This is a genomic window from Clostridia bacterium (assembly GCA_035628995.1).
Taxonomy (GTDB): Bacteria; Bacillota; Clostridia; order Lutisporales; family Lutisporaceae; genus BRH-c25.
On record DASPIR010000009.1, the window covers coordinates 57672 to 115342 of the forward strand.

General features: G+C 40.0%; 54 protein-coding genes and 3 tRNA genes (2 of these 57 cut by a window edge). 4 read left to right on the top strand and 53 right to left on the bottom strand.

The window, feature by feature from the left end; genetic code table 11:
- From VEB00_02620 to spoVG, 29 genes are all read right to left on the bottom strand, one after another.
- Nucleotides 1–213, bottom strand: the beginning of a protein-coding gene (locus VEB00_02620; GenBank protein ID HYF81910.1) for a hypothetical protein. 537 nt of this gene lie to the left of the window's left edge; 213 of the gene's 750 nt are visible here — the first part of the coding sequence; it begins with the start codon at nucleotides 211–213; its stop codon lies beyond the left edge, outside the window.
- Nucleotides 214–243: 30 nt separating this feature from the next.
- A complete protein-coding gene (locus VEB00_02625; GenBank protein HYF81911.1) occupies nucleotides 244–3249 on the bottom strand; it encodes a type I restriction endonuclease in 3006 nt (1001 codons plus the stop codon).
- Nucleotides 3250–4584, bottom strand: a complete 1335-nt coding sequence (locus VEB00_02630; protein ID HYF81912.1) for a restriction endonuclease subunit S — start codon at nucleotides 4582–4584, stop codon at nucleotides 3250–3252. It abuts the gene before it with no gap.
- A complete protein-coding gene (locus VEB00_02635) occupies nucleotides 4584–6308 on the bottom strand; it encodes a class I SAM-dependent DNA methyltransferase (GenBank protein ID HYF81913.1) in 1725 nt (574 codons plus the stop codon). The genes VEB00_02630 and VEB00_02635 overlap by 1 nt, the downstream gene beginning before the upstream one ends.
- A gap of 84 nt (nucleotides 6309–6392) precedes the next feature.
- The gene (locus tag VEB00_02640) at nucleotides 6393–7496 is read right to left on the bottom strand and encodes a nucleotidyl transferase AbiEii/AbiGii toxin family protein (protein ID HYF81914.1); all 1104 of its coding nucleotides are present in this window, start codon (nucleotides 7494–7496) and stop codon (nucleotides 6393–6395) included.
- Between the two features lie 16 nt (nucleotides 7497–7512).
- Nucleotides 7513–8283, bottom strand: coding sequence for a DUF6577 family protein (locus VEB00_02645; GenBank protein HYF81915.1), 771 nt, complete (start codon nucleotides 8281–8283; stop codon nucleotides 7513–7515).
- A 212-nt stretch (nucleotides 8284–8495) separates the two neighbouring features.
- Nucleotides 8496–8572: transfer RNA gene (locus VEB00_02650), tRNA-Met, on the bottom strand.
- A 71-nt stretch (nucleotides 8573–8643) separates the two neighbouring features.
- A tRNA-Met gene (locus tag VEB00_02655) sits at nucleotides 8644–8719 on the bottom strand.
- A gap of 7 nt (nucleotides 8720–8726) precedes the next feature.
- Nucleotides 8727–8815: transfer RNA gene (locus VEB00_02660), tRNA-Leu, on the bottom strand.
- A 110-nt stretch (nucleotides 8816–8925) separates the two neighbouring features.
- Nucleotides 8926–9858, bottom strand: a complete 933-nt coding sequence (locus VEB00_02665; protein ID HYF81916.1) for a Ppx/GppA phosphatase family protein — start codon at nucleotides 9856–9858, stop codon at nucleotides 8926–8928.
- 139 nt (nucleotides 9859–9997) lie between these two features.
- The gene (locus VEB00_02670) at nucleotides 9998–10426 is read right to left on the bottom strand and encodes a S1 domain-containing RNA-binding protein (GenBank protein HYF81917.1); all 429 of its coding nucleotides are present in this window, start codon (nucleotides 10424–10426) and stop codon (nucleotides 9998–10000) included.
- An 82-nt stretch (nucleotides 10427–10508) separates the two neighbouring features.
- Complete coding sequence (locus VEB00_02675) at nucleotides 10509–10814, bottom strand: septum formation initiator family protein (GenBank protein ID HYF81918.1); 306 nt, start codon at nucleotides 10812–10814, stop codon at nucleotides 10509–10511.
- A 183-nt stretch (nucleotides 10815–10997) separates the two neighbouring features.
- Nucleotides 10998–11519: a spore cortex biosynthesis protein YabQ gene (gene yabQ / locus VEB00_02680; protein ID HYF81919.1), complete on the bottom strand. Its 522-nt coding sequence runs from the start codon at nucleotides 11517–11519 to the stop codon at nucleotides 10998–11000.
- 223 nt (nucleotides 11520–11742) lie between these two features.
- Nucleotides 11743–12030 carry a sporulation protein YabP gene (gene yabP / locus VEB00_02685; protein ID HYF81920.1) on the bottom strand — a complete coding sequence of 96 codons (288 nt, stop codon included), beginning with the start codon at nucleotides 12028–12030 and terminating at the stop codon, nucleotides 11743–11745.
- 243 nt (nucleotides 12031–12273) lie between these two features.
- Entirely contained in the window at nucleotides 12274–12513 is a 240-nt protein-coding gene (locus VEB00_02690) for an RNA-binding S4 domain-containing protein (GenBank protein ID HYF81921.1), read from the bottom strand.
- Between the two features lie 71 nt (nucleotides 12514–12584).
- Nucleotides 12585–12866, bottom strand: coding sequence for an HU family DNA-binding protein (locus VEB00_02695; GenBank protein HYF81922.1), 282 nt, complete (start codon nucleotides 12864–12866; stop codon nucleotides 12585–12587).
- Nucleotides 12867–13060: 194 nt separating this feature from the next.
- Nucleotides 13061–14539: a nucleoside triphosphate pyrophosphohydrolase gene (gene mazG, locus VEB00_02700; GenBank protein HYF81923.1), complete on the bottom strand. Its 1479-nt coding sequence runs from the start codon at nucleotides 14537–14539 to the stop codon at nucleotides 13061–13063.
- Between the two features lie 117 nt (nucleotides 14540–14656).
- Nucleotides 14657–16258 (bottom strand): polysaccharide biosynthesis protein, encoded by a 1602-nt coding sequence (locus VEB00_02705; protein ID HYF81924.1) that lies wholly within the window; start codon nucleotides 16256–16258, stop codon nucleotides 14657–14659.
- 269 nt (nucleotides 16259–16527) lie between these two features.
- Nucleotides 16528–17085, bottom strand: a complete 558-nt coding sequence (gene spoVT, locus VEB00_02710; protein ID HYF81925.1) for a stage V sporulation protein T — start codon at nucleotides 17083–17085, stop codon at nucleotides 16528–16530.
- Between the two features lie 207 nt (nucleotides 17086–17292).
- Nucleotides 17293–18264: a peptidylprolyl isomerase gene (locus VEB00_02715; protein ID HYF81926.1), complete on the bottom strand. Its 972-nt coding sequence runs from the start codon at nucleotides 18262–18264 to the stop codon at nucleotides 17293–17295.
- 63 nt (nucleotides 18265–18327) lie between these two features.
- The gene (gene mfd, locus VEB00_02720) at nucleotides 18328–21855 is read right to left on the bottom strand and encodes a transcription-repair coupling factor (GenBank protein ID HYF81927.1); all 3528 of its coding nucleotides are present in this window, start codon (nucleotides 21853–21855) and stop codon (nucleotides 18328–18330) included.
- Between the two features lie 133 nt (nucleotides 21856–21988).
- Nucleotides 21989–22555: an aminoacyl-tRNA hydrolase gene (pth, locus tag VEB00_02725; GenBank protein ID HYF81928.1), complete on the bottom strand. Its 567-nt coding sequence runs from the start codon at nucleotides 22553–22555 to the stop codon at nucleotides 21989–21991.
- Nucleotides 22556–22696: 141 nt separating this feature from the next.
- Entirely contained in the window at nucleotides 22697–23644 is a 948-nt protein-coding gene (locus tag VEB00_02730) for a ribose-phosphate diphosphokinase (GenBank protein HYF81929.1), read from the bottom strand.
- A 23-nt stretch (nucleotides 23645–23667) separates the two neighbouring features.
- Nucleotides 23668–25038, bottom strand: a complete 1371-nt coding sequence (glmU, locus tag VEB00_02735; protein ID HYF81930.1) for a bifunctional UDP-N-acetylglucosamine diphosphorylase/glucosamine-1-phosphate N-acetyltransferase GlmU — start codon at nucleotides 25036–25038, stop codon at nucleotides 23668–23670.
- A 236-nt stretch (nucleotides 25039–25274) separates the two neighbouring features.
- Entirely contained in the window at nucleotides 25275–26117 is an 843-nt protein-coding gene (gene nadC, locus VEB00_02740) for a carboxylating nicotinate-nucleotide diphosphorylase (GenBank protein HYF81931.1), read from the bottom strand.
- 38 nt (nucleotides 26118–26155) lie between these two features.
- Complete coding sequence (gene nadB / locus VEB00_02745) at nucleotides 26156–27715, bottom strand: L-aspartate oxidase (protein HYF81932.1); 1560 nt, start codon at nucleotides 27713–27715, stop codon at nucleotides 26156–26158.
- Nucleotides 27716–27728: 13 nt separating this feature from the next.
- Nucleotides 27729–28637: a quinolinate synthase NadA gene (gene nadA / locus VEB00_02750; protein ID HYF81933.1), complete on the bottom strand. Its 909-nt coding sequence runs from the start codon at nucleotides 28635–28637 to the stop codon at nucleotides 27729–27731.
- A 149-nt stretch (nucleotides 28638–28786) separates the two neighbouring features.
- Nucleotides 28787–29173, bottom strand: coding sequence for a hypothetical protein (locus VEB00_02755; protein ID HYF81934.1), 387 nt, complete (start codon nucleotides 29171–29173; stop codon nucleotides 28787–28789).
- A gap of 328 nt (nucleotides 29174–29501) precedes the next feature.
- Nucleotides 29502–29762, bottom strand: a complete 261-nt coding sequence (gene spoVG / locus VEB00_02760) for a septation regulator SpoVG (protein HYF81935.1) — start codon at nucleotides 29760–29762, stop codon at nucleotides 29502–29504.
- Nucleotides 29763–30337: 575 nt separating this feature from the next.
- Here spoVG and murC point away from each other — a divergent pair.
- Nucleotides 30338–31717 (top strand): UDP-N-acetylmuramate--L-alanine ligase, encoded by a 1380-nt coding sequence (murC, locus tag VEB00_02765; protein ID HYF81936.1) that lies wholly within the window; start codon nucleotides 30338–30340, stop codon nucleotides 31715–31717.
- A gap of 47 nt (nucleotides 31718–31764) precedes the next feature.
- Here murC and VEB00_02770 read toward each other — a convergent pair whose 3' ends face one another.
- From VEB00_02770 to VEB00_02780, 3 genes are all read right to left on the bottom strand, one after another.
- Entirely contained in the window at nucleotides 31765–32913 is a 1149-nt protein-coding gene (locus VEB00_02770) for an MFS transporter (GenBank protein HYF81937.1), read from the bottom strand.
- Between the two features lie 72 nt (nucleotides 32914–32985).
- Nucleotides 32986–33414, bottom strand: a complete 429-nt coding sequence (locus VEB00_02775) for a MarR family transcriptional regulator (GenBank protein ID HYF81938.1) — start codon at nucleotides 33412–33414, stop codon at nucleotides 32986–32988.
- 128 nt (nucleotides 33415–33542) lie between these two features.
- Entirely contained in the window at nucleotides 33543–34091 is a 549-nt protein-coding gene (locus VEB00_02780) for an XRE family transcriptional regulator (GenBank protein HYF81939.1), read from the bottom strand.
- A 112-nt stretch (nucleotides 34092–34203) separates the two neighbouring features.
- Here VEB00_02780 and VEB00_02785 point away from each other — a divergent pair, with 112 nt between their 5' ends.
- Together VEB00_02785 and VEB00_02790 are read left to right on the top strand one after the other, a co-directional pair.
- Complete coding sequence (locus tag VEB00_02785) at nucleotides 34204–34581, top strand: cupin domain-containing protein (protein ID HYF81940.1); 378 nt, start codon at nucleotides 34204–34206, stop codon at nucleotides 34579–34581.
- A 19-nt stretch (nucleotides 34582–34600) separates the two neighbouring features.
- Complete coding sequence (locus tag VEB00_02790) at nucleotides 34601–35506, top strand: PhzF family phenazine biosynthesis protein (GenBank protein HYF81941.1); 906 nt, start codon at nucleotides 34601–34603, stop codon at nucleotides 35504–35506.
- Nucleotides 35507–35591: 85 nt separating this feature from the next.
- On the opposite strand, the gene VEB00_02795 is transcribed toward VEB00_02790, so the two are convergent.
- The 21 genes from VEB00_02795 to VEB00_02895 form a co-directional block, all read right to left on the bottom strand.
- Complete coding sequence (locus VEB00_02795; GenBank protein HYF81942.1) at nucleotides 35592–36194, bottom strand: DNA-3-methyladenine glycosylase; 603 nt, start codon at nucleotides 36192–36194, stop codon at nucleotides 35592–35594.
- Nucleotides 36194–36655, bottom strand: coding sequence for a methylated-DNA--[protein]-cysteine S-methyltransferase (locus VEB00_02800; protein HYF81943.1), 462 nt, complete (start codon nucleotides 36653–36655; stop codon nucleotides 36194–36196). Before VEB00_02800 ends, VEB00_02795 begins: the two co-directional genes overlap by 1 nt.
- Nucleotides 36655–37224: an Ada metal-binding domain-containing protein gene (locus VEB00_02805; protein HYF81944.1), complete on the bottom strand. Its 570-nt coding sequence runs from the start codon at nucleotides 37222–37224 to the stop codon at nucleotides 36655–36657. Before VEB00_02805 ends, VEB00_02800 begins: the two co-directional genes overlap by 1 nt.
- Nucleotides 37225–37238: 14 nt before the next feature.
- Nucleotides 37239–37892 carry a (Fe-S)-binding protein gene (locus VEB00_02810; protein HYF81945.1) on the bottom strand — a complete coding sequence of 218 codons (654 nt, stop codon included), beginning with the start codon at nucleotides 37890–37892 and terminating at the stop codon, nucleotides 37239–37241.
- Nucleotides 37893–38000: 108 nt separating this feature from the next.
- Entirely contained in the window at nucleotides 38001–38480 is a 480-nt protein-coding gene (locus tag VEB00_02815; protein HYF81946.1) for a GNAT family N-acetyltransferase, read from the bottom strand.
- Nucleotides 38481–38525: 45 nt separating this feature from the next.
- Entirely contained in the window at nucleotides 38526–38993 is a 468-nt protein-coding gene (locus tag VEB00_02820; protein HYF81947.1) for a YdeI/OmpD-associated family protein, read from the bottom strand.
- A gap of 124 nt (nucleotides 38994–39117) precedes the next feature.
- Entirely contained in the window at nucleotides 39118–39351 is a 234-nt protein-coding gene (locus tag VEB00_02825; protein ID HYF81948.1) for a DUF2164 domain-containing protein, read from the bottom strand.
- Between the two features lie 335 nt (nucleotides 39352–39686).
- Nucleotides 39687–41273 (bottom strand): DUF4825 domain-containing protein, encoded by a 1587-nt coding sequence (locus tag VEB00_02830; protein ID HYF81949.1) that lies wholly within the window; start codon nucleotides 41271–41273, stop codon nucleotides 39687–39689.
- A 53-nt stretch (nucleotides 41274–41326) separates the two neighbouring features.
- Complete coding sequence (locus VEB00_02835) at nucleotides 41327–41857, bottom strand: GNAT family N-acetyltransferase (protein HYF81950.1); 531 nt, start codon at nucleotides 41855–41857, stop codon at nucleotides 41327–41329.
- A 71-nt stretch (nucleotides 41858–41928) separates the two neighbouring features.
- The gene (locus VEB00_02840; GenBank protein HYF81951.1) at nucleotides 41929–42366 is read right to left on the bottom strand and encodes a hypothetical protein; all 438 of its coding nucleotides are present in this window, start codon (nucleotides 42364–42366) and stop codon (nucleotides 41929–41931) included.
- Nucleotides 42367–42382: 16 nt separating this feature from the next.
- A complete protein-coding gene (locus VEB00_02845) occupies nucleotides 42383–43399 on the bottom strand; it encodes a hypothetical protein (GenBank protein ID HYF81952.1) in 1017 nt (338 codons plus the stop codon).
- A gap of 78 nt (nucleotides 43400–43477) precedes the next feature.
- On the bottom strand, nucleotides 43478–43954 hold the full coding sequence (locus tag VEB00_02850) for a GNAT family N-acetyltransferase (protein ID HYF81953.1): 477 nt from the start codon (nucleotides 43952–43954) through the stop codon (nucleotides 43478–43480).
- 13 nt (nucleotides 43955–43967) lie between these two features.
- Entirely contained in the window at nucleotides 43968–44291 is a 324-nt protein-coding gene (locus VEB00_02855) for a methylated-DNA--[protein]-cysteine S-methyltransferase (protein HYF81954.1), read from the bottom strand.
- Nucleotides 44292–44332: 41 nt separating this feature from the next.
- A complete protein-coding gene (locus VEB00_02860; GenBank protein ID HYF81955.1) occupies nucleotides 44333–47113 on the bottom strand; it encodes a VWA domain-containing protein in 2781 nt (926 codons plus the stop codon).
- Nucleotides 47103–48908, bottom strand: coding sequence for a BatA and WFA domain-containing protein (locus VEB00_02865; GenBank protein ID HYF81956.1), 1806 nt, complete (start codon nucleotides 48906–48908; stop codon nucleotides 47103–47105). Before VEB00_02865 ends, VEB00_02860 begins: the two co-directional genes overlap by 11 nt.
- Nucleotides 48909–49030: 122 nt before the next feature.
- A complete protein-coding gene (locus VEB00_02870) occupies nucleotides 49031–49906 on the bottom strand; it encodes a DUF58 domain-containing protein (GenBank protein HYF81957.1) in 876 nt (291 codons plus the stop codon).
- Between the two features lie 13 nt (nucleotides 49907–49919).
- Nucleotides 49920–50906 (bottom strand): MoxR family ATPase, encoded by a 987-nt coding sequence (locus VEB00_02875; GenBank protein ID HYF81958.1) that lies wholly within the window; start codon nucleotides 50904–50906, stop codon nucleotides 49920–49922.
- Nucleotides 50907–51068: 162 nt separating this feature from the next.
- Nucleotides 51069–52670 (bottom strand): hypothetical protein, encoded by a 1602-nt coding sequence (locus VEB00_02880; GenBank protein HYF81959.1) that lies wholly within the window; start codon nucleotides 52668–52670, stop codon nucleotides 51069–51071.
- Nucleotides 52671–52845: 175 nt separating this feature from the next.
- The gene (locus tag VEB00_02885) at nucleotides 52846–53763 is read right to left on the bottom strand and encodes an ABC transporter permease subunit (protein ID HYF81960.1); all 918 of its coding nucleotides are present in this window, start codon (nucleotides 53761–53763) and stop codon (nucleotides 52846–52848) included.
- A complete protein-coding gene (locus VEB00_02890; protein ID HYF81961.1) occupies nucleotides 53760–54689 on the bottom strand; it encodes an ABC transporter ATP-binding protein in 930 nt (309 codons plus the stop codon). Before VEB00_02890 ends, VEB00_02885 begins: the two co-directional genes overlap by 4 nt.
- Nucleotides 54689–57100: a hypothetical protein gene (locus VEB00_02895; GenBank protein ID HYF81962.1), complete on the bottom strand. Its 2412-nt coding sequence runs from the start codon at nucleotides 57098–57100 to the stop codon at nucleotides 54689–54691. Before VEB00_02895 ends, VEB00_02890 begins: the two co-directional genes overlap by 1 nt.
- Before the next feature lie 410 nt (nucleotides 57101–57510).
- Here VEB00_02895 and VEB00_02900 point away from each other — a divergent pair, with 410 nt between their 5' ends.
- Nucleotides 57511–57671 carry the beginning of a class I SAM-dependent rRNA methyltransferase gene (locus VEB00_02900; protein ID HYF81963.1) on the top strand. 1009 nt of this gene lie beyond the right edge of the window, so the window shows 161 of its 1170 coding nt (coding positions 1–161); it begins with the start codon at nucleotides 57511–57513; its stop codon lies off the right edge, out of view.

Here is a 57671-nt window from a genome sequence, read left to right on the forward strand (position 1 = left end):
TTTTTTATAAATTTCCTGGAGCTCTTCATATGAGATCTTCTTTTTATAATATCGATTACAATCACATTGTGGTTGGCTACACCAGTCATATTTTGCTTTTCTGATATTATATTCTATTACATCTTTGGAACAAACACCATTAAAACCATAGTTTGTGTTAGTTCTTCCCCCATTGCAGAAATTGCATTTAAATGCAACGTTTGTTTTGCTCACAATTACCACCGCCAATCTCTTGCTTATACCCTATGAAGACTTCTTCCTCAACTTCCTATATACCTCAGGTAACATAAATTTTATAACCTCTGCCATAAATGCCTCATCTTTAAACATTCTCACGAAAAACTCCTCGTTTTGTTCATATCGTAGTGCTGCAATATCCTTGAACTGCTGTTCAAATATTCTTTCAAAGGTTGATTGCGGGTTATTTTTAGCAAGATCCACTAACCGTTCATCTGACATAAAGTCCTGGGTTAATTGTGCTAGTACCTTGTCCATTTCAGAAAAGTTTGTACCAAACCGTTCATTAATTTTTTCAATTATAACCGACAGTGGTTCTTTCTTCTTATCCTTGCCACCAATGTTCCCCTTTGGTGCATAAAGTTCAGGATTTTCATATATAGTGATTTTACCGTCAAAATCTTTTTCAAGTTTATATTTATCTAGTAACACCTTGTCATCAACGATTATCTTATCAAGCTTACCCTTTGGCATAAGTTTGAGCAAAAACTTAGCATAGACACTGAATTTTTGCATGTCTAAATCAAACATTCTGCACACCTGGGTAATAAACGCATAAAGTCGCACAAAGCGTGCAAGCCCTGTTTTTATCTCATCTTGATCTTTTGTATCCTTTGCTGCAAAACGGTCAAGCGCCGGTTGCAGTGAAGCAGCTAACTTGCCTAGGTCGGGCATTTCCTGCTGGGCTGTTTTATAATATATCTTTGCAAAAATTTCAATTTCGGACTGCTGCCACAAATGATATTCATCAAGTGTGTTTTTAATGCCATAAATAATATTAGGACTTGCTTCCTCTGATAAAATGGTCCCTTGATAATACGGCTCAAACGCCTCTTTTATCTCTTCTGCAGTATTTACAAAATCAAGTACAAAAGTATCCTCCTTACTTGGCATCGTACGATTTAATCGTGATAAGGTCTGTACTGCTTTAACCCCTGATAGTTTCTTATCAACAAACATCGTGTGAAGCAATGGCTCGTCAAACCCAGTTTGATATTTTTCAGCGACAATAAGCATATTAAATTCATCAGAATTAAAATACTCCGGCAATTGCTTTTCTTTAATAATTTTTCCATCTGCAGTTTTGTTTAGCTTTTCCTCAGTATATTCCATTCCGTCATCGTTGACTACTCCGGAAAAGGCAACCAAAACATCCAAATCATCGTATTTTTTGTCTTTAATATATCGCCTAAACTCCTGTAAATACCTCACCGCATGTAATCGAGAAGAAGTAACCACCATCGCTTTCGCACTTCCGCCGATTTTGTTTTTAGTGATAGAACGAAAATGCTCAACCATTATAACGGTTTTCTGTGCGAGGTTGTGTGGATGAAGAGATTCAAATCTTCTTATTGCTGTCGCTCCTCTGCTGCTATCCAATTCAGGGTCATCTTCAACTTGTTTTATTATTTCAAAATAGTGATTATATGTAGTGTAATTCTTAAGGACATCAATAATAAAGTCTTCCTCAATAGCTTGCTGCATTGAGTAATTATGAAATGCCTTAAACTTACCGTTCTCTTGCTTATCTCCAAACATTTGTAAGGTTTTATCTTTTGGAGTGGCTGTAAAAGCAAAGAAAGAGAGGTTCTTATGCTGACCATGTGCAGCAAGTTCATCAAGTAATTTATCCTCATCATCTTTTCTTGCAGTTTCATCGTCATTTTCCATTCTTGCATATTCTGCTAATATGCTTTCGGTGTCCGCCAGTGCCTTTTTTAGCTTCTTTGCGGCTTCGCCCGTCTGCGAGGAATGAGCCTCATCAACAATTATTGCAAAATTGTTTTTACCACCGACAATGTCTTTATAAATTACAGGGAACTTCTGCAACGTCGTTATAATAATTGCTTTCCCAGCGTTAATAGCATCTTTTAATTGTGCTGAATCCTTGTCTATCTTTTCAACCACTCCGAGCTTATGGTCGAATTGAAAAATTGTATCCTGCAGCTGATTATCAAGTACCTTTCGGTCTGTAATAACGATAACTGACTTAAATATCTTTTCGTTATTGTCATTATGAAGCCCTGAAAGACGATGAGCCAGCCATGCGATAGAATTGGATTTGCCGCTGCCTGCACTATGCTGTATTAGATAATTCCTACCTGCACCATTTTCTCTTACATTTGAAAGCAGTTTACGAACAACATCTAGCTGATGGTATCGAGGGAAAATAATACTTTTCTTTTCAATTTTCTTCTCTGACTTGTCCTTTTTAGTTTTCTTTTCGAGATGTACAAACTTTTGAAGGATTTCCATCAAACGGTCTTTATATAAAGCATTTTCCCACAGATAAGCAACAGCGAAATTGTCTTCACGTGCAGGGTTGCCCGCTCCGCCAATATTACCTGCACCACCCAAGCCCTGATTAAAAGGTAGAAAATAGGTGTTGCCACTTTCTAGCCGGGTGGTCATATACACTTCTTTAAGATCAACTGCAAAATGCACCAAAGTACGATTAGGAAAATCAAAAATCGTCTCTACCGGGCTTCGGTCATATTTGTACTGATCTATAGCATCGGATGCATCTTGTCCTGAAAATTGGTCTTTCAGTTCCAATGTAACAATCGGAATACCATTAATAAACAGCACCATATCAAGGGAGTTATTATTGCGGCTTGAATAATGTAATTGGCGAGTACAGGAAAGTATGTTTTGCTCATACAGCTTTAATGTCTGCTCGTTAAGACCTGTTTCAGGCTTAAAAAAAGCCAGATGAAACTTTATGCCCCGGTCTATAACACCTCTCCTTAGAGCATGTATTAAGCCAACTTGTCGCACTTCTTTACAAAATCGGTCTATAAACGCCTTATCACTTCCACTACCGTAAATAGTTTGATACTTATCCCATTCTTTTGGTTGAGTATTTCTGATAAAGGTCAAAAGCGTATGAGGTTCCAGTGCGAGTTCCTTATCATAAGAATTCACACCACCCTTAATATATCCACCCTCAGTGGTAAGATAATGCTCTATCGCCTCTTCAAGTTTTTTCTCCCTATGGTCAAAGTCAGACATTTATATAACCTCCTTCTTACCAGTTACACATTCGTAAATCAAGGATTTTTTGTAGTCTGTTAGTTTCTCTAATAGTTTATTCTTTTGTTCTATCACACTATCAATTTGGGAGCATTTTTCCTCTAAATACTCTGATATTTCAATTTGTTCATTTAGTGTTGGATATGGTATATTAATATTTGCTATTTGCTCAAAATTTAGACCTTCTCGATTTGCGCCTGATTGATACACATTTATGGCAGTAGCTCCAATATCACAAATAATTATATAATACAAAAATTTAATGTCTACAAGATTTTCAATAGAGCGAATTATACAAACGTGCTGGTTAACATTTGCTTTTTGTATAGTCATAGGATAAATACAAGCTCGTCCAATAGAACCCCCAGTGATATTCAATAAAATATCATTTCCTAATACTCGAGTATTTGACATTTCTTCATCAATTTCGTCTGAAATAAAGACAACATCATCAACTCTTAATCCATCGTTATGAATATTCTGACTACGTAAAAATGTTATACCAGTACTACTATATATTTCTGAACCTCCTTTTGGAGTTTTACCGCTACCAATTTTAGAAGTCACAAATTTAATCTTGTTAATATCCCACCCCTCAGGAATATCACCAATCCATTCAACGCCACTAGGTTTCATTTTAACAGTTGGGTCAAGCCCTTTTGTTACCGCCTCAGTGATTACCGACTGCTTATATAGTTTCAGCTTTTCAATAACCACCTTTTGCTTTTCTATCGTATTATCAATTAGATTGCACTTGCGGTCAAGGAAATTGGCAATAGCTTGTTGCTCGGATAGTGTAGGGAGAATAATTAACGCTTCAGCAAAATCACTGTAGGAAATACCATATCTTGTCATCCCAATAGAACGATATTCAAACCATTTTCTCATATAATAAGACCCAAATAAGTATTTTTCAAACTGTAGATATATTACAATTTTGGGTCTAAATCGAGTAAGATGATATCCAAAAAGGGTATTATATAATTTTTCGTAAATTACAGCTGAGTGTCCCATATCCTCTGGTGTCTCAGATGAATTTGTAAAAAGAACATCACCTCTTTCCAATGTACAACCGTTTGCTTTTGCACCGTTTGCGGAAATAATTAAATAGTCATCGCCATTTTTTATTTCAGACAAACTATTATTATATACATTCATATAGTGGACTGACTTGAATAGTTTTTCTCCATCTTGAATTTTTTTATCAACACCATTTGCACTTAAATCACCCAAATATTTTAACTTTCTAACTTCCCATTCTTCCGGTATCTCTCCAATCCACTTAATACCGCTATTCTTCATCGCTCTTCCCATTATTCAAACACCGCCTTTAGCGTACCGTCAAGCTCCTTTTCAATCTCTATAATCTCTACCATAATATCGTTTGAAGCTTGTGGTGCAGTGTACTTATAAAAATACCTTGTAAAAGGTATCTCATAGCCTATTTTGGTTTTACTCCTGTCTATCCATGCATCAGGTACAAACGGCAAGACCTCTCTTTCAAAATAGCTATCAATATCATCCGTTAGGGGTACATTTTCTGTATCTCTCAAATTGCTGTCAGATTGCTTTTCACCTTTTTTGAGAATAGGCTTCCCATTATCATCTAATAGCGGACGTTCAACAACAATTTTTGAATAGCCAAACTCTTCATTATTAAAGATTTTGCTAAATTCTGTTACTTTGAAATTGCCATAGATTTTTGTAATCTCATCAATATAATGCTTGGGTATATCATTTCTCTTGTTGCCAAGGGATTTTCTTCGTTTTTCATACATCTCATTTGCGTTGATCAGCTGTACCTTTCCTCTGCGGTGAGGTGCTTTTTTATTCGACAGAATCCAAATGTAAGTGGCAATACCTGTGTTATAGAAAATATCGTTAGGCAAAGCCACTATGGCTTCAAGTATGTCATTCTCAATGATATATTTGCGAATCTCAGAAGGTCCACTTCCTGCATCGCCTGTAAAAAGTGGTGAGCCATTATGAATAATTGCAATGCGACTTCCACCATCTTTTGCATCTTTCATCTTAGAAATGGCTGTGAGTAAAAACAGCATTTGGCCATCACCAATCGCTGGAACTCCGGGTCCAAATCTACCGGCAAATCCAAGCTTTTGTTCTTTCTCGATTACAGCTTTTTCATTCTTCCATTCTCTTCCAAAGGGGGGATTCGACAAGATATAATCAAATTTATCTTCCTTGAATACATCATCCGAAAGCGTATTACCTTCTTTAATGTAATCAGCATTTGCACCCTTAATTAAAACATCAGACTTACAAATTGCATATGTCTGCGGATTGATCTCCTGACCAAAGCAAATAAGCTGTGCATTCTTGTTAAGGTGGCTTAGGTGATCTTCTGCCACTGTGAGCATACCCCCTGTACCGCAAGCAGGGTCGTAAATGGTTTTTACAATTGCGTTGCCTGACAATATATCACTATCCTCCGCAAAAAGGATATTAACCATAAGTTCAATCACTTCTCTTGGGGTATAGTGCTGTCCCGCATCCTCATTATGAGCCTCTGAAAATCTGCGGATGATTTCTTCAAATATGTATCCCATCTCAATGTTAGTAATCTTGTCCGGGTGCATATCAGCTTTTGGATCAGTAAACTCTTTTAGAACAATGTATAAAAGGTTTTTCTCTGATAGATAGCTAATCTGATTATCAAACTTAAACCTCTCAATAATATTGCGGACATTCTCAGAAAAACCATTAAGATAGCTTTTAAAATTCGCCTCAATATTATCGGGATCATCAAGTAACTTTTTAAATGTAAAGGGGCTGACATTATAAAACGAATAGCCGGATACTTTACGAAGAATCGGGTCTTTAACCACAATATTAAGTTCCTTATTTTTCTGTACAACAGCTTCTTTCGTCTTTTCTAATATGCAATCAAAACGTCGAATAACAGTAAGAGGCAAAATAACCTCTCCGTATTCATGCGGTTTGTAGGGTCCTGTAAGCTTGTCTGCAATCGCCCATATAAGATTGGCTTTCTCATTTATGTTGATGTTAAGTGATGTCATTATTGCACTCTCCTTGAATTCTATTATTGAAATGTATATCAGTCGCCATTACTCATCAAACTTCTTGCTGATCTCTCAATCGGGCTATAATGTCAAACCTGTCCCTGGTCCAATTACAAGCTTCTTTTTTTCTAGAGGTACTCTTTCATATAACTCGACTGCTTTGAACCAATAATAAAATGCTTGAATATCCGTCTTCTTTAGCTTATTAAGCTTATTGAATTCAGTATTACTAATACTTAACGCCCCAATGTCTTCATTCCCATTGAATTTTTTAATATCCGTCTTATCATTAATTAGCTGCATTGAAAGATATGCTGCCTTGGATGCACATTGTATTGCCGTGTCAAGATTGAAGGATGAGCCAAATATATAAGGTTTCATTTTGCTTATACCGGCCAATAATTCATTATAATGCTCAGTTTCCTTCTTGCCCCTGTATGCGATGACAGTCGCTGTATGAAAGATATCATTCAATACTGATTCAGAATCCGATTTAATACCTCGATACTTAATTTCCTGAGCTACTATTTTATCAAATGTGCCTTTTACGATATTTACATCTTTAACAATATCAAATAGATTAGCAATATCAAAGAGCTGCTTGATAATCTCCAATTCTTTTTTCACACCATATCTAATTCCTGTTGTGTTAGGGGCAAATGCAGTAAGCTTGTCCCCTAAAATACAGTCTATTGTAGGAACTTTAACTTCTGTTCTTCCAGCATCCATCTGTAAAAGTTGAGAGTACACCGGCACATTAATAGTCTGCAAATATAAATTTTCTTCATACAGGATATCAAGAAGTATATACTCTGTTTTGTTTGATATTTTGGAATGATAATTGAACTTATAATGTGCTTTTGGAATGTCTCCATGCATATTCCTTTCGTGTTTTTCATATTCCTCAAACACTCCAAAATCTATAACTTTTTTGAATACCTCATCCATAGCATCCCTGTTTTTAGGAGTTACAATAATGTCTATATCAATTGATAATCGTTTTAGCTCTCTTAAAAGAAGGATTAATGAAGTCCCTCCTTTGAATATAAAATCCAAGCCACTTACTTTTAGCTGTTCAAGAAGAGTAAGTGCAAATATAACCTTCTCCATCAGTATCGGATCACTCTTGTATTTCTGTTGGATACCACAAATCCATTCTGCTGAATATGACTCCTTAAGTATCATATGTGTCTTCCTTTCATTAATATCTCAATACACTCGTTTGTCCTTCAATAAAGGCTTCCAACCTATCTTTACATTTTCTTCTTCCGGCATATCTATATAAGTTTGAAAATGAGACTTTATAATACCTGAACATGTTCTCAAATATATTGATAAGTTCCTGCCCTTGATATGGGTAGAAGAAATCTTCTTCAGCAAATAAATCAACAAGAATCTTCTCTGCTCTGGGTATAGTTATAGACATGCCTTTTGATACAGGTGCCTGCGAAATCAGCTTTTTTATTACCATACTATCTTTACTCTCAAATACATACCGTTCCAATTCCTTATATGTTGGCTTAATATATATATTTTCAAATTCAGACTTCAGATAATTAAATACTGACTCTTCTGTGCCATTCTCAACCTCAATAATAGTAAAAAATCTACCCGGCTGATGCACCATAAACTCGTTCAACCAACTTGTTTCCCAAACGCATGCATCCAGATAAGGGAACTGTTTTCTCAGCCTTGAATACACATCTTCTAATTTCTGCGAAATTGCCGGCTGATATATTTTGTTTTTAATCATTATCGTGTTGTTATCAAGGCAATCATATAATGTAAAGATCCCCCTATCTAGTGCTGAAATTACCTTTTTCTTCTTTAAATCATAAAGCATCCATCTAAAGGTTGTCTCTTTAAGCTCTGGATAGAAATTCTGATAGAATTCCTTAAGTTCATTTCTCTTAATTATTTCTCTAGAGTAAAATGCTTCCTTAATCTGTTCAATTTTCAATCTGTCAGTCAAGTCCATCACCCCGATCAATGCATTGATTAGATATAATGTCACCTTTTGCATACAGTGACATTATATCTGTACTTATTATAACATTATTTCAATATTCTTGAAACAGATACTTTGTCACTCTTTAAAATTAGTGACAAAGTATCTGTTTCATAGAATCTATAATCTCAAAAAACTAAAAAACTCAGACCTAAGTCTGAGTGTTATAAACAATATGGTAGCGGCGGGGAGATTTGAACTCTCGACCTGTCGGGTATGAACCGAATGCTCTAGCCAGCTGAGCTACGCCGCCATATATATAATGCCTGTCACCTGACGGTGTGCACCACTAAGTAGCGCAGGCTCTGAAAAATCAATTTTATTTGGTTGCGGGGGAGGGACTTGAACCCACGACCTCCGGGTTATGAGCCCGACGAGCTACCAACTGCTCTACCCCGCGATGTTTTTGGTGCCGAAGACCGGAATCGAACCGGTACGGTCGGTAAGGACCGCAGGATTTTAAGTCCTGTGCGTCTGCCAGTTCCGCCACTTCGGCTTTCAAAACTTGATACCGCGTCTTAACGACAAATATTATTATATCGTCTTTGCCTTCAAACGTCAATACATTTTTTACTGGTATTAATACCCTTTTAGCCATCAAGTTTTTTATTGGCAGGCTTTGCCCAGAATATACTTTGCTATGATTCCTTCGAGATTGTCATTCTCACTTATAATTAGGTCATCTTTCTTCAAGCCTTCAATAAGATGATGCAATATGTATATACCTGCCGGCATCACATCTGCTCTTTCCTTCTGCAGACCTTTGACATCACAGCGGGCCTGGACGGGCATATCCTTTAGCGTCCTGAAGGTATTATCGATAAAATCAATATTTATAACTGTATTATGTACAATTGCCGGATCATATATGCTCAAACCGTGAAATATAGCAGCTACCGTAGTCGCAGTGCCGCCGATAGCAATTACCCTGTCTATCCTTTTTTTGCTAAAATATTCTAACGGCTCTTTAAAAAGCTCATTAAGCTTATTTTTCATATTTACAGTATCTTCATTGCTTATTGGGTTGCATGTAACAAACTGCTCGGTCATTCTAACCGCTCCGGCAGGAATGCTCACGGAGTAGTCGATTTTATCCTTGCTGCCAAGCACCAACTCGGTGCTTCCTCCTCCTATATCAATTACAAGTGTGCTTTCAAGAGGGTTCTCGATTTCACTCATAACGCCTTTCAGTCCAAGCTCTGCTTCTTCCTCACCGCTTATAATCCTGACATCCACTCCAGCCTGACTCTTTGCGTCAGCAGCAAAAGCCTCTCCATTTAATGCGTCACGCACTGCACTTGTTGCTATTGTGAATACTTCTTGTGCACCGTATCTGTCAGCTTTGTTCTTAAAGTATTTCAGGGCATCAATATTTCTTACAAAGGACTTTTCTGTTATCAGTCCTGTTTTTGAAACATCCTTCCCTATCCTGGTTACAATGAGCTCCTTCTCTTTTTTTGCTATGGAGCTGCCTACAATTTCACAGAGCATTAATCTCATAGAGTTTGTACCAATGTCGATAGCAGCTACTTTTTTCATTTGATTCTCCTTTTATTATTCCATTTTTATTTTGTTTAAACAAATAATAAACTGTCAGACCTGCTGACAGTATATTTATGCTATAAATAAATTATTTAATTATTGCGGTTTATTGAAAATTTAATATTGTCAAATAGCATTAGCTCTTTTGCGCTCCACCATCACTTTTCCTGTAACCACCGTTGCGTTTTGAGTCAGTATTTTTCTTAAGCTGTTGAAGTTTTTCATCGCTTTCCTTAAGGAATTTTGAAATGCGGTCTTCGAATGAATTTCCCTGATTTTTCCTTGACTCTTGCTCCCAATCAATCTCCATCGGCCTTACTATTCTCTTAATCACTTGGGCCTGCTTTATTGAAAGGTTGATTTTACCGTTTTTTTCAACAGATAGCACCTTAACCTTTACCTTGTCCTTTTCTTTAATAAAGTGCTTAATGTCCTTTACATAAGTATCTGCAATTTCTGAAATATGAACCAGACCCATTTTACCCTCTGGCAGCTGAATGAAGGCCCCAAAGCTTGTTATACTCGAAACTACACCTTCAACTACCTTACCTTCCTCAATAGGCATATAAAAAATACTCCTCCTTTAATAAGCAATAGAACTGCTATGGATATAATATATTAAAACCCTTCTGCTGTCAACATCGTACCTAATTATCCCTATTCTGTATATTATTATCAGCAGAAGACTGATCAATGTAGACCCTTTCCCCTGATTTGACAAGGCCCAGCTGTTCCCTTGCCATTTTCTCTATGTATTCAGCTGAAGTCGCATTATTGATCATTTCCACCAGCTTATCATTATCCCTTTTAACAGCTTCTATTTTCGTAACTGCGGCCTGTTCGGACTTCTTCAGTTCAGAAATTGCAAACTGCTGGTTTATTATTGTAAACACAGCATAACCCATAAAAATGACCATGAATAGATTTTTAAACCTAAGCTTCCGCTTTTTCATCTGCATCCCCTCAACATTCAACATCCACACTCTATGCTTAGCCCTAAGTGCATTCTATATAGTACATAGTATGTACAATTATTTCATATATTACCTAAATTTTCAGTAACCTCAAAGTGCCGCAAATATTTATATTCGACGGTGGGAAAAAAAATCCTTTAACATAAGGCTTTAAAAAGCAATTTAATTGCCTTTTCGATTTTTCCGTTTCACTATCAGACTATAATATTTTCTTGAGTCATCTACTATTTGTTTCGGCAATTTCCGCACTTTTCTTAACCTTATTTTTTTCCTGCCCAAAAATTTCGAAAGGCTATAGTAGCATTGGCACAGGAAGGAGTATAGCAGCTTTAATGGCAAAGCAGCAATGCAATTGGTTTTCTTAAAGAAGCTGGCGATATTCCTGTACAAGAAAAGGAATACCCCTGCAGCAATCCTCCCAAGCAGCTTTTCATATAAATAAAACCCAACAAGAAAGCCTATGAAGACATAAGATCTTATATCTCCGTAGCTGCTGGAAAAAACCGCCCATATAACCACCGTAAACACCGAAAAGAGAAATAGCATATCCCAAAATGAGGTAATCAGCCTTTCATTTCTCTTTTTCCCCTTTAAAACCCTGTAAATATCGTACAAAACGCCTATGAGTATTCCTCCATATACTGTATAAGAAAACACATAACTCTGGAATTGAACGGTTTCCACTGAAAGACCTCCTCAACAACTGGTTTTCGAGATATAAACGGCATAGTCAACTACATTGCCAAGCTGTAATTAACCATGCCGTTTTGGGAACAGTGAACAATTGCCCTAGTGCTTATTAACATAACATATTTCTCATCATTCAAAATGTTAATAATGCACATCATTAATGTTGTGCCCTGCTGCTATATACGAATACTGTTACAGGGCACATATATATTCAGTTTCATTTGAATATGTTGCTCAAAAAACTGCCGGTTTTTTTGACATCTATTTTGTCGTTGTATACACAAGAAATTATGTACCCCTCGATAAAAAGGTTGCCATCATCGACGCTCAGCCTGTTAATATGCAGATCTGTTCCTCTTATTGTGAGGCCTCCTGCTTCAGTATCCAATGCCACCGTATTGTCATCAAAGCTGGTTACATCCCTGACTCCGGTGATTATCAGCTTTTCCCGTCCTTCTATTGTAATATTGTGAGGTTTTGACTTTATCAGCTTCTTTTCTTCCATAAAAAAACCCCCTAGACATATATAATATTTATATGCTGGGAGCTTGCAAATATGTATAAATTCACTATAACGGCACAATAGTAGAATAATACGACGATACTGGTTGCGAGTTGCGCGTTACGCGTTACGAGTATTCAGAAATGCTTCGAAGCCCTGCCAGAACACGCGAAACACGAAACGGGACCACATAGAAGTGACCCTATGCTTGCAGCGCGCAACAAGAATGCGACAACGTCGCAATCTTTATATAATCCTGTACATTTCTTTAGCAGCTACTTTAGTTGCATTAGCGGATATGTCTACTATTTCTGCCTTTATGCTTTTTTCGCCGAACACAATCTCAATTATGTCTCCAACCTTCACTTCGGCACTTGGCTTAGCCTGTTTACCGTTAAGATATACCTTGTCACCTATGCAGGCATCCTTAGCTACGGTTCTTCTTTTTATCAGTCTTGAGTTCTTTAGGTACTTATCAAGTCTCAATGAAATCACTTCCCACACTCTTTATAGTGAAAAATCAGGCCGCATCGGCCTGATTTTTCTTAAATATGTACTTATTTCTTCTTATTTACGAGATCTTTAAGGTCTTTGCCAGCTTTGAATATTGGAGCCTTTGATGCTGGTATTTTGATTTCTTCTCTTGTTCTTGGGTTTCTGCCTACTCTTGCTTTTCTTTCTTTAACTTCAAAAGTTCCAAAGCCAACTAACTGAACCTTGTCACCTTTTGCAAGAGCTTCTTCAACACTTTCTATTAGTGCTTTAAGAGCTTTTTCTGAATCCTTCTTTGTCATTGCACTTTTTTCAGCCATTTTGCTGATAAGATCTGATTTATTCATTATTTTTCCCTCCATTTTTTATTTTGTAGGAAATATTTACTGTTTATGGATATTCTACCTCATTCGCAAAAATCCTTCTTTTTTTTCGCTATTTTTCATCTTTTTTTGTAAAAAAGGCTTATATTGAAGCATTTTGACAGCTAAAGATGCTCTTTTTTGAAATTTATTCACGGAAAGTGGTACATTATGGTAACTTATACTTTCCTATCAGTTATAGAAACTTGCTGTTTTGCTTCATTCCAGAGCTTATCCATCTCCTGCAAGCTCATTCTATCAAGTTTTTTCCCTGATTGCAAGGCTGTTTCCTCAATATACCTAAATCTTTTTATAAATTTCTCCGTGGTGGTTCTAAGTGCGAGCTCAGGTTGTATTTTCAAAAACCTTGAAACATTTACAACAGAGAACAGTAAATCTCCGATTTCTCCTTCTATTATGGCTGTTTCACCGGTTTTATATACTTCCCTGACCTCTTCTGCTTCCTCATAAACCTTTGAGAATGCGTCTTCTATGTTGTCCCAGTCAAAGCCTGCCAAAGCTGCTTTTTGCTGAACCTTGTATGCTCTCATCAATGCAGGCAGGATTTCAGGTATATCCACAAGCGTCTGCGTATACGTATCAATTCCTTTATGTTTGCGCTTTGATGCTTCCCAACTCTTTAACGCACCGCTTTCACTAGTTGCCTTGATGTCCCCAAACACATGAGGATGCCTTATAATCAATTTGTTTACTATATTGGTGATTACTTCATTGATATCAAATTCTCCGTCTTCTCTGGCTATTTGTGCGTGAAACACAACCTGCAGCAGCAAATCTCCAAGCTCCTCAACTATTAAGTCAAGTTCGTCCTTCTCGATAGCATCCAACACCTCATAGGTTTCCTCAAGAAGGTACGGTCTCAAGGACTCTCTCGTCTGCTCCTTATCCCATGGACAGCCTTCCTGGCCTCTCAAGCTTTCCATAAGATCCACCAGGTCGTCAAAGCTCTTGTATTTGGCCCCTTCTAGTGCAGGTGGTATATAGACGCTTGTGAGGTAATCAACCCATTCCAATCTATCAAGCTCATAAAGCGGTATCCTTACAATACGCTCCATGCCTTCCACCCCTGCTGCCCTTATGACACAGATTTCAAAATCATCCTTGTAGTAATCCATAAGCTCTAGCTTTACTTCAGAAGCTACCAGCCTGTCATATACTTGTGTGATGATGTTTCCGCATCTCTTATCAGGTTTCTGAACTTTGATGCTCAAGCCGTCAATGATTTTCAAACCATTGACCGGATCTATCTTCAGGGTGCTTAATATTACGTCTATAAAGCTAAGTGCAGGAATTATTCTCACTTGGATTTTCTCTCCAGCCTTTGCCGAAATAAGCTCCACACTTTTTTCAGCAACAAGGGGGTGCCCCGGTACGGCGTATACTACTTGGCCTTTTTCAATGCATAGGCTTATTATACGCTCGCTTATCCTCTCATAGGTCTCATCAAAGGATTCCCCACTGTCATAAATATCATCACAGCATGTAAAACTAATTCCCTCTTCTCTGATACGGTCTACTAAAGGATGCTTTTCCGTCCTCAGCACCAAGGTTTCTGCACCTTTTAAGATTTCAAGGGCTTCCAGACTCAACTGCCTATAGTCACCAGGCCCCAGTCCCACAATAGTTATCTTTGGCATATTTGATATTCGCTCCTTCTCTTTTGCTTTATACAGGCGAACACTGTTCGCCGCTACACCGGAACGGTGAGGGCACCGTTCCCTACACCCCGCACCTCGAACCTCGAACCAAATATTTTATAGCAGTCCTTTTTTCTTCAAAACGCTTGAAAGCCTTTTGCCTCCGGGAGCCATTTCCAGTTCTTCTGTGGCAATGCCTTTTATGAGGATTAGGACTATTGCATATATCAAAGCGGCTAAAGCAATGCTTATAAGTGTTGCCATTGCGTTACTCTCCAATAATTCGAATACCAGCCTATAGGTGAAAAATGCGGTCGCAACCATTGCGCCTGTTGCTATTAAAGGCTTTAATATAATTTTGACCAAACTCATACTGGACTTCTGATATCTCATTATTGCAGACAGGTTCAATATTGCTGAGATTGCATAGCCGCATACGGTACCTAATGCCGCACCTCTGATATTGATAGCCGGCACTGAAGTCAAGGTATAGCTTATTACAACTTTAACCAGAGCCCCGATTACCAGGTTTACTACCGGTATTCTCTCCTTGCCCATGCCCTGCAATATTCCAGTCATAGTCTGCACCAAAGTCAGGAAAATTACTGACATTGAAACGTATTGCAGCACCATACCGAGGGAAGCCGGCTCTGCCGGATACATAAGCTTCATTATTGGACCTGCAAGTATAAAAAGTCCAAAAGCAGCAGGAAGCCCAATAATAAGGCTTACTCTGATAGCTAACTCTGATTTTCTGGTGGCTCCAGCAAAATCACTCCTTGCTATGGATTCGGATATTGCTGGTACAAGGCTTGCTGCCAGTGCTATCGTGAACACTTGCGGTACATTAACAAAAGCTCCTGCCATTCCTTTAAGCTGTCCAAGCAGGCTGGTGGCTGCCTCTAGGGAAAAGCCTGCAGATTGCAGTCTATCCATGACTATGAATGTATCAAGTACTGTCATAACAGGCATGATGCTTCCACCAATAGTTATTGGTACTGCGAATACAAGAATCCTCTTAGCTATACTTGCAGCGGACTCCATTTTAAGATTGCCCGAACCGCTGATGCCTAGTTTTATTTCACTTCTCTTCATTCTATAGATATATATCAGAGTGAGAAAGCTTGCAAGTCCTCCAATAGTAGTTCCGAACACTGCTCCTCCGGCTGCAGCTTGGAATCCCAATGGCAGAAACATTATCGCGAGTACGAAGCCAAATGCCACTCTGGCAATCTGCTCAGTTACCTGAGATATGCCGCTGGGTGTCATGTTCTGCATGCCTTGGAAATAACCTCTGAATGCTCCGCTTAAAGATACTGTGAATACCGCAGGAGCAACACAAAGAACAGCAAGGTATGCTCCCGGATTCTTAACTGATGTTACAAAGCTCTCTGCGTTGAAAAACAATACAGCAGACAGCGTTATCCCCAAGAAGCCTATCAGTCCAAGTGCAACCTTGAAGGTTTTGTGTGCTTCGTCACGTCTTCCAAGCTCGACTTTTTCCGATACCAGCTTGGATATTGCAATTGGTATCGAATATGCAGAAATAGTGAGCATCAATATGTATAGGTCATACGCAGTCTGGTAGTAAGCCATACCTTCAGAGCCTATTATCCTGCCCAAAGGTATCCTGTATATGGCCCCTAAAGCCTTTGATATCATACCTGCCACTGCAAGTATCGCAGCCCCTTTAATAAATGATTGTTTTCTAGAACTCATTTGCGACCTCCCCAAAATAACTTACCCTAAAATATTAAAAGCCATAGTTTAGATTTCTGCCGCTAGTTATGATTCATATAGCTCTTCAAACATTACTATTTTATCACAAATGAAGGGCTTTATATAGCATATTTGCAAAGTGTTCATAACACACCAGCTTTAACCTGCATTATTAACCCTACCATTTAAAAATATACATTAATAGAGTGTAGTAGAACAAAAACAAAAAAGTAGCAGCCTTTAAGACTACTACTTTTGTCAAACCTTCATTACTGCTCCATTTGTTTTCCTAGAAAACTGGCTGCAGTTTCCGATATTTTGACTTCGAGTTCACCCATCTGTATATTAGGATCTTTAGAAAGTACTAAGACTGCTCCTATAGAATCACCTTGAGTCATTATTGGTGCTACAACGCCCGCAGTATATTTAGGTGTGCCTTCCTCATCAGCAGCTATGTTAATCATCTTGTTTTCTCCGGTTAGACTCAAGAGGACTGTTGCCTTGTCTTCCATTATCTTTTCCAAAGAAGCACTGACTCTTTTATCCAGCAGTTCTTTCTTTGGCACACCTGCAACCGCAATAATGTTATCCCTATCAGCTATACAAGTGATGTGATCCAAAGTACTATGCAGCGACTCTACATATTCTTTTGAAAAATCGCTTAGTTCACCTATTGGGGAGTATTTTTTAAGTATAACTTCGCCTTCCCTATCTGTAAATATTTCCAGCGGATCTCCTTCTCTTATACGTAGAGTTCTTCTTATTTCTTTCGGTATTACAACTCTTCCAAGGTCATCTATTCTTCTTACGATTCCGGTTGCTTTCAACTTATACCCTCCTTTTTTTGATTTACATAAGTGTCTGTAGTTGTTATTATTTTACCAACTACATTTTTTTATACACAATTTTGTAAATTATAGATAATAAATAAAGTACAGTGTCAAATGAGTTGTCAAGCCAATTCAAGGTAAAAAAGCCTTCTATATAAAAAAACAACTCCGTCCTCTAATTGAGTGACGGAGTTGCGCTTTTTATTACTTTAAATTTTTAACGAACTTTTCTATTTTAGCGTTCTTTCTCATTTCTTCGAGAACCTTTTCATATTCCCCGCTTTTCTTATCGCTCAGCATGCTTCCTTTAAGCTGTTCCTTAACGTCCTCGAACTTATCTAGCTTGCTGTCTTCAACCTTTATTATATGGAAGCCGAAATCAGTCTGCACGATTTCACTGATTTCACCTGGCTTTAATGCGAATGCCGCCTTTTCAAAAGGCTCTACCATGTCTCCGTGTCTGAAGTAGTCAAGATCTCCACCATTCTCTTTAGCACTGGGGTCTTTTGAATTCTGCTTTGCCAATTCATTGAAGTTCTCTCCTGCTTTTACCCTTACAAGCATCTTTTCGGCTTCTTCCTTGGTATCAAGCAGAATATGGCTGGCCTTAACACTTAAAAATTCATTCTGGTGAGTATCATAATAAGCCTTTACCTCTTCATCGGTCACTGCAATATTTCCAGTGAGCTTATCCGTAAGCTTGTTGACTGTAAGCTCCTTCTTTACTGATTGCTTGAAATATTCAAGGTCCATGCTCTGTCCCTTCAAGAACTCATTGAATTTTTCTTCTGAGTCAAAATACTTCTTGGCTTTTTCAACTTCACTGTTTACTTCATCATCAGTTACAGTAATTCCAAGCTCTGCGGCTTTCTTCATCTGCAGTTTTTCATCAATCAGCATATCCAAAAGCTTTTCTCTGGCAACATCATCGAACTTTCTTCCGTCAACCTCTTGCTCCCATACGTCAGTGCCAAACTGCTGCTCATACTGAGCTTTGAAAATTCCAAACATCTTGTTGAATTCCTCTTTTTTGATTGCTTCACCAGAGACCTTTGCTACTATCGTGTTATTGTCAACTTCAGGATTTACCCTTACCATACCGCAGCCGGCAAGAAATGCTGCCAGGACGACAAATGTTAAGGACACCAGAAGCAGTTTATACTTTTTGTTAAACAATTTTCCATCGCTCCCCTACTTGTAATTTAAATCATTATTGCCACTAATGGCATCATTAAGTAATTATACCTTATATGATTCATTCTGGAAACTACTAATTTTTTCTAAGAACTCCTTTAAGAACTTGATATTCTCATCAGGTTTATCCTCGTCTATCCTTATCGTAAAATATGGCTGTCCGCTTGCAGTAAAAAGCAGTCTGTTGATATACTCCCCTGCCACTTTGATTGCGGTCTCGGGTTTGATGCTTTTGTCGGTATTGAATTTTACTATGATATTATTTTTCTTTTGAGCTATAGATACTATCCCGCATTTTCGAGCCAAATGCTTTATATAAGATATGCCCAGAAGATTTCTTACCACCTCCGGCAAATCACCGAATCTGTCCTCAATCTCTTCTTCTATATCAAAAAGATCCTCATGACTCCCAATATATGCAATCTTCTTGTATATCTCGATTTTCTGATTCTCGTCCGTTATATAGCTTTCCGGAATAAAGGCACTTACCTGAAGCTCTATTGAGGTATCGATACTTTCAGTAACCGCTTCACCCTTAAGCTCTCTTACAGCGTCCTCCAGAAGCTTTATATAAAGATCGTAGCCTATGGCCTCCATATGCCCATGCTGCTCCCTGCCCAACAAGTTCCCTGTTCCTCTGATTTCCAAGTCCCTCATGGCTATCTTAAAGCCTGAACCGAATTCAGTGAATTCTCTTATGGCCTGAAGTCTCTTTTCAGCAACTTCGTTCAGTACCTTATCTCTTTGATATGTGAAATATGCATATGCAAGCCGATTGGAACGGCCAACTCTTCCTCTAAGCTGGTAAAGCTGAGATAAACCCATCTTATCCGCATCGCTTATTATTATAGTGTTTACATTCGGTATATCCAGCCCTGCTTCTATTATAGTTGTACAGACCAGCACATCATATTCAGCATTATAAAAGTCCAGCATAGTATCCTCAAGAGTCTTTTCATCCATCTGCCCATGTGCAACAGCCACCCGAGCTTCCGGTATCATCTCCTTGATCTTCGCCGCAACCTTCTGTATGCTTCTCACACGGTTGTGCAGGTAATACACTTGCCCTCCCCTTCCAATTTCCTTGGATATCGCATCTCTTATAATCTCATCATTATGCTCCATCACATAAGTCTGAACAGGATACCTTTCTTCCGGAGGCTCTTCAATTATGCTGATGTCCCTTATGCCTATAAGCGACATATGCAGTGTTCTTGGTATTGGCGTCGCAGTGAGTGTAAGCACATCCACATTCTTTTTCAGGCTCTTGATTTTCTCCTTGTGTGCAACCCCGAATCTTTGTTCTTCATCTATTATCAAAAGTCCCAGGTCATTGAACAGCAAGTCATTCTGCAAAAGCCTGTGAGTGCCTATTAATATGTCCACATTGCCGTTCTTGAGATTGGCAACTACTTTACTCTGCTCTGCGTGGGTCTTGAATCTGGATAAAACGTCAATATTGACCGGAAAATTGGAAAACCTCTGCACACAGGTGTTATAATGCTGCTGCGCCAATATAGTAGTGGGCACCAATATTGCGACCTGCTTGCCATCCATGACGCACTTGAAGGCTGCCCTAAGGGCAACCTCTGTCTTGCCATATCCAACATCCCCGCACAGGAGCCTATCCATTACCCTTGGATCCTCCATACTCTGCTTTATCTCTTCGATGCAGCGCAGTTGATCCTGGGTCTCCTGATAAGGGAACATATCCTCAAATTCCTTCTGCCACCTTGTATCCTCAGAAAATGTAAAACCGACAGCCTGCTGTCTTTCCGCATAGAGCTTCAGAAGGTCCACAGCCATAACTTCTATGGCTTTCTTGGCTTTTGCTTTAACCTTCACCCACTCAGCGCCGCCCAGCTTGTTCAGCTTGGGACCCTTGTCCTCCGCTCCGATGTACTTCTGTATCATGTCCAGCTGGTCTGTGGGTATGTAAAGCTTATCATTTCCGGAATATCTGATGTGCAGATAGTCTCTGACCATATTGTCTATCTTCAGCTTCTCTATGCCTATATACTGTCCTATTCCGTGGTTCTCGTGCACCACGAAATCCCCAACCTTAAGATCAGTAAATACATCTATAGCCTTGCCTTTTTTCTTGTCAGCAGTCTTCCGTTTGATTCCGAATGCTTCTCTATCGCTTATCACAGCATACTTGATAGACGGGAAGTCAAAGCCGCTGTTTAATATACCGGGCAGAATGATTATATGCCCTTCCTTCAGCTCGATGTCAAGCTCGTCCTTGTATACTGCATCTACATCCCTGTCCCTAAGATCGGAAGCCAAGCGCAAGCCTCTTTCCCTGGCTCCCGCAAGTATCAAAACCTTATACTTGCGTTTTTTCCATACATCAATCTCTTCCATAAGCATGTTCAGCTTCCCATGGAAGGGATGCATTGAGCGGCTTGTAATACTTATGGTTCTTTGAGGATTAAAATCACTGCTGCTCTTATACAAGGCGTCCAGGCAGACTCTTCTACTATCCTGCATCCTTAATAGAATATTTTCGTAGGTAAATAAGGAGTCAAACTGTCCCGGAAGAACTTCTCCATCCTCTAACAGCTGGTTGAAATGCTCCTGGAACTCAAGCCCTATGGTCTCGCAGCGCTGCTTTACCCTGGTAGGCTCATCAATAAAAATTATGCAATCCTTCAAATAATCTATAAGACTAAAATCCTTGCCTGAAAAATATGGTGAATATTTCTCAATCCCCTCAAAATGTATGCCCTGCTTGAGCTTTTCTATATCCTCAGATATTCTCTCCTTCACCTTTATGTCAGAAGCTTTCTTCTTACGGTCGCCCCCTGAGGTTCTGAGTCTTCCAGAGAGCTCTGCCTGTAAGTTTTCCGCAGCTGTATAGAAGTCCTCCTTTGACACAATGAATTCTCTCGCAGGAGTAATCCTTATTTCCTTTGCTTTGCTCACTGACCGCTGTGTTAACACATCAAAGTATCGTATTGAATCAATCTCGTCATCAAAAAGCTCAACCCTGACAGCATTCTGATGTATTGGAGAATAGAAATCTATAATTCCTCCCCTAATGGAGAACTGCCCTTTTCCCTCCACCATGTCAATACGCTCATATCCAGCCTTTATGAAATATTCCTTCATTTCCTCTATCGATACCGTATCTCCTACAGACAGCTCCTTCGCCATTGATACAAACAGCTCCGGAGACACTGCTTTAGGAAGTAATGCCTCTATAGAAGCACATATAATGCTGTTCTTGCCGTTAATTATATCATCATAAGTCTTTAAACGGTTTTGCATAACTTCATTACTTCTTGCATCAATTCTTCGAAATATCAACTCTCTGCTGGGCATTAAAGCTGCCATGTCCGCATCAAAAAAAGAAATATCCTCATAAACCTTTTTCGCCAACAAATCATTATGGGTAATAAAAAGGCATGGTTTTTTAAAATGTCTGCATACCAATGCTGCAGTTATTGCTTTCTGAGTGTCGGAAATCCCATAGACCTCTATTACATTCAGATTTGCTTCAAGAGACGAGAGCAGTTCATTAAGCTCTTCCATTTCGTAAAGCGGCTTCAGCATGTTATCAATACTCAAGTTTTCACCTCCCGGGAAAGGGTACCTAAAGAATATTGAGGTCGGATATATTATATATCGACCTCATACTTATTCGAACATTCCTATTGGAGTCTTGCCCTTTTAAAAAAGGACTATTCTCAAGAGCTTCCAATTATTTTTCCTTGTTATACTTGTTCATCGCCGAGCTTATATCATTTTTAATTATTTCCTCGATTGCCAGAGCTGACTTTTTCACAGCCTCCTCCATCAAGGGTATTTCCTCATCTGTGAATTTGCTCAGGACATAATCCCCCAGATCCATGTACTCCGGCTGCCTGCCAATACCTACTCTAATCCGCGGGAACTTGTCTGTATTAAGAATATATATTATCGATTTCATTCCATTATGAGTGCCTGAGCTACCCTCGGGCCTTATCCTTATCTTGCCTACAGAAAGGTCCACATCATCATATATTACTATGAGTTTGGATATTTCACCCTTGTACCAGTGCATAAGCTCCTGCACGCTTTCACCGCTCAGGTTCATATAGGTCTGCGGCTTTGCAAGAACCACTTTTTCTTGTCCTATCGAGCCTTCTCCCAGCACAGCCTTGTGTTTAGTCTTACTGATGCTGATGTTATGGGCGGAGGCAAAGTAGTCCAGCACCATAAAGCCTGTATTATGCTTTGTATATCTATATTTGTCTCCGGGATTTCCCAGACCTACAATCAGATACATAAAAACCTCCGAAGTATTTGTTTCGCGAAAAACATCTTTCATAGATTATTCATATTTCGCGCAAACATTTCCTTTATAGTTATTGAATTCGCGCTATACCCAGTGTAAATTCCCATGCGCGTTCAATATAATTAACTTTGATTAATCAAACAGCTTGCTCAAGGATAAACCTTCATATATTCTCTTTATAGCCTCTGCAAACAACGATGCAACCGACAATACTATTATCTTGTCCACCGGCTTGTTGGCAGGCAGCGGTATAGTATTTGTCACTATCAGTTCCTTTATTACCGAATCCTGAATACGTTCAAAGGCAGGTCCTGACAAAACAGGATGTGTGCAAGCAACATAAATGTCCTTGGCCCCCATATCCTTCAGCACCTTTGCAGCGTTTACTATGGAGCCTGCTGTATCTACTATGTCATCAATTATTATACAGTCTCTGTTCTCAATATCGCCTATGATGTTCATAACCTCTGATACATTTGGCTTTGGCCTTCTTTTATCTATTATAGCCAACGGAGCGTCAAGCTTGGTGGCAAGAGATCTAGCCCTTGTAACCCCACCAACATCCGGAGAAACTACAACTATATCATTGAGCTTTTTGTTTCTGAAATAGTTTACAATAAGCGGCGCTGCATACAGATGATCTACAGGAATATCAAAGAATCCCTGAATCTGTGGAGCATGCAAATCCATTGTGATAACCCTGTCAGCACCTGCTGCTTCTATCAGATTGGCAACCAGCTTTGCAGTAATAGGCTCTCTGGACTTGGACTTTCTGTCCTGTCTTGCATAACCATAAAAAGGTATTACCGCATTGATTCTGCCTGCTGAAGCTCTCTTCAATGCATCAATCATTATCAAGAGCTCCATAAGATTATCATTTACAGGGGTGCTGGTGGACTGAACCACAAATACATCTGCACCTCTAATGGACTCGTTTATGCCTACCCCTATCTCCCCATTGCTAAAAGTACTTACTTGAGCATCTCCCACAGGTATGCCAAGATTGAAGGCTATATCCTTAGCCAATTCTTTATTGGCATTGCAATTAAGGACTTTTATGCTCTTTCCATGTACATTCATTTCAACAGAAACCTCCCAAAATATTATTTGTTTTCTCTTTCGACTACCCAGCCCTCTTTGTTCTCCTGTCTTACCCTTCCAATGGCCAGACTGTCTTGCGGCACTTCTTTTGTCACTGTAGTGCCAGCAGCAATATATGAATTTGTGTTTATCCTGACCGGTGCAATTAGGTTTGCATTGCAGCCTATGAAGGAATTGTCCCCTACATATGTCCTGTTCTTATTCTTACCATCATAGTTCACAAATACTACACCACACCCCAGGTTTACATTGCTGCCCACATCTCCATCACCTACATAAGTTAAGTGGGAAGCTTTTGAATGGTCACCAAAGTTGGAATTCTTCATTTCGACAAAATCGCCTATTCTAGCATGCTTTCCAATTTTGTTGCCCGGTCTTATATATGCAAAAGGACCTACCGAGGTGCCTTCTCCTATGGAGCTTTCAAGTACTATTGAGTACTGTACGCTTACACCTTTTCCTATTTTGCCACCTTTTATTCTTGTATTAGGACCTATTACAGCGTCCTCTTGAATCAGTGTTTCTCCCTCAAGTATACAGCCTGGATATATAGTTACATCCCGCTCTATCTTTACAGAAGTCTCTATATAAGTGTTCTTGGGGTCTATTATAGTTACCCCTTCCAGCATGAGCCTCTTTGCTATCCTGCCTCGCATGATTTCATTGACCTCATTAAGCTGATACCTATTATTGACACCCATTATATCTTCAGTGTCCTTAATTTTATAGGCTCCAATCAGAAGTCCCTTTTTACGCATAATGCCTATAACATCAGTAAGATAGTATTCCCCCTGGGCATTGTTGTTGTTCAAATACTTCAACGCTTCCCTAAGCTCTTTCCCATTAAAGAAATATATCCCCGAATTGATCTCTTTTATTAGCTTTGTACTTCTGTCTGCATCCTTCTCCTCGACAATCGCTTCTACAAGATTCTCGCCGTTTCTGACAATTCTCCCATATCCAGTCGGATCTTCCATGTCGGATGTCAGTATTGTCGCACTGTAACCCTCTGCCCTATGAATTTCATGCATGTCCATAAGGGTTTCCGGTTTGAGGAGCGGTGTATCACCATATAGTATAAGTATATCCCCATCAATAATATACTTCTCTGCCTGCATGACCGCATGACCGGTACCAAGCTGCTTTTCCTGCATTACGAACTTCACGCCTGATATTGCTTTACTGACCTGATCTGCTCCATGGCCTATTACTACAACAGGCTCAGCATCGCCAAGCTTGCGGGCACAATTTATCACATGCTCTACCATAGGGGCTCCGCATACCTTGTGCAATACCTTGGGAACCTTGGAGTACATCCTCTTACCTTCTCCGGCGGCAAGTATTACCGATGTAATACTGTATACATTACTCAATATATCACCTCTATTTAGTGCTTATTAACATAACAGACTTCTATTCAATCAAAATGTTAATAACGCACATCCTTGATGTTGTGCCCTGCTGCTAGAAACGGATTCTATACAGGGCATATGTTATATTCCATTACTATTCTAACATAATGAATCCCCAGAAAAAAGGATTCCTGAAAAAAGAATAGCTTTAGAATAGTTTGCTTAAACAAAAGCAGACTATTCTAAAGCTGTTTGCTCTATAAAAACCTTAGGCTAATATCTAAAGCTTCGACAGAATTTGTAAGTGCACCTACAGAAATTATGTCTACTCCTGTCTCAGCGACAGCCCTGACATTTCTTGCACCCTCAAGCGCCATATTACCTGAAGCTTCAAGCAGTACCCTTCCCTTGGCAATGCTTACAGCCTCACTCATCATATCCAGCGTCATGTTATCCAGCATTACTATATCCGCTCCTGCATCAATAGCCTCCATAAGCTCCTTTATGGACTCCACTTCCACTTCTATTTTCAGTGTATGGGATACATTCTTTCTAGCCTCTGCTACTGCAGGGGTTATGCCTCCTGCCGCTTTTATATGGTTATCCTTTATGAGCACCATATCGGAAAGATTGAACCTATGGTTAAAACCTCCTCCGACCTTTACAGAGTATTTATCCAAGATCCTGAGACCGGGAGCAGTTTTGCGCGTATCAACAATCCTGGCCTTATAACCGGTGGTTCTGGAACTGAACTTATCAGCCATTGTAGCTATTCCAGACATCCGCTGGAAAAAGTTCAGAGCAGTCCTTTCACCTTTTAAAATACCTCTGGCATTACCACTAATAGCGGCTATGACATCTCCCTTGGAAACTCTCTGACCATCCTTCATAAAAGCTTGGAACTCGATGCTCTTGTCAACTATTTCAAATACTCTCCTGCATATTTCTATGCCGCAGACTATTCCCTCTGCTTTTGCTGTAAAATTTCCCTTTATCACGGTCTCTGCAGGTATGGTGGAGTCAGTTGTTACGTCACCCCAGCCCAAATCCTCCTTCAAAGCAATACTAATTATTCTGTCAACGGTCATATTATCCAGCATAAAACATCCTCCTATATGTATCCATAAAAGTCTTGATCCTACAAGTCGCTATCTGTCCTGTAATGGCTGCCGCAGCTATTTTTCCTTGCAATTGCGCTTTTCAATATAATCGATGCGATATAGGCCATATTGAGCGTTTCCATATCATTTACACTTCTCAAATTAGCTTCCTCCAAGTTGCCAATTATACTGTTTATTCTCTCTAAAGACTTCTCCATGTCAGGACCATTCCTCTCAATTCCCGCATGGGCATCCATCTGTTCTTTTATTTCTTTCCTTATCACTTTTATATCTATAGGCTTTCCTTGATTCTTGGATGTATTTGAAACATGCACTTCTTCCAGCTTCAAGCTATGTATTCCTCTATTAATGTCTCCTGCACATCTTCTTCCGAATACAAGACCCTCTAGAAGAGAGTTGCTGGCTAATCTATTTGCTCCATGAACTCCGGTATTTGCTGCTTCCCCACAAGCATAAAGGCCCTCTATATTTGTTTTTCCCATCAGGTCAGTTCTTATTCCGCCCATAAAATAGTGCTGTACCGGAGAAACGGGTATATAATCCTTGGTGATGTCCACCCCTTCCTTCAAGCACCTGTCATAAATAGTAGGGAACCTTTTTCTCAGATAATCCGCATCTTTATGAGTTATATCCAAGTATACATGGTCGCTGCCCGTCTTTCTCATTTCGGAGAATATTGATCTTGAAACAATATCCCTGGGTGCAACCTCTCCCATTTCATTATATCTAAACATGAACCTCTCATGGTTTATATTCAGCAGTATTCCGCCTTCACCTCTAACTGCTTCAGAAATCAGAAACCGGCTGCCCTCAAAAGTCGGTTTGTAAAAGGCTGTGGGATGGAACTGTACAAATTCCATATCAGTCAGCACAGCACCACTCCTGTATGCCATTGAGATACCATCACCGGTGACTACTTCAGAGTTGGTGGTGTTTCTGTACACCTGTCCTATTCCCCCGCTGGCGCAAATAATACTGCGGCAGTACAGCACCTTCTTTGAAACCTCTGTATCAATGCTTTCTGCGATTAATACCCCGGCACATCTCCCCCCTGACATAAGCATATCTATCACAAAACAATTCTCTTTAATAGTGATATTATCTCTTTCCCTGCAAACCCTGAGAAGTGAGTCTACGACTTCCTTCCCGGTGGCATCCCCAAGAGCATGTACAATTCTGAAACGTCCATGCCCACCCTCTCTTGTTCTGGTAAGGGTTCCATCTAAATTCCTGTCAAAGTTTGTTCCCAGTTGGCATAATATTTCAATATCCTTTGGAGCTTCCTCAACAAGTATATTTACCGCTTCCTCGTTGCAATGCCCAGCCCCTGCTTTTATAGTGTCTGTAAAATGATAAACGGGCATATCGTCTGCACCTATGGCAGCTGCTATTCCCCCCTGGGCAAGATAGGAATTGTTTTCATCCATGGTCTCCTTGCTCAGTATGCATACTTTAAGGCTCGGATCTAAATTAATAGCTGAATAGAGTCCGGCAACACCGCTCCCTATTACCACCACATCCCATTTTTCATTCTCGACTTTCTGAGTGTCGAAATTTGCTAAATATCTCAGAGGCATATAAATCCCCCCTTTATTTTATCTTCAGCATCTCTTCCAATGACTTCAATGCCTTTAATCTTATTTCCTCATCTACATGGATTTCGTACTGCATATTCAAAAGTGCATTATGCACATCTTCAAGTCTGGTTTTTTTCATATTCGTACAAATAAGTCCTGTTGACAGGAGATAGAAGTTTTTGTCCGGGTTCTGCTTCCTTAGGATATGCAGTACCCCCTCTTCTGTTCCAATTATTATATCTCTTTCAGGTATCTCTCCCGCATGCTTGATTATCTCCGATGTACTCCCCAAAAAGTCAGCAAGCTTTTGAACCTCAGGCTCGCACTCAGGGTGCATAAGTATTTTCGCATTGGGATGCAGCTGCCTTATCTTTTGAACTTCCTCAGCCTTAACCCTTTTGTGGGTTATGCAGAAGCCTCTCCAGAGAATCACTTCCTTATCCTTCACTTTAGAAGCAACATAGCTCCCAAGGTTCTCGTCCGGCACAAATATTACCTGCTTGTTCTTAACACTCTCCACTACCTTCAAAGCATTTGAAGAGGTGCAGCAAATATCGCTTTCCGCCTTCACCTCAGCAGAGGAATTCACATAGCATACTACCGCCGCATCTGGGTATTTGGCTTTCATTTCCCGCAGCCTTGGTGCAGTGACCATATCCGCCATAGGACATCCCGCATCCTTGACCGGAAGCAGCACTGTTTTATCCGGTGACAGGATTTTAGCGCTTTCTGCCATAAAATGTACTCCGCAGAATACTATAACTTCACTGCTGGTGCTGGCTGCATGCTGGCTTAAGGAATATGAGTCTCCAACAACATCTGCGACATCCTGAACCTCAGGCACCTGATAGTTGTGTGCCAGTATTATCGCATTTCTCTCTTTTTTCAACCTTCTTATTTCATCTGCCAATTTATTTTGCATTGTAATTTACCTTCTCCGTTTAGCATTTATTACATATTCTTAGTAGAATATATCACTTATTATACCCTTTTTCAACATTGTTAAAAAAAGAGCATTCATTTATTGCAAAATGCAATCAATGATGCTCTTTCAAGTTATTTACATAAAGTTTACCACTTCTTATGCTTCTTTTTATAAGGTTTTATAGGGTAAAAAGGTGGCCAAAAAATCGGATATGGCGGGTATTTGTGCATTTTCTTGTGTTTCCAATAACCTGGATATTCATCTGACTCGTCACTGCTGTAATCACCGTCATCATCCTCATACCAATCCGGGCCTCTCATGTCCTCCATTTCCCCTATCTGCTCCTCGTCGTAGGGCATTTCCCCCATCTGCCCGGACATCATTGGACACATCATCGGGCACATCATTGGACAGCCCTGCATCATCGGACACTTTCCGCCCATCGCCGGCATTTCCATTTCCGGCATCTCCATATCGCTCATATCCATCGCCGGCTTTTCAGGTTTCGGATATGGTTTCTTCTTGTCTGCCATTTCTTTACCTCCTTCTTTATATATTGAACGCACTTAAGAACCCATATTGAGTTTAGTGCGAATTCAATTACCGTAAGGATGTGTTTTGCGAAATTTGAACTCTATAATAAAGTATATTTCGTAAAACACTAACCTATTAATATATATAAGGAAGGAGGTCAAAAAATGACTAGAAAGAAAACATCCACCTATGCCATAGGTGGATATCCTTAATTCAAATTCGTCTCGACGAATTTGCGCGCCGATTTTGGTCACGCGCGCGTGACATATACATTACAAAATCGTGTGCATCCGCGGTCGACTATATCATATTCAGTAGAATATGATATTATTCGTTCTTTACTTTTTCATACTCTTCCAATATTGAGGTCTGCAGCCTCTCTCTTGTCGAAGAATTTATGGGATGTGCGATATCCTTAAATTCTCCATCCGGGGTCTTTCTGCTCGGCATAGCTATGAATAAGCCCTCTTGGCCTTCTATAACCTTTATGTCATGAACAACAAATTCATTATCAAAGGTTACTGATACTACTGCCTTCATCTTGCCTTCTGCATTCACCTTCCTGATTCTTACGTCTGTTATTTCCATTCTAGTTCACCACCTTCCCGTCGTTCATTTTGTCATTTGAATAATAATTCGTCATTTACTAATTTTTTTCCTTCTTTTTCTAATAAACAATTTCACAAATTGTTCACAAATTCGGTATGTTTACTTAGATAAGTTATATAACCCATATTTCAGCATCTACCTAATAAGTACCATATAAAAGTGGTTCAATCTCACATTAATCAAAAACTCTTATTACCGATATTATCTGTAGTTTTAATTTTTTAAACCAATCATTATTTTTCAATTTTTAATTTCTTTATCCAGCTCTTTATATCATAATCTGCACATGTCTTCCGATAAAGTATATACAGTAAATAATAATTTTGAGTTATTATATGGAAATATTTACTTTTCTATTATCTGGTAACAAATAATTGGCTATAATAATAATATGAGTATTATATGATTAATTTTCAACATCTATGATATAACTCAAAACATAAGTTGACAGTATGAGCATAAGAATGTAAAATCAAAACGTTATACAAAGTAAAATTTTTGAATCCCAAACGTATTATTTAATTTATTGTAATTTTTTTTAAGGAGTGTATCCTATGATTTCCCTCGATGATGTAAAAAATGTTCATTTTGTAGGTATTGGCGGCATAAGTATGAGCGGCCTGGCTCAAATACTGCTTCAATCAGGCTATAGTGTCACAGGCTCTGATATCAATGACAGCAATATCATAAGCAAGCTGCGAAGAAATGGTGCCACGGTTTTCATTCCCCATGACACCAAAAATGTTGAGAATGCTGAGCTTGTGGTTTACACAGCTGCAGTCAAGCAGGATAATTGTGAAATAATCAGGGCAAAAGAGCTTAGAATACCTATCATAGACAGAGCCGAGTTCCTTGGCATGATAATGAAAAACTATAAATACGGTGTGGCTATTGCCGGATGTCATGGAAAGACAACGACTACATCAATGGTTTCAATCATATTCAAAAATGCTGAATTAGACCCCACACTGCTTATTGGTGGTGAAATAAGCGCAATTGATGGAAACGTCAGGGTAGGTAAAAGCGAATATTTTGTAACAGAAGCCTGTGAGTATACAGAAAGCTTCTTAAAGTTCTATCCTTTTATTGCTGCCATTTTAAATGTAGAGAAAGACCATCTGGACTATTTCAGGGATTTAGATCATATAATATCTGCGTTTGACAAATTTGCAAAGCTGGTGCCTAAGGATGGAAGCCTTATTGTCTGCAGTGACAATGAACACGCCCTCAATATCTCGAAAAGAGTTAACTGTAAGGTAATTACCTATGGCATAAAAAGCAAGGCTGACTTCAGCGCAAAGAATATAAAATACAACAACTTAGGTCATCCTACTTTTGAAGTAATACTCAGGGATAAAAAGTTTGGCACCTTCTCTCTCAGCATTCCCGGAGAGCATAATGTGCTTAATGCTTTGGCTTCTATAGCAATAGCTCATAATGCCGGTATATCAATAGATAATATTAAGAAAAGCCTCAAAGAATTCAAAGGCACCGACAGGCGTTTTGATATAAAGGGTACCCGGAACAACATAACAGTCGTAGATGATTACGCTCATCATCCTACAGAAATCAAGGCAACTCTGAATGCTGCTAAGCAGTTCCCGCATCAGAAGATATGGTGTATATTCCAGCCACACACTTATACCAGGACAAGGACTTTGTTCGATGAGTTTTCAGAAGCCTTTTATGATGCTGACAGCGTGATAATTACAGATATCTATGCAGCAAGGGAGAAGGACACAGGGCTTGTTTATCCTTCTGAGCTGGTAGACAGCATAAATAAGTACAGTGCAAATGCCGTATATAAAAATGATTTCAAGAACATCGCAAATATTATAGCCACAGAGGCAAAACCCGGAGATCTTGTATTCACAATGGGTGCGGGTGATGTATTCAAGCTAGGGCCTATGATATTGGATAAGATAAAGGAATAATTCGTTATAAAATAAAGCCTCACCAAGCTGGTGAGGTCTTTTTATTTCTATTCCTGCCGTGCCATATCCTTGCCGTATATTGCAAACCATATCATCCCTATAAGTCCGAATGCAAAAGCTGTCATGAAGTTTGCCTTGGGTGAGATATTCCAAAGGTAGGCGCTGCTTATGGCAGCTATTGAGACTACAATATCTCTTAAAAGATAGTAAGTGCCAAAGGTTCTTGCCTTTGCATCCTCCGGCGCAAGGTCCATTATCAAAGCCTTTCTTGTCGGTTCACCGAACTCCTTGAGCCCTCTTATCACAAAGGCCAGCACAAAAGCCCAGAAACTCCTTGAAAAGTATATTATCAGAGGGAACAATGTGAAGAAGCCGAAGGTTATAAGCACAAACGGCTTCTTGCCGTATTTATCAGCCATGTAAGCTACAGGAATATATACAAGCAGCGCAGTGACCATCTCAACAGTGGTCAGAATGCCGAATTGAAGCGGCGAAAGTCCATTATTCTCAACTACCCATATTACCACAAAAGCATAGGGTATCTGCTCAGCAAATCTTATTAGTATATCAGACACCAAAAGGTTTCTGAGGGATGGGCTGAAACACTCCAAAGCGTTCTTAAGCCTTACAGGCTTCGGGTCTTTTGCCGGCTTGTCATCCTCCATGAAATAATATTGAAATAATAATGCTGCTATTCCTAGTATAAAAGCCACTCCAAAGGCTATCCTTATGCCCAATACCTTCCCGTAAATACCTATTATTATACCGCCCACCACAGGGCCTAGGGCCATGGGAATCCTTCTAACAAGTGAATGTATTGATACTCCCATAGTCCTTTTTTCCTTCTTCGAGGACTTTGAGACCATGCTCATTATAGCAGGAAGCGATATTGCAGTCCATGCGATGAAGAACACAGAGCCTATAAGTACTGCTTGCCAAGTGGGTATCAGTATAACTATGGCATAGCCAAAAAGGGATATGAGTGTGAATATCATCAAGGCCTTCTTGTAGCCCACCTTATCTGTTATGTATCCTCCCGGAAAGGAGTACAGCGCACTCAGCAAATTGTCCATTACATTCAGAAATCCTACAGCAAAGGTAGATCCCCCTATTGCCAGAAGATAGAGAGGAAGGAACCTTTCTGCCATTTTCTCCCCAAGTCCTATGAGTATTACCATTACAAGCATGGCACCCATGCTTTTATTTAATCCTAAAAATTCAACTATTTTATTTCTGTTTGAGTTCACTTTAGCACCTCGTTATTCTGATTATTTCCTGAATAGGTCATCCAAATCATTGATACCGCCTGTCACCTTTTGAAGCAACCCTTCAAGCTGCTCTTCCTCTTTTTCATCCAAACCGGCTGTGAGGTTTTTCAAGAACAACTCATCCTCTCTGATATGCTGGAGAACCTGATCCTTTCCTTTATCTGTCGCTGTAACCAGCACCACTCTCTTGTCATTCTTCTGCCTGTTCCTCATTATCAGATTCTTACTTTCCAGTTCGTCAAGCATGCCAATCAGAGTAGAGGGCGAAATATCCATCTGCCGTGATATGTCCAAGGTCTTCATCTCGCCTTCTTTATATATCTTTTCAAGAACATGAAGCTGTATGTAGCTTAAACCGCTACTTCTGAGCTGATAGCTTTTTTTGAACTCGAAAATGCTTAAGAGCCTATGGAACAACTTTTGATCCATATAATTCACTCCTCGAATCATTCATTATATGAATAATATACTATGAATGGTTTTACACGTCAACAAAAAAAGAGCTTAAAGCTCTTTTAATAACGATCTTATGATTCGGAATACAAAGCTGTTCATAGCTATCTATAATATAAAATATTAATTAATATGGCAGTACCGTCGTTACTATTGATGAATTCATGAGGAAGCTCCCCTTTGAATCGAATTGAATCACCTTCGCAAAGACTAAACTCTTCTTTGTCTAAGATAAATCTTATATTTCCTTTTGCGACATAGATATATTCGTCAATGCCATTTGCATGTCCATTATTTGAGTGTTTTGAATGTGGCAAAATTTCGAGCTTCAACATCTCTGATTTATGTAAATCATGATATGGAAAAATACTGTAAACACAGTACTCTGATTCATTGTTAATGACTTTTAGATCACGATCTTTTACAATTGTGTAGTCCAACTCTTTTTCTTTAATCAATTTTGTAAGTGGAATTTTCAAACCATCTGCAATTTTCCATAACACCAATATTGTTGGATTAGTACTGCCCCTTTCTATTTCGCCAAGCATGCTCTTGCTAACACCAGAAACCAACGATAAATCTTCCAGAGTTAGCCCCTTCTCCTTACGTATCTGCTTTAGGTTTTTTGAAATATTACTGTTGATATTCTCCATATTAAGCCCTCCATGAAAGTATTATATACCATATTGTACAAAAAACCAATATGGTATATAATACTTTATATAGGAATCTAGTGCGATATACCGCACACAAGGAGGTTTTAATATGGAAGTATTCAATATTTACCAGATGTTTAGTCAATTAATTCAAGATGAGAAATCCGATATTCAAGTTCTGAAGCTGACAGATGGTATAATGTCAATGCTAATTGCAGAGTTAAAAGCCGGGAAAAAGCTATCAGCACATTATCATAATGAAGGAGTAGAGATATATCAAATCTTTGAGGGAGAGGGTAATGTTGAGCTGGGTAAATTGTCGGGCGACACAATATTATGGGACAATAGCTATACTGTTAAAACCGGCGATGTATTTGAAGTACAGCCTAAAATGGTGCATAGACTATCGAATAACAGTGATAAAGTATTAAGAATTATTTTCTTTGCACCGCCTTCGCACCTGGGTGAAGACAGAATATTTATTTAATATACGGGAGTGAGGTATTATGAAAGCTCTAAGGTTCAAGAAGATTGATGCATTTACAAAGGGGATATCCACTGGAAATCCTGCAGGCTATATCTATATGAATAATGATGAAATATTAAATGAAGAAGAGATGCAAAAAATAGCATCTGAATTGAAAGGATTCGTTAATGAAGTTGGCTATGTGAATAAAATCGGCGAACAGTATAGGCTGAGGTTTTATTCGTCAGAATGCGAAGTGGCTTTTTGTGGCCATGCAACTATAGCAATTATGTACGACCTGCTTGCCAATAATAAGGAACTATGTCAAAAGAAAGAAATATTGATTAATGTCAGTGCCGGAACCTTATCGGTTTTTAACCACATCAGCGAAGATGATTCTGTTTATATCATGGCACCGGCACCAAAGTTTTTAAACTGCATGCTAAAGTCTGTCCAAATAGCAGATGCTCTTGGAATTCATTTTTCCGATATAAATAATCAAATGCCCATAAGGTTAATCGATGGAGGATTAAGAACATTAATAGTACCAATTACAGCATTGGAAAGCTGCTTAAAAATATACCCTGATCAAGAAAATCTCAAATTTTTCTGTCTGGAAAACGGAATAGACATCATACACGTCTCCACAAAAGAAACATATACAGAATCGTGCAAATACCGCACCAGAGTATTTGCACCTAAGTACGGATACCTTGAAGATCCGGCTACCGGCTCAGGAAATGCAGCATTTGGATATTACCTGATTGATGAGAACCTATGGAATGGCAATTTTACAATTGAGCAAGGTCCAAATAAGACTAATCCGAATTTTGTCAGACTTAAGCAATATGAGAAAGACGGGATGGCACATATAATATTCGGCGGCTGTGGAACAATAAGAATCGACGGTACCTATTGTTTGCATGACTGTTCAATAAAATCTTAATAAGGCTATATTTATACTGCAAAGGTGGTGGTTGCTTCATTGCTTTACCACCTTTGCTTGAATATTGTAATTTAGTACACGAGAACTAAAGCACAGAAAGCGCCCACAAGTACAACGATGCAACTGAGCCATATGGTGAATACCGCTTTCTATACCTTTCAAATTTATCCTTTGGCAGTTCCTTAAGGCCATATAGGTTCATCATTCCCCTGCAGATTGCCAAATCCTTATAGCTTACCACATCAGGCCGGCAGAGGGAAAATATAAGCAGCATTTCAGCAGTCCAGACGCCTACCCCGTGCAGCGAAGAAAGCTTTTTTATTATCTCCTCGTCAGTTAAGCTGTGAAGTGTATGAAAATCTACTTCTCCGGATATGGCGGCTTCTGCAACTCCTTTTATATATTCCGCCTTCCTCACCGACATGCCGCAGCCTTGGATTCCAGACAATTCCGCTTGCGTGATGCTCTCGGGAGTGATGCTTCCAAGCAGACTATTCAATCTGTTCCATACAGTATCTGCAGCTTTGCTGGATATTTGCTGTCCTACTACACTTGATACAAGTGCAGTAAATGGATCAGGAGTAATTCTGCGATTTATTATTCCTATCCTGTCAATAGCTGCACCAAGCTTCTTATCCTTGCTTTTCAGATAATCTATTTCCTTCTGACCATATTCAAATATTTGCATTATTTCATTTTCTCCAAATCAAGCAATTTCTTTTTCATTTCCAGTCCTCCACGGTAGCCTGTAAGTGAACCGTCTGCGCCAATAACCCGGTGACACGGGATAAAGATAGGGATTGGATTGCGGTTATTAGCAAGCCCTACCGCCCGTGCAGCCTTGGGAGAGCCTATCTTTACAGCTATATCCTTATAGGAAGCCGTTTCACCATAGGGTATTTCACATAACGCAGACCAAACCTGCTTCATAAAAGCTGTACCGGTCGGCTCAAGGGGCAGTGAAAACTCTTTAAGCTCACCTGCAAAATAACCTTTGAGCTGCTTAACAGCCTCCTTCAATAATGGCGTCTCGTATAATAGTGTATCCTCCGGCAATTCATCATTACTAATATACACATTGGTTATCCTGCCGTCCTTTTCGGTTATTCCTATTCTTCCAATATCAGATTCATAGAAAAAATTTGGCACTATAATTCACCTCTGCTTTTTATGTATTCCCTGGGCGTATGATTAGTCTGCTCTTTAAAGCATTTGTAAAAGTTGGATATGCTTTTAAAGCCCGTCATATATGCAATCTCTAAAATGCTTGCATCTGGATGTTTGAGTAGTTCTGTGGCTTTGTCCACTCTTAATCCGGTAATATACTGCGTAGGGGTTCTGCCATACTGCTTCTTAAAAAGCCTTGCCAAATGGTTAGAGCTAACCCCAAGCTGTCTTGCTGCTTGATTTATTTCTATAAACCCAGCATAGCTTGCATCGAATATATCTTTAGCTTTTTTCACCAGCTCCAGATCCGGCTCAAACACTGTCTTATCCGGACAACACTTCTTGCAGGGACGGAATCCTGCAGACACTGCATTTGTACTATTATCGAAAAAAACAACATTCTCACTAGCAGGTGTTCTTGCCCTGCAGGATGGACGGCAGAAAATTCCCGTTGTCTTTACTCCATACAAAAATAGACCATCATAGCTCTTATCACAGTCTACAACTGCTTGCCATTTCTCGCTGTCGGATATTGTGAGATATTCTTTCATGGATTTTCTCCGTATCAATGCTCATCAATAAATTTCTGCAATTCATCGTGCCATGCACCAGGCTCAAATGTACCAATTCCAGTATCCTCTTCAAACAAAAGGTCAACCATATAGCGTGGCTTTTTACCGCCGATGTACATTGCTTTAATACAGGAAACACAGTAAACTATCACATTGTCACAAGGCATCTCCTTTGAGCGCTTTTTCATCTGCTCCTTGACCTGCTCCACTGGTAAAACGCCATAAAAACTATCACCGCAACAGATAGACTTTGAGCGGGTGTTTTTCGGCTCAATAATTTTTATGTTCATTCTTTCAATAAGTTTTCTAATTGCATTATGTACTCTTTCCTCAGTACGAGTGGGACAGGCATCATGTATGGACATTTCCATACCGTTATAGTCTGGGAATGGAAATGCTTCGCTTTCGGCTAATATTTCCCACAGGGATACGGTCGATATTCCATCATAAAGCTCTCTATACCGCCTGTCACATCCTGCACAAGTATTGATTACCTTTGTGCCTTTTTCAAGAGCAGGCTCGTGTCTGCAGCAAGTTAGATGCTCAGAAATATTTCCTAAATCCTTATTTAAAAACTCTAATACTTTCCCGGCAAGTTCCGGTTTATAAATCATAAGTGCGCAGCCCGGTGCATAAACTTGTTTCATTACAATTCCTCCTGTAATCATTCTATCACAACCTATAAATATATTTTACAGGAACCAGAGCCATAAATCTTCCTCTATTTCATCAAGCAATTTTTTATAACGGATTTCTTATTCACTTAACTTCAGCTCCATAAATATTGCACCTTCAATTGGATTATATACATATGGCTCAATATCATAGAATCCAAAGGATAAATATAGATTTTGAGCTTCGTTCATAGTTGCAAGTGTATCAAGTCTAATATAGTTATAATTTAATTTCTTAGCCTCATTAATGAGCATGCTGATAAGAATTTTACCTATACCCAATCCACGGTATATTTTGCGTACATACAATCTTTTCATTTCGCATGTATCCTCGGAAATCCTGCGCAAAGCGATGCAGCCTGCTCCTTTACCGTCAACTGATGCTAGCATAAGGGCTCCATCAGGTGGTCCATACTTTCCTGGCAATGTCTTAAGCTCAGTTTCAAAATCTTGAAAAGCAAGATCTATATCTAATGATTGGGCATACTCCATAAAAAGCTGCTTAATCTCTTCAAGCATGACCTCCCCAACCACGTATTTGAAATCAAGAATAGGTTCCATAGTTGATAAACCTCCTTGGGCGAAATAACATTTTACCGATAGCAGTTATGGACGCTTTACTTTATCAGATAACATGGTGATTGCATCCTTAACCCGTTTCTCCCGTGTTTCGACCTTTTTAGCATTTGCAATCCACTCCGCATACACTTTCTGATTAGTATATGAAAGTGCATTGAAGAAGCTCAAGGCCTGCTCATTTTCTTCAAGCTGCTTCTTAAAATCCTCTGGCATTTCAACAACTCGAGGTTCATCATCTTTCTTGAGAATAACATGCACAATATCCCCTGGCTTTTTGCCAATCGCAGCTCTTATTTTCTGAGTCATCCCCAATATATGGCAGTTGTGACCCATTTTTGCCAAGGATCCTCTATACTCACAGCCATCAAAGGTTGCTGCGACCTTCACCTGACCCTTTACTCCAAACTCTTTTTCTACTTCATAAGGAAACTCAACAAAGGCAGCATCAATTGAATCCTGTTTTTTTATCTCTGCATCAAATTCATAAGTTTTCACGCTTATCACTCCTTAACAACTCCATTTATATAGTCAACATTATAGCATTTTTTCCATCCTCTGTAATACTTTTGATGAACAAAACAAAAAAAGCCACACAGATCAACCTGTATGACTTTGAATGCTAAATCTGCACCGATAGTAAATCTTCAACTCTGTCATTCATATACTTTTGCGAATCATAAACTCCTTGGTTATAAAACTCTGGAGCTAACTCTTTAATAATAAAATCCAGAATCATATTCGAGGCCAAATCACCTATTTCTTCTTCTCTCTCTTTTAAAAAATAGTACTTTATTGCAGAAATCATGTCATCTTTTTTTTCTTTAGTGAGTTTTATTCTATCTTCACTGCTCATATAATACCTCCTTCGAAATGATGTACGAATGCTTTTGCCTCTAGAACAACGCATGAATATAAATGATGCGTCTTAAGCAACGGGGAACGGGTACCACGGTTTTCCTTCGGAAAAACACTGAAATCCACTAAACACACGGTGGGAAAAAATATTCTGAAACATAAGTAATAATCGATAAAGTGTAAGTATCAAAACTCTCTAATGTCGCTATATATTATATAAAATTAACCGTGCAATTCCGTAGGAATCCGTGGAACATCCGTGTGTTCAGTGGTACCCGTTCCTCCGTTCCCCTGTGTCGCATTATTCTACAATTGCGTATTAAAACATATTCCCTAATTAATTATAAGCATACCTGTATAGGTTTGTATTTCTTTATTTTCCTCTGTTCGAAGCAGGAACAGATAATATCCCTTCTCTTCTGGCAATATCAGCTGACCCTTTTCATCTGTGCTTATTACAACAAGGCTGTCCTGCCCTATTTCCTTACCAACCTTCTCCCTCGTTAGTCCCAGTATACGACAATCCACTAGTTTTCTTTTTTCCGGATACTTCACTGCAACTGTCTCATCACCTGAAAAGCTGGCCATTCTCGGATAATTATCCGAGAGGTATAAGGGCTTTATATCCTGAGGTAAGATAAATGAGTCCAGAAGGCTCATATGGCCTGCTGGTCTTAAATAGAGAGCACTGTGATTGCCATTTTTATCAGTCTTGCCCTCCAGGCAAATCTCGCCTTCCTTATAGCCTTTGTCCCATTCCATTGGGGTCAACATAGGGGTAAATGTAAAAGCAAAAGAATTATATACCTCTGGATTTTTTGACTTAAAATAATCAGGCATATTGTCCATACTGCGCTCAATATACAGTTCTGAAATAGACTTTCTTTCCCCATTCTCAAATACAGAAATAAAATCCTCAGGTATATCTCTGCCTCCGACAGGTATTATATAACCTTGTGGGTTTTTAAACATTCTAGTGTCCTTTTCCATAGGGTTAATATGTTCGATTATTTCTTCCCTTGGTATCACACTGACTATTTTATCAGAGAATAAAGCTTCAACTTTTTCAACAGGAATTGAATTATCTTTGTGTCGTCTTGCTTCCACTCCTGCAAGTCCAAAATATATGTAATGACCTTTGAACTGCGAATAATTGAGAGTCCAGCAGTAGCTGCCCCGTGTGAGATATTTCACCTCCCCACTGGAATCAATGAAATGCAAGTCAGGATAGTGTTCTCCATCTGTTAGCTTTTCAGCAAGCACAAGTGTACCGCTCTCAAATGGCATTTGATCATATATTATTATAGGTTCACTGGTATCTTCATAAAAATTCACTAATGCTTCCGCAATTGATGTTCTTCCTTCTACCTGAGCGATTATTGCTTTTATACAGCTTTGTACATAACCATCGTCACTAAGCTTGCCTTGAACTGTCTTCTCCCAGACACCTTTCTCTGCTAAAACTTGCAAATTAACACCGTACCACTTTTCAACATCACTACGTAAAACCTTATATGATGACCCTTCAAAACTAAATTTAACTGCTTCAAGGTTGTCGATTAAGGCAAAAGCAGCTGTGGCATTGTAAATCAGAGCCTTATTTACCTTATCTTGACCAATAGTCTTAACTGGAGCCTTGTAGTTTATAACTGCTGTTAGTGTGTCCGGAAACAGCTGGAATGACATTTCAATATCGTCTAAAGGCAATGAATGAAAGAGATTAGCAAGATTTGAAGCATTGCCCATATACTTATTCTTATATTTTAAAACGTTATTGAAGTCATATGTTGATATGTCTTGTGATTTTGCAGCCGGCTGCTCTTTTTGAGCAATGCGAGGCATAATAATGCCCTGTGCTACTCCAACAAAGGTAATGCCAGCAATAATAAAGCCAATAATCAATTTATTCCTTGCATTCATTCTTCTCGCCACCTGACTCATATTTAAAACAAATATTGTAGTCTATTTATAGTTTAATACAGATAGCCTAACATATCTAAACATCCATCTTCCCAGACCTTACTTCCTATTTTCTTTATCATCAGCTCTTTGATTTCTTCTTCCCCAATGCCCAATGTTTTATGTTCATTTATTTTAGTCCACTTGCATATATTCTTTACATTAATGAAACCGCTATTTGCATAGAAAATTTGTACATCAGTAAAAAGCAGTAAGAAATCTAATTTATGTGCAATAGCGAACCCTTCAATTGTTTCTAATAATTTAGAACCGATACCTTTACCCCTATATTCTTTTTTAATACAAATGTCTATAATCCCTAATACTTTTATGGCGATACCATTTAAATTCATTGCTCTATAATCTAGTCCTACCTGTCCAATTAAAGTATCTTCGTCAAATACCAAATATCTAAAATGAGGCATTTGTTTAAAGTATATTCTATCCTTTTGATAAGCTTCTGGAAAACTTTCTATCAATAAATTTAAAATATCTTTTTCTAATTTAATATCAATATCATATTCATTTATTTTTACGATTTTCATATTCTACACCTCACTTTAAGTAGAAATTTACAGAACAATATTCTCCATTGCATATCAGACATATTGATAGCCTAAAAAGACTTGTTAATCGTTCTTTCTTCTATAATCTTAACCTCTTTAATAAATGGTTCCAAACTGACTATTTGCTCTTTAGTCAATCCTTTTGCATCAAATATGATTTCACCAGTTACATCTAAGCTACCCCCTTGCGAAATACTTCTGTTTATCTGCATTACTGTGTCTTTGTTTGAAGCTCTTTCAAGAAATTTTTCTGATAGTATTGGTCTGACCGAAACTATCATTATATCTGCTGCCTCATTGTTTGTTAACGTAATAGTGAATTTAAAGCTTTGTGTTTCAAAGTCATTTGTATTTTCTCCCACTGCTCCAATGCTTGAGTTCATAGCAGTAATATCTATACCCACCTTATTTAAGGTGTCGTTTCTTGAACACCCAGCAAATAATAAAATAATAGATATTAGAAGCATTATACTAGCTTTTTTATACATTTTTTCCTCCTCAAACTTAATTGCGTTCCAGCAAAGCTTGTATCGATGCCTCTAGTCCACCCTCCTCTAATACGCCTCCAGTCCAAAGGGTCCCTATAAACTCTACTTCACCGCCATTATGTTTTATCACCAGCAGCGGGCTGCCCATGCTGCAGGTTTCCTTAAGCCATCCCTCTTCATCCACGTCCATACCCCCAGCCAAAACCACCTTGCTTAAATCTTCCGGCAGCAGACGGAATTCCAGTGCATAAACATCAATGGTCGTATCTGCCAACGAATCGAAGGTCTCGATAATTTCCAGACGGGTTATCTTGCTGTCAAGAATATTCACCACTGGATTTGATTCATAGTTAGTAATATCCCTGTTAATGGTTTCCCATGCAATTCTGGTAATTGAGTCTGACCCATTCGAAGCATTATTGTCCACCTCTGCTGCCTCTATATGCTTTTCGGCATACCTGAATACCTTATCAGCCAGAATATGTTCATCATCCTTAACCGTATAAATGAAATCCGTGTTTGCAGCAGTATACCTTCTCAGATTGCCCTGGCTGACTATGAAGTGAATGGGAAAGACCTTATCTATATCAAATACTGTGAAGTCTACATAAACAGTATCCGAATCAATTATAGTGCTTCCCGAATCAAGGCTTCGACTGCATATCTGACCGGAAAATATCCTTTTAAATTCCTCCAATTCCTCTTTATCTCTGATGGTTATTCTCTCTGACTCTGATGATGATCCATGGATTCGTATAGATATTTCATCAAAGCTGTAGCTATCATGCATTACCTGTTGGGGTAAGTAAAACAATATCAGACCTATGCATGATACTAAAAGGCCCCCTAATGGGAACAAGATTTTTTTATCCTTAATTGAGTAACGCAGACTTCCCTTATTCCTGAGTATGCAAATAATGCTGTAAATCAAGCCACCCGCAGAAATAATACATATAAATGGCAAAAGCTCAACTAAAAACTTGATGACAGCAACAAGCATTTCATTTAACCAAATTGGAGCATTCCAAAGCATTGACTCTCCCCCTCTGCATTAAATATCTCTACAGTCGTGTCTGTCCCTATATCAAAAACTCTTAATGTTCAACAAAGATTACAAGTTTAAATACATTGTTTTATTTAATTCTTTAAAACCTTTCCCTGAATAAAACTCAATAGCATTTTTATTAAAAGAATAAACCTTTAATTCAACTCTATCAATTTCCTTAAATTTTGCCCATTCTACTACCTTTTGTAAAAGCAAAGAACCAATATGGCAATTCTGATAATTTCTCCTTACTGCGATATTATCCAGCTGTATCCATTCCCTCTTTTTAATAACAGGAAAACTCGATGACTTTAATATATAGCATTCTGCAAATCCAATAATTTCTGATCCCAATTCAGCAACAAATAGAGCTTTATTGATATCATCGATAATTTCTGATATATATTCTTTAGCCCTTGCATAATCATCAGGCTTAATAAAAAGTTCAGGATGATTTAATCTATGATGTTCATCAAGCTCCGCATAAATTTTGCATAAGTCCTCGTAATCATCTATGATTGCTTCCCTTATTTTTATTTCCATATCAATACCCCCTTCATATGTCCTGCCAGATGTGCTTCTCCATATCAATAGTACCGTCTGCCCTAAAGGTGACTCCTTCAGAATCCAGCATTGCCCTCTGTATCTCGGAGTCACCGAACACATAGCCAGGGGACAGCTCTCCCGTTGCCTTCACTACCCTGTGACAGGGCAGGTTCAAGCCTTCTGGAGCGCTTCTCATCGCCCAGCCCACAACCTTGGCGCCCCTTGGATACCCAAGCATTTTGCCTATGCCGCCGTAAGTGGCAACCTTACCCTCGGGTATCCGGGAAACTATTTCATATACTCTTTTAAAAAAACCTTTTTCTTTATCCGCCATAATTCATCACCACCAATTGCGGAACGCATGCAATGCGTTCCCTACATTCTGTTCTTTTTCTTCTTCAGAAGTGAAGAAGTATCCAAGTTTTCTGCTTTTGGCTTTTCTGCCTTCTGCTCTTGTGCTATTGGTTCTGGCCTCTCTTCCACTTTTTGCTGTGACTGTGCTTTCTCTTCTGGTTTGACAGCTTCACCAATAGTGTTTAGCATTCTTTTCGCCTTAGCAGGCTTTTTACCTTGTGGCAATAGCTTTGCTCTTATTACTGAAAGCTTAGCCTCTAGTGCTGCCATAGGCAGGTTAAGCCTTCTTAATGCTATATCAAACATAAATAGTATAAGCGCAAGTATTAGGAGTGCCGGTGTCAAATCTACAGCTCCAAATATATCCTTTATTTTCCCTTTATACACGTCTTCTGGAGTATTGATGAGCGTTCCCCCAGCTTCTTTTATGAGTCTGTCCAGATATCCGCTGGGTGGCTGTATCCTGTACTCCGGTGAATACTGCACAGATATTCCGGTGCTGGCAGCGTTCACTGTCTCTCCACCCTTCTGCTGTAGGGCTTTTATAATATATGAGCCTGTTTCGGTTATTTCAAAATCCCCGCTGTACTGCCCAGGTGCCACAGGGTAAAGTGTAACTTCCCTGCTCTCCAAGGTGGGTGACACAATAGTAGCCTTAGCCTCAAACTCGCCCTTATCCACCTTGTTGTTAAGAGTTACAACACCCTTGCCGCCCTGCACTTCTGTCTCTACTGTGATATCGTCCTCCTGGTACTTTTCTATAGTCCAGTTGATAAGGTTCTGCCAGAGCTTGATGTTGTTATCCCAGCCTACATAATTCCTGCTCCATTTGCCGTTTATGTCGGAGTTCCATGCAGCGGTCTTGCCCAAACCATACTGCCATACAGTAAGTATCGGGTCATCCTGGTCGCTTGCCAGCACTACCCTCGAGGTACTCTTAGGTGTAGCTGCCACATAGCCCATAAGGGTCGGCAGTCCTTGCTCTGCTGCTCCCGCAAGCACCGGATGTGCATTGGTTATTGCCGGTATGAATTCCCTGTTGTTAAGATACGCCCTTGCGGCTATAAAGGTCTCTTTAGCAAAGATCCTTGGAATATTTGAAAATTCATCGGTATAGTAAAAACGGCCATTGGACCCCTTCGCAATATCCTCCAGGAGCTGCACGTCAGAGCCCTGACCTACTGCTACAGTGGACACGGTTATATTATCCTTCTTTATCCTTTCAACCAGCTCCATATAACCGGCCTTCTCAGCCTGGCCGTCTGTAAGCAGTATTATATGCTTTATCTTTGTATTGGTATTCTTTATAGAGTCATAGGCTTCCTGCAGAGCAGGGATTATGCTGGTGCCCCCTCCGGGCCTTATGGTGCCTATATCATCCCTTATTTTCTCTGCATCATCAGCCTTGCGGGTAGGAACCACCCAGTAGTTGGTATCATCAAAGGTAAGTACTCCTATCTGATCCTTCGGTCTAAGAGAATCCAGAGTCCTCGCCGCAGCTTCCTTGGCGATATCCAGCTTCATGATTCCGCCCCTGCCCTCGGTCATACTCCCCGATTTGTCTATTACAAGTACTATGGACATATCAGGGATTTCCTTTTTTCCCTTAAGCTCCATCTCCACCGGCAGTACCTTTTCCAGGGGTGTCTTGTAATAACCGCCTAATGCGAAGGAATTTTCGCCTCCAGTTGCGATAAAGCCTCCTCCCATGTCTTTGACATATGAATCTAAAGAGTTTAGGAAGCCGTCGCTGAGGTTTTCTGCGGATACATTGCAGGTAATTATTGATTTGTAGGCAGATAGGCCTTCAAGTGTTCCCGGCACCGATTGGGCATTGACCCTTACATAGTTCATACCCGTAGCGGCCAGCATCCTGACCATCTCGTCAGCTTCACCGGCACTGTCCTCCACAACCAATATTTTAGGTCTGTCAATTACATTTGTGAAGGTTGAGGCCTCATTATTCTTACTCTCTGTGTCAGAATCCGGCTCAAGAAGCACCTTGTAGCTCTTAAAGCCTCCCGTATCGGCCATATCTCGGAATACGAACCTGTTGCTGCCCTTCTGCAGCACAACCCGTTCTTCCACAGCCTTATCCTTTCCACTGATAAGCGTAAGCTTCGCCCCTGTCTGCACTGTGCTTTCTATAACCGCTACAATGCTGAATTCCTCACCAATCCTTAGTCTTTTAGGCACAGTGATGCTTTCAACTGCAGCTTCCTTGCCTATTTCACGTTCTATCCTGTACACCTTAAAGTCAATATTCTCACCTAATATGCTAGAGGCCAGCTTGGAGCTGTTGCCCGCATTTTCCTCACCATCAGTTATCAGCACAACCCTTTTCTTGCTGTTTTGGGGGAGCAGTGACACCGATGTCGTCAGAGCATTTTCTATATCTGTATAAATACCTCTTGGTTCAGTCTCAATTTTATTGAACACTGAATCCTTTGAAACGAAGCTTTCAATTAGAGAGTTATCCCCAAAAGCCACAACCCCTGTTTGATCCTTGAAGCCCTTCTGGTTCAATGCCTCCCGCACAAACTTCTCTGTCTCAGTCCTATATTCCTTCATGCTGTCCGAAGCGTCTACCACGAATATTGTTGTAGTTGTATCCACAATCCATTTAATATTCGCTCCCGAAAGAGCAAGTATAAGAAGGACAAACACAGCGTTCCTGAGGAATAATATGAGTCTTCTTCTTAGTTTGTACATCTTGCCAAGCTTCTGGGCTGTATAAAGTACAAAAAGTATTGCTAATGAAATAAGGAAAAGCAGCAGCGGTCTTTCAATATCAATAGCCACGTATATACACCACCCATTCTACCGCTGCAACAAGCAGCAGCAAGCCTAACAGCCAATTCTGCAGTCCTGTGCCCCCTGCTGCGGTTCCAGCCGCAGAAGCTTTTTGCGCTTCAGGTATTTGCTGATTGACTGCGGATTCGCTTTCTACAGGGAAGTTGACTGCAAAGCTTGATACTTTTTCAGTCTCATCCACCTTTTGTGTCAGTTCATATACACCGAAACGCCCTGTCTTGTCAAAGGGCAGCATTGGATACGTGAGCTCCAGCCTGTGGATATCTCCAGCCGGATCTTTCACAGCGGCCTCCTTGACCTCAGGGTTCGGATTCAAGTCTATAGAATCACCGCATACGTAAGATGCTCTTCTCTCTGAATCAATTCCCATCAGATATGCAGCCAGGTTATATATGAAAATCGGATATTCAGTTGTCAGAGCAAAGTCACTGTTGTGCAGGTCAAAACCCAATACTGCTGTCTTTCTGCCCTTATACTCTCCAGAAAGAGCTGCCGGTTTTCCACCGACGCTCATAAGCACATCTGACCAGAAGGGTGCTTCCATGTCCTTAAGCTTTGACACTATGAAATCTGCATTCTCCATATATTTGGTAATAGGATGCTTCATTATTTCAGCAACCCCTCCTTGAAGTTCTGTTCCCACCTCAACTATTCCATTGCCAGTGGGTGGGTTCAAGAGCAACACGCTGCCCGACTTGGGCAATTCGACCGGGGCTGCAGAGTCAAATATATAAAGATCATAGCCGACCTCTATATCTTCACCGGGATTTGTTTTATAAAGCTCCAGCCCTTTTATATTGGACAGGGCTTTTTCTATAAACACATTGCTGCTTGCTATCAGCAATACCTTGCTTGGTTTTGTGTATTTCACAACACTGTACACTTGATTGTCTTCCGCCAAATCGTCCTTTTCAGTGAGCTCCGCCCAAAGATAAGGAGCATTGGTGGATATATCTTCAAAATACACTGTCTTTGTCTCTCCCGCAGAGAGTTCAATATTTTTTATGTCCAGAACCTTATCGCTGCCATAAAGAGATATCTCTCTTGCAAGAGGCACCTTTGACCTGTTGGTTGCACGTACTAAAGCCGTCAGTTTTCCATTGTCATTGGAATATGAGATATAGTCCAGGCTTACGTTCTGCAGCTCTGATGCCAATGATACGACCTCAGCATTCAAATCCTCAGTATCCACAGGACTGTCAGTATAAAAAACCGCCTTATAGCCGATGTTCCCCTCATACTGTTTGACCATTGCCCTTACAAGTGAAACGGAGTCATTTATATTTCCGGAGGAATTGCTGGCTTCTATGGCTCTAAGCTTGCTTACTGCCTCTCCCTTGTCTGTGGTTTTCCCAATTTCAACTTTGGGGCTTCTTTCTACCGTCAAAAGGGTAATATTTGCCTTAGTACCTGAGTGATTTATCATTTCCTCTGCCAGCCGTTTTGCTTGCTCCAGTCTTGTACTCCCCTCATACCTTGCATTCATGCTTCCGGTATTGTCAATAACCACTACCAGATTTGAATACATCCCGCCCTTGGTATACAAATACGGATCAGAGAGTGCAAAAACTAAGAAAAGAATTGATAATAGCTGCAGGAAAAGGAGCAGGTTTTTCTTAAGCTTCTGCCAGGGGGTGTTTACCTCAATATCCTTCAACACCTGCTGCCACAGATAAATACTCGAGATCTGCCGCTCTTCGAATTTCTGCTTCAATATATACATTAGCACCACAAGAGGCATGAATGATAAAAACCACAATGCCCAAGGGAAAAACAATCTCATAAAATCACATCCCTATACGTTTCGCGAAAAGCATTTTAAATTATTAATTCAAATTTCGCGTAAACGTTTCCTTGATTTTTATTGAATTCGCGCTATACCCTGATGGAATACCTTAAGCGCGTTCAATATACAATACCTGCTCTGGTAAATTCCTCGAAAACTATCTTCTCCACCGGTTCTGCCGAGGAGACTTGTACGTAGGTCACTCCCATTCTGCTGCAGAACTCCTCAATATTATTCATAAATGCGTTCAGTTCTTTATCATACTGCTTTAATAGAGCCGGTGTAACTGAAATGTCCCTGGCCTCACCGCTCTCACTGTCTAATAGCCTTATCTGTCCCTCCATTGCCGGATTCAGTTCCTCAGGTGCTAAAATATGCACCAGTATAACGTCCTGCTTTTTGTATAGCAGGTATTTTACTGCATCCTCAATTCCCCCGGAAGTGAAAAAATCAGAAAAGACAATTGATACTCCACTTCCCTTGAATTCCTTCTTTTTAATAGCGGAATTCAAATCAGTGGTACCTGCAAACTGCAGATTTTCCAGAAAGTCCGCACATCGCTGGAACATCCCCCTGCTGTTTAAGGCTGGGGACTGTTTTACAAGTGCTCCTGAAATTGTGTTCAGACAAACCTTGTCCAGATTGTTCAATGCCAAGTATGCCAAAATACCCGAAAGCTTCAAGGCTGTCAGGGACTTCTTAGGCTCTCCGAAATACATGGAGCGGCTGCCATCAATAAATATGTTGACCATTGCTTCCCGCTCTTCCATAAAAAGCTTGACGAAAAGCTTGTCAAACCTTCCGTAGGCATTCCAGTCTATACGTCGAAAATCATCACCCATGGTGTATTCCCTAAAGTCAGAGAACTCCACAGAGCTGCCTTTGCTTCGAGACTTCCTGTTGCCTCCGGAGCCAGTATTCATCATCATTCTTACGTTTATAACAATGGTATCAAGTTTTTTCAGAAACTCAGCATCAAAAATTCTCTCTCCCAAATCATAGCACCTACTATCCCTTATTTATCGCTTCAAGAAGTTCAGAAATAAGCACGTCAGTAGTCACTCCATCAGCCACAGCGTCAAAGTTCAGGAAGAACCTGTGCCTGAGTGAAGGATATGCCACATACTTGATGTCCTCAAAAGAGACATTGTACCTGCCTTCCATTAGAGCTCTAGCCCTGGAAGCGGTTATAATTGCCTGGGCTGCTCTTGGGCTTGCCCCGAACCTAATATACTTCTTTGCACTTTCCGGTGCCCCTTCACTTTCAGGGTGTGTGCCCATTACCACCCTTAGAGCATATTCCTGTACAGGCTTGGCTATAGGTACTTCTCTGATAACCTTCCTCATCTCCAATATGGAAGGCCCGTCAATAATCTTTTGTAGCTCGACTACCTTATTGGTAGTGGTTATATCTATAATATCCTTTAACTCGTCAAAGCTGGGGAACAATACACTAAGCTTGAATAAGAACCTGTCCATCTGCGCTTCAGGCAGAGGATATGTACCCTCCATCTCGATAGGGTTCTGAGTTGCCAGCACCAGGAAAGGCTGGGGCAGGCTGTAGGTAGTCTTGCCCACAGTCACTGTCTGCTCCTGCATTGCCTCCAAAAGAGCTGACTGTGTCTTGGGGGTGGCTCTGTTTATTTCATCAGCCAGCACAAGATTAGCAAAAACCGGCCCTTTCTGGAATTCAAATCGGCTATTGCCGCTTTCATCCTTTACAATTATATTGGTACCCATAACATCTGCAGGCATCAAATCAGGAGTAAACTGAATCCTGGAAAAGGACAAATCCATTACCTTCGCCAAGGTCTTAACCAATTGGGTCTTCCCTAGTCCGGGAACACCCTCAAGCAGCACATTGCCGCCTGCCAGAACTGAAATCAGCACCTGCCTTATTATATCCTTCTGCCCAATTATAGCCTTGCCTATTTCCGCTTCAACATTATGAATGGTGTCTACTATCTCACTTATCTGCTTTTCATTTATATCCATGGGGCCCTCCTTTTTTAACTTGGGTCACGTGTCCCCGTTGCGAGTTACGAGTTACGAGTTACGAGTTGCGAGTATTTAAGCTTATGCTTCGAAGCCTTTACGGGCGAACACTGTTCGCCCCTACGCCGCGTAACGCGAAACCCGAAACGCGTAACCAGTTATCTATTCCTCTAACGATGTAAAATATTCCTTCACCATATCCTTCATACCCGGCGGTATGTCTGAAGTGTTCATGCCTTCCATTGCCTTGTCCTTATACTGCCCTACAACCTGGTTGTACGGTACTGAGCTTCCCCTCACTGTTTGGCTCTTATCTGTAATAACCTGCTCAGTGGTGCCTCCTGTCCCTTTCTTGCCGTTGAGGTTGGAGGTCTCCCCTTCTCCTCCCAGAGTTTGAGGGGTAAATATCTTCTCATATTCTCCATCTTTTTTCTCTGAGCCATCCTTCTTACCAATGCCTGAGCTGCCAGGAGGTATGGGAGTTTGATTCTCATTCCCCATATTGATTCCGCTTCCTGCCCCACTACCCTGTCCGCCTCCCTGGCCGTTTCCACCGGGGTTGTTGCCTTGATCCTGCTGACCATTACCACCAGGTTGGCTGCCCTGTCCCTGATGTCCGCTGCCATCCTGACCCTGCTGTCCTTGCTGGCCGCTGTTCTGGCTGGTGTTTGCTTTCTCCAGCTCCTTAGTAAGCTCAGATATTGCGTTTCTAATGCTTTCATTCTCCATAAGTTCTGATATGCTCTGGTCCAGCTGGCTAAGTTCACTGGAAATGTCTCCAAGCTCACCGGATGCCAGTTTTTTCGCCAGCTCAGAAAAGGACTTGCTAAGCTCAGGATTGTTCTTGATCTCCTGGGCCAGCTTGGACAGCTCCTCCGCAAGCTTCTGCTTCTCCTCTGGTGTGAGCTTTTTAAGCTCTTCCGCCATTTTCTTTATATTAGCCTTGAGAGCCTTTTCATCACCTTTTTTTATCATATCCGCAAGAGACTTTGTCATCTCATTTTTTGAAAAAGCATCAGCTATCTTATTCAAGTCTTCACTAGGGGCATATTTGTCTTTTATATATTCCAGCTTTTTTTCTGTCCTGCCCAGTGCCTTGTTAATTTCTTTCTCATCCTTGGCTGCTTTAAGCTCCTTCTTAAGCTCAGTCAGCTTCTTCTCCAGCTCTTTTTTCTGTTCCTCCGAGAGCTTGGGACTGTTCTTGACCTTTTCAATCAGCTTATCAGCCTTCTTTTGCTGCTCAGATATTTTAGCCTTTATCTTGTGAAGCTCTTCTGCCCTTCCTGCCATAGGATTCGGGATAAAGCCTGAAAGAGCAAGAACCGCAATGAGTATCAAGCATATTACTAGATACCTCTTATTTGGCTTTAGTGATATTTTCTTTTTATACTCCATATTCTTCAGATGCTCCAAAGCATCGTTCTTTTCCAGCATTGCAAAGGAGGATTGGTTTCCCACAAGCTCAAGGGCAGTAACTGTCCTCTCTTTGAGACCGAAGGAGTCAACCTTAAGTGCAGCGTAAGCGTCCTTGGGGGTTCTGAAGGCTGAATAAAAAAATGCAGCCAATACAGTCACTCCCACTATCTTCAATATGTTCAGATACACATTATAAATGGGAACAAACCTTGCTGCAATTGCCACAACAATTCCGAGGCACAGCGCAGCTGCCACCCCCAAAGTCATGTAATTAATGATTGAAGCGGCATGCAGCCTGTCTCTGATTTTTCTAATAATCCTAACAAGTTCTTTATCAATAGAACTCATATATTTCACATCCTATTTTTTTGGCTTGGGTCACGTGTCCCCGTTGCGAGTTACGAGTTACGAGTTGCGAGTTGCGAGTATTTAAGCTTGTGCTTCGAAGCCTTTGCGGGCGAACACTGTTCGCCCCTACGCCGCGTAACGCGAAACCCGAAACGCGTAACCAGATATCTATCTATTACACATTATCAGAAACCGCTTTCTTTGCTTTTCTCTTAAATCTTAAAAAACTGAATATACTCCTTCTTACGGGATTTATTTTTATAGCGGATAGTATAATCAGCACCACTGACAATACTGCATCAAATATTACATTTGCAAGCCATGGGTCAATGGTTTTGACAGCCTTCGGATTGTTGGCTGAGTTGCCTATATAGAAACCAAGAATAGAATCCAACCCCATTCCAGAATATCCGAGCTGCCCCGCAAGCAAGGAGCTAAAACCTGCCAGAGGGTTTGAATATAGTATCGGCAAGTAATTCTGGTAGTTCCACTGGTAGAATATCCTTAAATAGAATATTCCTATGAATATAGTACCAAAGGCCAGAAACGCCACCGTACCATATGTGAAAACCGTTGCTGCAGTCGTCTTCTTAAGGAAAGTGGAATAAAATATTCCAATGCAGCCTATTGTCACTGCAGTTACAATATAAAAACCAAAAAGCTGTATTATCTCCTTAATTGATATGCCTCCAAAAAGAAATACTGTGGAGAAAAGCGGAAGGGTCGCTATTATAAGCAGCAAAGTCTGACTGGTGGAGGCAAAAAGTTTGCCGGTGATTATTGATATCGGCCTGAGCTTTGTGCAAAGCACCAGATCAAGGGTCTGCTTCTCTCTCTCCCCTGCAATAGCTCCTGCTGTAAGTGCAGGTACAATGAACATTATCAGTATGAACTGTATTACAGCGAGTCCGGTATATGCACCTATGGAAACCTGTGGATCAATAGTTGAACTATAGGGGTTCATAAAGTTGGTATACATTATGAAAAGTGCTACAAGCGAAAGTATCAGAAGATACAAGGCTATTATGCCCGCTGCTCTCCAGCCCCTCATTCTTACCTTCAATTCCTTTAAAAGCACAGGATTTATGTTCATTGCTCGTCGTCCCCCTTTGTCACCTTCATAAAGACATCCTCCAAATTGCCGTCCAGCTGTGCGAAGGACACAACGGGTATGCCCCTTGTTACCAGGGCAGAGAGCACTCTGCTCATATCCTCATCTCCTCCTTCAAACCCAGCCTGTATCGTATCCCCTCTGGAAACAAGCTTGTCGATAAAAGGATACTCCTTCAATATCATCACTGCATCATCAATTTTATCTCTGACCTTCAGCTTAATAACCTTCTTGCTGTATACCTGCTGCATTATCTCTTCTACACTGCCGCTTATGACTATCCTGCCTTTGTCAATAATGCCTATGCTGGTACAGAGCTCAGCCAGCTCAGGGAGTATGTGGGAGCTTATGATAATCGTTTTTCCCATCCCTTTCAGGTTCCTCAATATTTCCTTCATCTCCACCCTTGCCCTTGGATCCATGCCGGAAGCAGGCTCATCAAGCACAAGAAGCCTTGGATTGTGTACCAGGCTGCGGGCAAGACAGAGCCTCTGCTTCATGCCTCTTGAAAGGCTGTCTACATAAGCTTCTCTCTTGTGACTCAAATCTACAAGCTCTAAAAGGTCATCAGTTATTTTCTTTTTTTCCTGACCTTTTATATTATATATTGAAGCGTAGAATTCCAAATATTCACTTACCTTAAGATCATCATATACTCCGAAGAAATCAGGCATATAGCCGATTTTCTCCTTTATACGCTTGTTATTCCTTATGACATCCACTCCATCCAAGGTAATTTCACCGGTCGTGGCTCTAAGAAGTCCGCAAATAATTTTCATGGTTGTTGTTTTTCCAGCCCCATTGGGGCCTACAAAACCAAATATCTCACCCTCAGGCACTTCCAGGTTCAAATCGCTCACTGCCTGGAATTTTCCGTATTTCTTATTCAGATTCTTAATATTGAGCATTATTTCACACTTCCCTTCACAGTAATCAGAGGAAGTTGAACACTGTCATCATCCATTTCTATTTTAAGCTTCAAGGTACCGCTGCTGTCTATATATTTTCCCAACAGATTGCCATGTATATCAAAGCTCCTGTAATCACCTTCGACCCAATCACCCTTCTCAGTATCCCAAATGTACTGCCTTACACGCTGAGGGTTGCCAACCGTGTATTGAGTCCTGATGCTCTCCATTTTTATATTGCTGTCCATTTTATAATGTATTTCGAAGGAGCCTCTTCCATAGAACATCCTCCCAAACTCGTCATAGTTTCCTGCATTCAGATTATTGACTACCGTAGGTTTCAAGAAGCCTAAGGGGTACTCCACATTATTCCCGTCCTTGAAGCTCAGATTTACCTTGGAGGTAATAAAGCTTTTTTCATAACGTTTAGTAGCCTTGCTGTTTACCAGAACCTCTTTGGATACCGGTGTGCTGCTCCAAGCCATCAGTTTTGCTTCAAAGCCTTGGTATGATTCATTCATAAAGCCGTACTCCAGTACTTGCCTCTTTTGCATGTCCTTTCTGGACTTTGCTATTTCTTCGGAAGTAGGCTTTACCTTTTGGTTTGGCTTTTGAGGAGCGGAATACGGATCCTTGTAAATGGCATTTATCAAATCATATCTTTGTCCAAAATAACTGCTGGGCTTTATATTAATTTGTTTTGTCTCTCCGTTTTTTACCGGACCTACATTTGCATACTGGTTTGGAGTTATTATATAGCATTCATCCAGGTCGAAACCCGAAGTGTTTTTTATTGTTCCTGTGTAGGCGCCCTTTGCATAGTTCAGATTGCTCTCGAGCTTGCCTGTGAGTACGTCATCCGCCTCCAGAGTCAGTGTCCTCATGCTCCATACACCATTCTTGTAGAACTCCAATATCGTCTTTGGAGCCACTATCACCTTGGAATCTATTCTCTGGGGAGCATTTTCATTAAGCATTGGCCCCCCATAATAGCCGTTATTCAGCATAAGAGGACGAATATCAAAATCTCCTCCCGCTTCGACCCTGATGTTGTCTTTATTGGGAGTGAATACTCCTGCATAAGTCTTAGGTGATATAATTCCGCTATTGTCAATGTCTACAAGGGAAATGACATTTGTAATAGGCTCAGTAAGCCTGGTCCCAACTCCGGATACATATACCACTCCAGAAAAAACTATGGAAAGTGCAGGTACAACAATCCACATAAGCTCTCTTTTGTCCAGCCGCTTCAGTATGATATAGCTTATGGGAGCAGCCAACAGTATATATGCAATATATAAAAATACAAGATGTGCAGTCTTTGGCAAAGGCAGCTCAGGTATATTCCTCAGTGCATTATCAATTGCATAGGCATTATCCTGGACCATCATGCCCTTTTGGTACCTATCCCCCAGATAATACTGTGGCAGAACCGCCACTATTGCCTTATCCGCAAAGGTACTGTTGCCAATCCAAGCAGACAGAGGCTCCAGTCCAAAATCAAAGGAGGCCACAGCCACAACGCCTTTGCCCTTCTCAATCTTCTGAAGCAGCGTGAAATCTCCTTCTTTAATAATGGGCGTACTGCCCTTCATAGTTATATCCAATGCACTGATGTTCATAGCTTCTAACGTCTTGCTTCCAGCCATCTGGTGAAGGCTGGAGGTCTGCAGTGCCCTGACTTCCCCAACCTCTCCCGTTATAAAATCATCCTTAAAGATTGCCAAGGACTTATTCTGAGAGGGCCCGGTCCCGATAACCAATACTCCTCCTTCAGATACCCATCTTTTTAAAGTTTCATATTGAAGTTTGCTGAGTTTGGAAGTATCGTAATTATTTATAACTATGACATTAAAAGTCTTTATCGCATCAATATCTTCCGGAAAATTGCTCTCGTCCAACTTTACATTCTTTGTACTGAACTGATTGGCATTCTTTACAGTCATTTTATTTATGTACTTCACACTGTCAAAATCATCACTCAATATACCCACAGCATAGGTCTCCATATTAGAGCCGGGATCTACTCTGAAGGTTTTTGTGCTTACGATTTCCTTATCCTCTGCAAGGTTTACCTTTAGCTTTGTATTGAAAACATTCATAGGTACATTCATTACGAATTTTTTAATTGAATCCTTTGGCAGACTCACATTCATTGCATAAATGGTGATGCTGCCGAATTGGCTTGGCATTTCTATCTGCAGCTCACCATTAATATCCCTGAGCTTGTTTTCTATCTCAAAATAAACCGGTGTAGTGCAGCCGATCTTATAGAATTTGTCGAAGCCTACCTTCATATCAATTTTTACTGCATCATCTGCCGCTGCTTGTATTTCAAGCTGACCAAACTGACCTATGGCCATTGCAAGTACTACGATAAGCATTACTGTAATTTTGAACCCCTTTTTCAATGCTAAACCCCCATATCAAGTCGATTTTTATTTGTTATTATCAGCCGTACAGTATTTTACCCTCTACTTATGTTAGACGAGATTTCTACTAATAAAGTTTCAACAGTATGGTAATCCTTACAGACCACACTTGAACAGTAAATTTCTGTCACATAATATATTCTAACCTACCCATACTAAATATCCAATAGATGTAATGTAACAATTGATTTACAGTTGTGGTAGAATTAGCATATATGAGATACAGACTGTCCTAGTTGTCGAAATACCATATAGAATTGAAGAAATTTCAGGTTATTTCCCGGGAAATAACCTATTGCTGTCGGTTCATGACGAATAAGGCGATTTAACCCCAAGGTATTTGGGGAATAATATCTCTAAATTGAAAAACAACGTCTAGGAGGTTCACAATGGCTAAAATAATATTGAAAAAAGGCGAGGAACAAAGGATACAGATGGGGCATCCCTGGGTATTTGACAATGAAGTGAGATCAACGGAAGGCAGCTATGAGCCTGCTGATATTGTCGATGTTGTTGACTTCAAGGACCGCTTCATTGGAAGGGGATATAT

Coding starts and splice junctions, on each gene's coding strand:
- spoVG (HYF81935.1), bottom strand. CDS start 29,762: ATGGAAATAACAGACGTAAGAATCAGGAAGGTGAATGCAGAAGGCAAG.
- VEB00_02755 (HYF81934.1), bottom strand. CDS start 29,173: ATGGCAGACAAGAAGAAACCATATCCGAAACCTGAAAAGCCGGCGATG.
- VEB00_02865 (HYF81956.1), bottom strand. CDS start 48,908: ATGAGATTGTTTTTCCCTTGGGCATTGTGGTTTTTATCATTCATGCCT.
- VEB00_02665 (HYF81916.1), bottom strand. CDS start 9,858: ATGAAAAAAGTAGCTGCTATCGACATTGGTACAAACTCTATGAGATTA.
- VEB00_02850 (HYF81953.1), bottom strand. CDS start 43,954: ATGGAAATAAAAATAAGGGAAGCAATCATAGATGATTACGAGGACTTA.
- VEB00_02695 (HYF81922.1), bottom strand. CDS start 12,866: ATGAATAAATCAGATCTTATCAGCAAAATGGCTGAAAAAAGTGCAATG.
- VEB00_02775 (HYF81938.1), bottom strand. CDS start 33,414: ATGGATCAAAAGTTGTTCCATAGGCTCTTAAGCATTTTCGAGTTCAAA.
- VEB00_02880 (HYF81959.1), bottom strand. CDS start 52,670: ATGAGTTCTATTGATAAAGAACTTGTTAGGATTATTAGAAAAATCAGA.
- VEB00_02840 (HYF81951.1), bottom strand. CDS start 42,366: ATGTATAAAAAAGCTAGTATAATGCTTCTAATATCTATTATTTTATTA.
- VEB00_02635 (HYF81913.1), bottom strand. CDS start 6,308: ATGACATCACTTAACATCAACATAAATGAGAAAGCCAATCTTATATGG.
- VEB00_02670 (HYF81917.1), bottom strand. CDS start 10,426: ATGCCTATTGAGGAAGGTAAGGTAGTTGAAGGTGTAGTTTCGAGTATA.
- yabP (HYF81920.1), bottom strand. CDS start 12,030: ATGGAAGAAAAGAAGCTGATAAAGTCAAAACCTCACAATATTACAATA.
- VEB00_02835 (HYF81950.1), bottom strand. CDS start 41,857: ATGAAAATCGTAAAAATAAATGAATATGATATTGATATTAAATTAGAA.
- pth (HYF81928.1), bottom strand. CDS start 22,555: ATGTATCTGATTGTAGGTCTGGGAAATCCCGGAGACAAATATAGATAT.
- VEB00_02830 (HYF81949.1), bottom strand. CDS start 41,273: ATGAATGCAAGGAATAAATTGATTATTGGCTTTATTATTGCTGGCATT.
- VEB00_02810 (HYF81945.1), bottom strand. CDS start 37,892: ATGAAACAAGTTTATGCACCGGGCTGCGCACTTATGATTTATAAACCG.
- VEB00_02730 (HYF81929.1), bottom strand. CDS start 23,644: ATGAATGTACATGGAAAGAGCATAAAAGTCCTTAATTGCAATGCCAAT.
- VEB00_02790 (HYF81941.1), top strand. CDS start 34,601: ATGAAAGCTCTAAGGTTCAAGAAGATTGATGCATTTACAAAGGGGATA.
- VEB00_02885 (HYF81960.1), bottom strand. CDS start 53,763: ATGAACATAAATCCTGTGCTTTTAAAGGAATTGAAGGTAAGAATGAGG.
- VEB00_02855 (HYF81954.1), bottom strand. CDS start 44,291: ATGGCGGATAAAGAAAAAGGTTTTTTTAAAAGAGTATATGAAATAGTT.
- nadA (HYF81933.1), bottom strand. CDS start 28,637: ATGCAAAATAAATTGGCAGATGAAATAAGAAGGTTGAAAAAAGAGAGA.
- murC (HYF81936.1), top strand. CDS start 30,338: ATGATTTCCCTCGATGATGTAAAAAATGTTCATTTTGTAGGTATTGGC.
- VEB00_02780 (HYF81939.1), bottom strand. CDS start 34,091: ATGGAGAATATCAACAGTAATATTTCAAAAAACCTAAAGCAGATACGT.
- VEB00_02845 (HYF81952.1), bottom strand. CDS start 43,399: ATGCTTTGGAATGCTCCAATTTGGTTAAATGAAATGCTTGTTGCTGTC.
- VEB00_02875 (HYF81958.1), bottom strand. CDS start 50,906: ATGGATATAAATGAAAAGCAGATAAGTGAGATAGTAGACACCATTCAT.
- mazG (HYF81923.1), bottom strand. CDS start 14,539: ATGCCAAAGATAACTATTGTGGGACTGGGGCCTGGTGACTATAGGCAG.
- VEB00_02630 (HYF81912.1), bottom strand. CDS start 4,584: ATGGGAAGAGCGATGAAGAATAGCGGTATTAAGTGGATTGGAGAGATA.
- nadC (HYF81931.1), bottom strand. CDS start 26,117: ATGCTGGATAATATGACCGTTGACAGAATAATTAGTATTGCTTTGAAG.
- VEB00_02675 (HYF81918.1), bottom strand. CDS start 10,814: ATGAAAAAGCGGAAGCTTAGGTTTAAAAATCTATTCATGGTCATTTTT.
- VEB00_02795 (HYF81942.1), bottom strand. CDS start 36,194: ATGCAAATATTTGAATATGGTCAGAAGGAAATAGATTATCTGAAAAGC.
- VEB00_02805 (HYF81944.1), bottom strand. CDS start 37,224: ATGAAAGAATATCTCACAATATCCGACAGCGAGAAATGGCAAGCAGTT.
- VEB00_02825 (HYF81948.1), bottom strand. CDS start 39,351: ATGAGCAGTGAAGATAGAATAAAACTCACTAAAGAAAAAAAAGATGAC.
- VEB00_02815 (HYF81946.1), bottom strand. CDS start 38,480: ATGGAACCTATTCTTGATTTCAAATACGTGGTTGGGGAGGTCATGCTT.
- VEB00_02705 (HYF81924.1), bottom strand. CDS start 16,258: ATGAGTTCTAGAAAACAATCATTTATTAAAGGGGCTGCGATACTTGCA.
- nadB (HYF81932.1), bottom strand. CDS start 27,715: ATGCCTCTGAGATATTTAGCAAATTTCGACACTCAGAAAGTCGAGAAT.
- VEB00_02770 (HYF81937.1), bottom strand. CDS start 32,913: ATGGGTGCCATGCTTGTAATGGTAATACTCATAGGACTTGGGGAGAAA.
- VEB00_02625 (HYF81911.1), bottom strand. CDS start 3,249: ATGTCTGACTTTGACCATAGGGAGAAAAAACTTGAAGAGGCGATAGAG.
- VEB00_02890 (HYF81961.1), bottom strand. CDS start 54,689: ATGCTCAATATTAAGAATCTGAATAAGAAATACGGAAAATTCCAGGCA.
- VEB00_02785 (HYF81940.1), top strand. CDS start 34,204: ATGGAAGTATTCAATATTTACCAGATGTTTAGTCAATTAATTCAAGAT.
- VEB00_02640 (HYF81914.1), bottom strand. CDS start 7,496: ATGATACTTAAGGAGTCATATTCAGCAGAATGGATTTGTGGTATCCAA.